Here is a 41,178-nt window from a genome sequence, read left to right as displayed (position 1 = left end):
CGCTGAAAGCATCTAAGCGGGAAGCCTGCTTCGAGATGAGCACTCCCACCTCCTTGAGAGGGTAAGGCTCCCAGTAGACGACTGGGTTGATAGGCCGGATATGGAAGCCCTGTGAGGGGTGGAGTTGACCGGTACTAATAGGCCGAGGGCTTGTCCTCAGTTGCTCGCGTCCACTGTGTTGTTCTGAAACAACGACCCCAACCGATTGTGGTTGGTGCGGTTGACAGTTTCATAGTGTTTCGGTGGTCATAGCGTGAGGGAAACGCCCGGTTACATTCCGAACCCGGAAGCTAAGCCTCACAGCGCCGATGGTACTGCAGGGGGGACCCTGTGGGAGAGTAGGACGCCGCCGAACAATTCTTCAGAAGAGCCCTCATCCGGGAAACCGGATGGGGGCTTTTCGCATTTCCGGACCATCCGAATGATCGGGTGTTGCTCCTGCCACCGCCAGGTGGTCCTAGGTCCACCCCGGAATTGGGGTGCCATGGCCAGTGTCCGGAGCGGGTCGTTCGTGAACACTGATGAAGGACGATCGGTACCGGCATCGGGAGCTTGCGTGACCACAGAGACTCGTACGAGCGGCACGTCCGTGCGTGCGCAGACCCAGGCGGCCTTCCAGGCCGGCGGCCAGGGGCTGGCCAGGCTGGCTCAGGTGGTGCTGGCTGCCGTGCCGGGTTTCGTGTTGCCGGTCGGTGCGGCCGTCTTCGCGGGGGTGGTGACGGCCAGGCTGCTGCGGTACTACTACCCGGCGGCCCTGCTGGCCCTCGTGGCTGCGGTGGCCGTGGGATCCGTGGTGGCCGCCGCCTGCGTCCGTCGTACGGCGGACCGTACGCGTCGGCTCCTGCAGCAGTGGTACGGCATCCGTCTGCCGGCGGTCTACGACCCGCTGCCGAGTCTGGAGTTGGACGACCGCGGGCACTGGTGGACGGGCTACTCGTACCACCGCTCGCAGACGGTCGCGAAGTACGCGCAACTGGTCCACTGGGGTCTGCGGGACCGCACCACCCGTGCCGAGATCCTCTGGCTGCTCGTGAACCCCCTTCTCGTCGCGGCCCTGGGCGGTGCGGTGGGCCTGCTGCTGGTGCTGGGCGCGGCGTTCGCCCTGTCCGGCCCGGTGCCGGTGGACGGGTTCGGGCCGATGAGTCCGCGGATGACGTCCATCGCGCTGAGCCTGGTGTTCGGGGTGGGCATGGTCCTCGTCGGGATACTCCTGGCCCCGCACTTGGTGCGCGGGTACGCGGAGGCCGCCCGCAGGGTGCTGGACCAGGACGGCAAGGCGACGCATGCCCAGCTGACCAAGCGGGTGGCCGAGTTGACCGAGACCCGGGCGGACGCGGTGGGCAACCAGGCGGCCGAACTGCGGCGGATCGAGCGCGATCTGCACGACGGCGCTCAGGCCCGGCTGGTCGCGATCGGGATGACGCTGGGCACCATCGAGCACCTGATGGACACCGACCAGGCGGCCGCGCGGGAGCTCCTCTCGGAGGCGCGGCAGTCCTCGGCCCGGGCCCTCCAGGAGCTGCGGGACCTGGTCCGTGGCATTCACCCGCCGGTGCTCGCCGAGCGCGGACTGGGTGACGCCGTCCGGGCGTTGGCGCTGGACGGCGCACTGCCGACCGAGGTGTTCGTGAGCCTGCCGGACCGGCTGCCGGCCCCGGTGGAGGCGGCAGCCTACTTCAGCATCAGCGAGCTGCTGGCCAACGCGGCCAAGCACTCGGGGGCGGACCAGGTGTGGGTGGACATCCTGTACCGGGCCGGCGTCCTGAGGGTCACGGTGACGGACGACGGCGTGGGTGTGGCGGATCCGTCGCGGGGGACGGGCCTGCGCGGGATCGAGCGCCGATTGGGTACCTTCGACGGTGTCCTCGCCATCGACAGCACGTCGGGCGGTCCCACCACCATCACCTTGGAGTTGCCGTGCGAGTTGTCCTCGCCGAGGACCTCTACCTCCTTCGCGAAGGCCTGATCCGTCTGCTGGAGGCGCACGGTTTCACCATCGCCGCAGCAGTGGAGACCGGCCCCGAGTTGCTGGAGGCGCTGCTGACCCACCGGCCGGACGTCGCCGTGGTCGACGTCCGGCTGCCCCCGACGCTCACCGACGAGGGGCTGCAGGCGGCGCTCAGGGCGCGCCGGGAGATCCGGGGCCTGCCGGTGCTGGTGCTGTCCCAGCACGTCCAGCAGCTGTACGCGCGGGAGTTGCTGGCCGACGGCACCGGCGGGATCGGCTATCTGCTGAAGGACCGGGTGTTCAACGCCGGGCAGTTCATCGATGCGGTCCGTCGGGTGGCGGCGGGCGGGACGGCGATGGACCCGGACGTGATCGCCAAGCTGATGCAGACCACCTCGCGCCGGCCCGGCCCGCTGCTCGGGCTCTCCCCGCGCGAGCGTGAGGTGCTGGAGCTGATGGCCGAGGGGTGTTCCAACTCGGCGATCGCCGCCCGCCTCTCGGTGAGCGACGGGGCGGTGGCCAAGCACATCGCCAACATCTTCAGCAAGCTCGAACTCGCCCCCGACGAGGACGCCAACCGCCGGGTGCTGGCCGTGCTGGCCTACCTCAACGGCACGGCGGAGCGGAGCCACTGACGGAGCGGAGCCACTGACGGCCCGACCGGCCCCGGAATACGGGGTGCCCCGCACTGTGACACTCCAGGCTGCGGAAACGCTGAAACACCTGTACGAGTAAACTCCGGTGGGCCGAGTCCGGAGGTTGCTCAACCGTCCGGCGGCCCGACTGACGGGGACCGGCAGCCGAGGCGCGCACGGCAGCAGCCGACATCCAGGGGTTGATAGACGTAATGGCACGCCCAACGCTCACCAAGGCCCACCGCGGCCTGCTCGGCCTGGTCGCGGCCGGTGCCTGCATCATCTCGGGCATCGGGTTCGCGGGTTCGTACAACGCGGTGCGCGAGCTGGCCCTGGAGAAAGGTTTCGGGGCCTTCTCCTACGCCTTCCCGATCGGCGTCGACGCGGGCATCGTCGTACTCCTCGCCCTCGACCTGGTGCTGACCTGGCTGCGGATCCCCTTCCCGATGCTGCGTCAGACCGCCTGGCTGCTGACCGTCGCCACCATCGCCTTCAACGCGGCCGCCTCCTGGGGCGACCCGCTCGGGATGGGGATGCACGCCGTCATCCCGGTGCTCTTCGTCGTGGTGGTCGAGGCCTCCCGGCACGCGGTCGGCCGGATCGCCGCGATCACCGCGGACCGCCACATGGAGTCGGTCCGGGTGATGCGCTGGCTGCTCTCCCCGGTGCCGACCTTCCGGCTCTGGCGGCGGATGAAGCTCTGGGAGCTCCGCTCCTACGACGAGGTCGTCCGGCTGGAGCAGAACCGCCTGGTCTACCGGGCGCAGCTGCGCTTCCGGTACGGCCGCGGCTGGCGCCGCTCGGCGCCGATCCAGGCGCTGCTGCCGCTCAAGCTCGCCAAGTACGGTGTGCCGCTGGACCCGGCGCTGCTCGACCGGCTGGACGAGGAGGCCCGCGAGCGCGAGGCCCAGGAGGCCTTGGCGGAGCAGAAGGCCAAGGAGCTGGAACTCCAGGAACTGAAACTCCAGGAGGGGCACGCCACCGTGGCCATCGCCCCGGCCCCGCCCGCCGAGGTCCAGCCGCAGCAGCAGGTCCAGCAGCCCCGGCTCCGGCCCCGGGCCCAGGCCCCCGCGCAGCCCGAGCCCCAGGCCCAGCCCCAGGAGCAGGCCGAAACCCAGCCCCCCGCGACCACCGCACCGATGTCGGCCGAGGTCGCCGCGCCGATGCTGGCCAAGCTGGCCGCCGTCCGACTGCGGGCGGCGCAGGAGCCGGAGGAGGCGACGGACGCCGTTCCGCAGCCGCGCGAGGAGGAGCTGAACGTCTGGACCGAGCGTCCGGTCCGCACCACCGGTCACCCGGCCGACGCCGCCCCGGGCGGCCGGGTCCCGGGCCAGGCCTCGCCGTGGTTCAAGCCCCCGCGTACGGTCGCCGAGGAGCCCGCCCCGGCGCCCCGGCCGCAGGCCCAGCACCCGCAGCAGGCCCAGCAGTCCCAGGCCCAGTCCCAGCCGATCGTCGAGCCGCAGCACCCCCAGGCCGAGCGCTCGACCCGGCCCGAGGAGCCCGCTCCGGTAGAGGAGCCCGCCCAAGCGGAGGGATCCGAACCCCGCCCGGTCCAGACGCGCCTCGACCTCGACCTGGTCTACGACGCCCTGCTCTCCTACATGGACTCCCACGACGGCCGCCAGCCCGATCCCCAGCGCCTCGCCGCGTGGCTGACCACGGAGTACGGCATGACCGGGAACGGCTCGAACGGCTCCGTCCACCCCAAGGACGTCGCCGACCTCTACCCGCTGCTGCACGAGCGCTACGCCGACGCCGGGAGGGACTGAGACCCGGAGCGGCCGAGACCGGGACGGGACTGGCGCCTGGAGGGGCCGCGCCCGCTCCAACACCCCTGCGCCCACCGCCCGGTCGGCCATTGACGCCCGACCCCACCGGAGCTACCTTCGCCTCAACAAATTGTTGAAGCACTGGTTCGGCGTGGAGGAGTGCGGATGTCGCAGGTCGAGATCGACGGAACCGGGCCGACGGGCGAGGCATCCTTCTCCGCCGCCGCCCGCGCTGCCGTGGAGGCGCTGCTCGCCCCGGTGGACGCCGATCTGGCGCACCGTTACCCGGGCGACTCCGGCACCAGGCAGCCGGTGCACACCGTCTACGTCCCGGCCGACGCCTTCCGCGCCGACACCGTACGGGAGTGGGGCCGCCAGGCCCTGGAGGCCTTCGACACCCACGCCGGCACCCCCGCCGAACTGGCCCGCGCCCTCGGCGTCGCGGACGACGCGCTGCTCGCCGACGTGCACGCCCGGGTCCGCGCCAAGCTGCGGCGCGAGCCCGTCGAGGACCTGCGGATCGACTTCGAGGACGGCTACGGCCCCCGCCCGGACACCGAGGAGGACGCGGACGCCGTGCGCGCCGCCGAACTGGTCGCCGCCGCGGTGGCCGAGGGCGGCGCGCCGCCGTACGTCGGCATTCGGATCAAGTGCATGGAGGCGCCCGTCCGCGCCCGCGGCATCCGCACCCTGGAGCTGTTCCTGGCCACCCTGCTGGCGAACGGCGGCCTGCCGGCGGGCCTGGTCCTCACCCTGCCCAAGGTGACCTATGCCGAGCAGGTCACCGCGCTGGTCCGGCTGCTGGAGGACTTCGAACGCCGTGCCGGGCTGCCGGCCGGCCGGATCGGCTTCGAGATCCAGATCGAGACCACCCAGGCCATCCTCGGCCCGGACGGCCGGGCCACCGTCGCCCGGATGATCGAGGCCGCCGAGGGCCGTGCCACCGGTCTCCACTACGGCACCTTCGACTACAGCGCCTCCTGCGGCGTCAGCGCGGCCCACCAGAGCATGGACCACCCGGCCGCCGACCACGCGAAGGCGGTCATGCAGGTGGCCGCGGCCGGAACCGGGGTCCGGCTCTCCGACGGCTCGACCAACGTGATCCCGACCGGCTCCACCGAGCAGGTGCACGCCGCTTGGAAGCTCCACCACGACCTGGTCCGCCGTTCGCTGGCCCGCGCCTACTACCAGGGCTGGGACATGCACCCGGCGCACCTGCCGACCCGTTACGCGGCGGTGTACTCCTTCTACCGCGAGGGCCTGGCGGCCGCGGCCGCCCGACTGGCCGCGTACGTCGCCAAGGCCGGCGGGGACGTCATGGACGAGCCGGCCACCGCCCGGGCGCTCAGCGGCTACCTGCTGCGCGGCCTGGACTGCGGCGCCGTCGACCCGGCCGAGGTCACCGCGCTGACCGGCCTGGACCGCGCCCGGCTGGACGCCCTGGCCGGCCGCTGACCCGCCGGCCGCTGACTCTCCAGCCGCCGACCACCGGCCCGCCGACCGTCCGTCCGCGGGCCAACTAGGCTGGCGGTGCCGCCCCGGACCTCCGGGGTGCGCACCGCCAGCCGTCGCCGTTCCCGGGAGAACCACCGCGCCATGTCCGCCACGCCGGAGCCGACCACCAGGCCGTACCTCACCATCCGGCGGGCCGGCAGCCACGAGACCGAGATCAAGAAGTCCCGCTTCATCTGCCACCTCGCCCGGGTCGCCGACGAGGACGAGGCGCAGGCCTTCATCGCCGGCATCCGCAAGCAGTACTGGGACGCCCGGCACAACTGCACCGCCTTCGTGGTCGGCGAGGAGCAGCGCCGAGAGCGCTCCAGCGACGACGGCGAGCCCGGCGGCACCGCCGGGGTGCCGATGCTGGAGGTGCTGCGTCGACGCGGCCTGACCGACACGGTCGCCGTGGTGACCAGGTACTTCGGCGGGATCAAGCTCGGTGCGGGCGGCCTGGTGCGGGCGTACGGGAACGCGGTGTCGGAGGCGATCGACGAGGTCGGGCTGCTGGAGCGGCGGCCGGTCGCGCTGCTCGCGGTGACGGCGGACCACGTGCGCGCCGGGCGGGTGGAGAACGACCTGCGGGCGGCCGGGTACGTGGTGAGCGACCTCGCCTACGAGGCGGCCGGGGTGCGGATCGAGGTGGGCGTGCCGGAGCCGGAGGTGGCCGGCTTCCACACCTGGCTGGCCGAGGCGACCGGCGGTACCGCGGTGGCCGTCCCGGCCGGCCGGACCTTCGTCGAGGTGCCGGTCTGACGGACCGGCCGGTCGCGCCGGGCAGGGGCGTCGAACCGGACGGCCTCGTCGGGCGGGGGCGGCGGAGCCGACGGCCGGTGGGGCCGTTTTCCGGCCAGACATTCGGCCAGTTCGCGGCCGGTCCGTGTCGGTGCGAGGAGGGGCCCGCCTAGCCTGATCCGGCCGCCGACCAGGAAGCCGCGCCGAGATGTCCCTCGTCCGGACCATCACCCTGCCTCCGGGTGCCAGCACCGGCTGGCACTACCACCCGGGCCGGGTCGAGGTGGTGGTGCTCTCCGGCACGCTGACCCGGACGCTGTGCGACGGCCGGGTCGAGGTCAGCCGGGCCGGCGACTCGCTGGTCGAGGAGGCCGGGCCGGTCCACGTCCACGTGGGCCGCAACCTCGGGACCGAGCCCGTGGTGCTGATCGCGAACTACGCCGCCCCGGAGGGCCATCCGCTGGCCGTGCCGGTCGCGGAGCCCGTGTGGAGCCGCAGCCGCGCCGGCACCGCCGAGGCCTGAGCGGGTCCGTGCGGCCCCCGCGCCGGTTCGTACGCCCCGGTGCGCCGGCCCGAACACCCCTGCCGGGTCCGCTCCTTGTAGCCGAGGGCCCGCGCCACGCGGAAGACGGCTTGAGCAGATTCACTCGAACGTAGTGTCGTGGCCCCGAGTTGGAACTTCCGCTCCGGGCCGTGGCGTTTCCTGGGCAAGGATCCGGCCGAACCGGACGAAAACCGTCGATGGAGGACACGAGACCTCACCCCGCACCACGGAGGTACGCGCATGACCTCAGACCGTTCGTTCTCGCCCGCCGGTGCCGACCTGATCGGCCCCCACGGCCCCGCGACGCCCTACCGGATGACCGTCGCCACCGCCCTTCCGCACGCCGAGGCCGTCGCCCTGGCCGACGAGCAACTCGCCTCCTGGCTCAAGCACGAGGGCTGCGAGGAGCCCCCACCGGCCGTCCGGGGCCCCACCGGGTCGGCCCCCGACGCAAGGCCCCCCGACGCCGAGCGCCTCCGTCTCGGCGAGCGCGTCCTGCTGGACCGCGACCGCGGCCCGCTGCGCATCGCCCATGGCGTCGGCCGCTACGACCGCCGACGGCTTCGCCGCCCGGCCCCGCACGGCACCCACCAGCTCACCCTCACCGTGGCCACCGGGGCCGAGGGCCCCACCTGGTTCCGGCTGGAGGCCGAGTCGCACAGCACCGGCAGCGGCGTGCGCACCCCCTGCCGGGTGCCCGTGCCCGAACTCGCCCGCACGCTCCTCCCGCTGCTCGACGCCACCGACGGCCCGGCCGCCGTCCACCCCGCTCCCCGGGTGATCACGGCCGGCGAGGTCGACGCGCTGATCGACGAACTGTGCGACCCGGAGCGCCGGCTGCCCACCGTGGTCGCCAGCGTGCCGGTGAACCTCCCGCTCGACCGCTGGGTCGAGGACGTCGTCCGCCCGCTCTGCCAGCAACTGCCCGGCCTCGCCTCCGCCTACGTGCTGGACCCGGGCGCCCGCACCGGGTTCAACGTCGCGCTGGAGTACCACACCGTCTACGGCGGCGCGGTGCGCACCTACCTGCCCGAGGTCGACCCGGCCTCCCGGCAGGACGCCACCCGACATCCGGTGCTCGCCCGGGGCCGAATAGAACAGGACCTCCGCCGCGCGGCAGGGCTGCTCGCCCGCGAACCGCGCCGACTCGCGGCCGACCAGCCGCTGCCGCCGCCGCTGGCGGCCGTCCCGGTGCTGCGGGTCCCGTCACCGCTGCGCCCGGTCGCGGAGCGGACCGAGGGCCCGGCCGTCGGCGAGACCGCCGAACCGACCGCGCCCGCCCGCGAGGAGCGGCAGGACCGCGTCGAGCAGCGGGCCGGGGCCGACGAACCGGAGCGGGTCCGGCACGTCCCGCACCCGGAGCGTCACGACCGAGGCCAGGCCCGGGAGGGCCACGAGGGTCGCCTCCGCGCCGCCACCCGTGCGCTGACCGGCCGCCACTGCGCCCTTCCGGGCGCCCCGGTCGGCGCGACCCCCGTCGCCGGCCCGGCCGCCACCGGGCGGTCCGTCCCGGCCCAGCTCCCAGCCCAGCCCCCCGGCCGCCCCGGCAAGCCCGAGACCTTCACCGAACTCCTGGCCAGGATCGACGAGTTCCCCCTGCTCACCTTCACCGGCGACGAGAAGGCCGCGCTCGCCCTGGACGGGCTCCAGTGCGCCGGAGCCGGCTGGGCCCGGCTCGCCTGGGACGGCCTGACGGCCCTGCAGGAGTACGCCGAGGCGGCCGTACGCGGCACGGCCCGAGGGGACTTCAAGCAGTGGTGCGAGCGCACCCCGGAGGGCTGCCACCGCTTCCCGCCCCGCAAGGCGGTGCGCGGGGAGTCCCGGACGGTGTTCAGCCACACCAAGTGGAAACGTGAACGGATGCTGCCGGTGCCGGAATGCGTGGACGCCTCCCGGCGGGCGTTCATGGGCGCGCACCTGCGGATCGGCGGCGGCCGCACCGCGCCCCGGCTGCACTACCTGGACGACTGTTCGGGGAGCGGCCGGATCTACGTCGGCTACATCGGTCTGCACCTGACCAACACCCGTACCAACTGACCGGCTTGGCTGACCGCCGCGCCCGTTCGGTGGACAATGTCCGGCAGGGGTGGGGCCGCAGGGTGGCCGGCCGCCCGGGGCAGGTGCCGGACGAGCATGGGGGAACGACGACCGATGCAGTACTCAGCAGACGGCCAGTCCGACGGCGCCGCCACCGTCCAGTTCCCCCAACCGGGCTTCCTCGCCTCGGTCTTCCGCGACCTCGGCGCGGACCAGGGCCCGGATCCGGACGGTGGCGCCACGGCCCGGACCGAGTCCGACCGCCAGGGCGAGGGGCCGGCCGGCGGCCCGGGCGCTGACGGCCCGGCAGCCCCGGCCCCCGGGGCAACGGCGGGTGGTCCGGGCGGCCCGGCGGCCCCGGGCACGCCCGGCCGACCCGACTCCGCCGACTCCGGGGACGCCGTCGCGGAGCACGCCCGGGCCGCCGCCCTGACCCACCACCGCACGGTCACCGTCCAGGCCGAGCACGACCGGCTGGCCGACCTGCTGCGGCGGGCCGCGCTGCCCGTCTCGGCCATGGACTTCGAGAGCCAGCTGCGCCACTACGCGCCCCGCCCCTACCCGGCCGACGGCCCGGACGCGGCCGAGGAATCCGAGCCCCGCTGGGAGGACTTCGCCCCCGACGAGCCGGCCGCCGCCGACCCGGAGAGCGGCCCCTCCCGGCGCCTGCTCGACTCCGGCTACCAGCGCGAACTGGCCCAGGCCCGGCTCGCCCACCAGCGGGCCCTGCGCGAGTGGCGCACCCGCCGGGCCGAGGCCGGCAGCCCGGCCGCCGACGAGTCCCGGCGCGCCCACGAGGCGGTCGAGGAGGCTCGGGCCCGTGCGGTGCGCGAGTACAACGAGAGCCTGGAGGAGTGCCGTCGGGCCTACCGGCTGGCCGAGCCGGCCGCCGTGGAGTCGCTGCTGGAGCGGGCGCTGGCCGCCGCCGAGACCGCCACCCAGGACCTGCCCGCCCCCTGCCGGGCGGTCTTCCGCCCGCTCACCCGTACCGCCGTCCTGGACCTCGACCTGCCCCCGCTCGACCTGGTCCCCTCGCTCACCGGCTACCGGCTCGCCCCCGACGGCGACATCGTCCCGGTGCCCCGCCCGCCTGCGGACCGGGCCACCGACTACCTGCGGCTGGTCGCTCGGCTCGCGCTGCGCGCCCTGCAGGCCGCCGACGCCGTGGACACCGACGAGATACTCGCCGGGGTCGTCCTCAACGGCTGGCTGCGCGAGCCCGGCACCGCCGAGCCGCTCTGCCTGCTCAGCGTGGACGCCGACCGCGACGCCCTGGCCCGCACCCGGCTGCTGCCGCCGGAGACCCCGTACGAGGAGCGCGACGACGAGGGCGTCTACGCCGACGCCGAACAGGACGAGGCGCTGGTCCGGCTGCGCCAGCTCGGCGCCGCCGTCACCCCGGACCCGTACGCCCGGGCGTCCGTCGAACCGGCCGCCCAGGCCGGCGCCGCCGTCCCGGCCGCGCCCGACCTGTCCGCCAACGAGTTCGCCCAGCTGGTCCGCGACCTGCTCACCCGGGGCGGGCTCGCCGAGTGGAGCGTACGGCTGCGCGGCCCGGCTGGACTGGTCGCCACCGGCGAGGGTGCCCCCGGCAGCGCGCTGCCCGGGCGCTGGGTGGTGTGGGCCTCCCGGGGCACCGAGCCGGTCACCGTGGAACAGATCGAGACGCTGGCCGAGGCCGTCAGCGAGGAGTCCGCCGAACGCGGCCTGCGGCTGACCACCGGCCGCTTCAGCGACGAGGCCCTGGACCTCACTGCCGAGGAGAGCCACCGGCACATCCACCTGGTCGACGGCGACGGAGTGCGCGAACTCGCCCGCACCCACCTGGGCCTGCCGCTCGCCGCCGGGCTCTGACCGCCCCGCCCGGGAGCTCACCCCGACGGCCCACCCGGCGGGCGCCCCCTCGGACCCGAACCGAGGCTGGGGGTGCCAGGCCTCCCGGCCGGACCCGCCCCCGGACCCCCAGGCCAGGCCCCCTGCCGGACCCGCGGCCCGGCCCCGCCAGGAACCGGTACCCCGGGCGATCACCGCCGAGCGGCCGTCCGGTACGGTCGGCGGTCGGCCCGGTCACGGGCGGATCCCAGGGGGAGAGGAATGGGCACAGCGCTCGGCAGGGCACACGACGGCACCGGCCATCCGGCGGGCCCGGCGACGGAGGCGGCCCGATGACCGCCGTCCTGGTCGCCGCCGGGGCGTTCCTGATGACGTTGATCGGCGGCTTCGTCGCCCAGCGCACCGGCGACCGCCGCCACCTGGTACTCGGTTTCGCCGCCGGCCTGATGCTCGGCGTGGTCGCCTTCGACCTGCTGCCCGAGGCCATCAACCAGGCGCCGGGCGAGGTGCACGGAGTGCCGCAGGCGCTGCTGATGTTCGCGGCCGGCTTCCTCACCATCCACGTGGTCGAGCGCGCGGTCGCCATCCACCGCGGCCACGAGGGCGAGTACGCCGCGCACACCCACGGGCACCACCACGGCCACACCCACCAGCGCGGGCACCAGGGCATCGGGCTGACCGCCGCCCTGGCGCTGGTCGGCCACAGCGTGATGGACGGCTTCGCGATCGGTGCCGCCTTCCAGGCCGGCACGACGGTCGGCACGGTGGTGGCCATCGCGGTGGTCGCGCACGACTTCGCCGACGGCTTCAACACGTACACGATCACCCGGCTGTACGGGAACAACCGGCGCCGGGCGCTGGCCCTGCTCGCGGCGGACGCGCTGGCCCCGGTCTCCGGTGCCGCGATCACCCTGGCCTTCACCATCCCGGAGCACCTGCTCGGCCTCTACCTCGGCTTCTTCTCCGGCTTCCTGCTCTACCTGGCGACCTCCGACATCCTCCCCGAGGCGCACAGCCCCCACCCCTCGCGCAGCACCCTGCTGTGCACCGTCGCCGGGGTCGGCTTCATGTGGCTGGTCATCGGCCTGGCGAACTAGGCCAGGGCGTCCCAGCGCTCCCGCATCGACGCCAGCGCCTCGGTGATCGCCGGCCGCCGGGAGGCCTGGGTGCGCCACAGTGCGAACACCCGCCGGCTCGGCTGCGAGGCCACCGGGCGGGCCACCACCCCGGGCGGCAGCGGGCCCCGGCCCAGCCGGGGCACCAGGCCCATCCCCAGGCCGGCCGCGACCAGCGCGATCTGGGTCTCGAACTCGCCGGCCTGGTAGCGCACGTCCGGCTCCTCGCCGGCCTCGCGCATGGTGCGCAGCAGCCAGTCGTGGCAGATGTTGCCCGGCGGCACGCTGATCCAGCGCTGTCCGACCAGCCGCTCCACCGGCACCGCCGTCAGCGCCGCCAGCGCGTCCCCGGCGGGCAGCAGCAGGTCCACCGGGTCCGTGCCGAGGTCCAGCCGGGTGAGCCCGTCCTGCACCGGCAGCGGCACCGTCGGCCAGTCCTGCACCAGCGCCAGGTCCACCTCGCCCCGGGCCACCAGCTCCGCCGCCGGGTACGGGTCGCTCTCCAGCATGCGGACGTCCAGCTCCGGGCAGCGCCGTTGCAGGTCGGCCAGCACCCCGGGCATCAGCCCGCGCGCACCGCTCGGGAAGGCGGCCACCAGCAGCCGCCCCACCGCCTGGCCGCGCTGTTCCTCCAGCCGCACCTCGGCCTGCTCCACCAGCCCCAGCACGGTCCGCGCGGTGGTGGCCAGCTCGCGCGCCGCGTCGGTCAGCACCACGCCCCGGCCCTGACGCTCCAGCAGCACCGTCCGGGTCTCGCGCTCCAGCTTGGCGATCTGCTGCGAGACCGCCGAGGGCGTGAACCCGAGCGCGGCCGCCGCCCCGCCGACCGAGCCGTGCACCGCCACCGCGTGCAGCGCCCGAAGGCGTCCCAGATCCATCATGTAGCGATCCTAAAGTGTCCTCTTCAGTATTCATCGCTGGTGCTACACGTTCCTCCGCCGCCATGCTCGACCCATGACCGCACCACCCGCCGCCCCGAGCGGCATGCGTCCCCGTCACATCGCCCTGGCCGTCCTGGTGGCCGCCGTCTGGGGGCTCAACTTCGTCCTCATCCACGTCGGCCTGGACAGCTTCCCGCCGCTGCTCTTCTGTGCCCTGCGGTTCGCCGTGGTCGCGGTGCCGGCGGTGTTCCTCGTCGGCCCGCCCAAGGTGGCCTGGCGCTGGGTGCTGGCGGTCGGCCTGGTCCTCGGGGTGGTCAAGTTCGGGCTGCTCTTCCTCGGCATGCACGCCGGGATGCCGGCCGGCCTCTCCTCGCTGGTGCTCCAGGGGCAGGCCGGCTTCACCGCCCTGTTCGCCGCCGTCCTGCTGCGCGAACGCCCCGGCGGGCAGCGGCTGCTGGGCCTGGCGATCGCCTTCGCGGGCATCGGCCTGAGCGCGTTCGACCAGGGCCTCGGCGGCCCGCTCGGCGCCTTCGCCCTGGTGGTGCTGGCCGCCGTCGCCTGGGGCCTGGCCAACGTGCTGACCCGCCGGGCCGCCCCGCCGGACGCGCTGCGCTGGATGGTCTGGGTCAGCGCCGTCCCGCCGCTGCCGCTGCTGGGACTGTCCCTGCTGGTCGAGGGGCCGGACGCGGACCTGCGGGCGCTGCGCGGCATCACCCTCGCCGGGCTCGGCGTGATCGGCTACGTCGGGCTGGTCTCCACCCTGTTCGGCTTCGTCGCCTGGAGTTACCTGCTGCGCCGCTACGACGCCACCGCCGTCGCGCCCTACTCGCTGCTGGTGCCGGTGTTCGGGATGTCCTCGGCCTGGCTGCTGCTCGGTGAGCGGGTCAGCCCGGCGGCCGCCGCGGCCGCGCTGCTGGTGATCGCCGGGATCGGGATCACCGCGCTGCGCCCGGGGGCGGCTACCGCCGTGGCGGACCGGCTGCGAGGAAACGGGCCTCGGCGGCGCGCAGCACTCGCAGCAGCACCTCCTCGTCCCCGGGGCTGACCTCGCCGAAGTACTCCTGCGCCACCTCGTCCCGGACCTGCCCGATCCGCTCCAGGGCCGCGCGGCCGGCCTCCGTCAGCAGGATCCGTACGGCCCGCCGGTCGGCCGGGTCGGGGCTGCGCTCGACCAGGCCGGCCTCCTCCAGGGCGTCGACCACGGTGGTGGCCGAGCGCGGGGCGATGTGCAGCTTGTCGGCGAGGTCGCTCAGCCGCATCGCGTGGTCCGGCGTCTCGCAGCCGGGCGCGTGGGCGAGCGTGCGCAGCGCCCGGGCCTGGCCGGGGGTGATGCCGTAGGGCTCCAGCCGCCAGCCGGTCTGGCGGCGGATCCGCTTGATCGCCCTGGTCATCGCGTCCGCCAGTTCGGCGGCGGTGCCGGCGGTGCCAGCAGTGCCAGTGGTGTCGGGGGAGTCGGCGGTGCCGGGGGAGGGGTCCGCCGGATCGTCGGTCGGCGTGGTGGTCATCGGCGGTCTCCTCGGCTGGCGTCCGCCCAAGGGTAGCGGCCGGTCCGGGGCGTGCGGCCGGTGGTGGACGGGGATCGGGGAAATATGTTGAGCCTAGCTCAGTAACTGGGTTAGCGTAGCTCCGAGTGAGGGGACCCTAAGTTCCCTCCCCGAACCTGGAGGGCCCATGCCCCGCTCCGAGGCGCGCGTCGCCACCGACCGCCCCGCCCGCTACGCCAAGCAGCTCGCCGCCCACATGGGCCGCAAGATCGAGGCCACCTTCTCCGAGGAGACCGGCCGCGGCACCCTGGTCTTCGGCGCCGGCACCGCCACCCTGGAGGCCGAGCCGGACGCGCTGCTGCTCACCGTCGAGGGCGAGCGCGAGAACCTGCCCGGCCTGGAGGACGTGGTCGGCCGCCACCTCGTCCGCTTCGGCGCCCGCGACGAACTCGTCGTCGAGTGGCACCGCGACAACGGCGAGGCCGGACTGGTCCACCGCAACGAGGAGTCCGAGGCGTAGGACGTACGCGCCCGCCCGCGCCCCGGCCCGTGGATCAGCCCGGACCGGCCGATCCGCCGGACGGGTCCCCGGGCCTCCGGGCGTGCGACCGCGGCAGCCACCGGTCCAGCGCCCACAGCACCAGGGCGGCCAGGCACCAGCTGGCCACCACGTCCAGCAGCCAGTGGAAGCTGCTCCACACCAGCCCCGCGCCCACCCCGAGCGCCAGCAGCACCGCCCCCGCGACCAGCCCCCGGGCCACTCGCGGCGCCGCCGCCCGGGCCAGCAGCAGTGCGGCCACGCCGTACGAGAACGTCGCGGTCGCGGTGTGCCCCGACGGGTACCAGCCCCACTGCCCCGGCGCCAGCGACTCCCCGAGCGGCCCCGGCCGGGCGAACGCCGCCTTCGCCGGGACCACCAGCAACGGGATCAGCCCCGAGGTCAGCACCGCCACCGGCAGCGGCAGCCACCAGCGTTCCGTCCGCGCCCGGCGCCACCACCAGGCGGCCAGCACACCGGCCGTCAGCAGCACCGGGACGGCCGGGACGGCGCTGCCCAGGTCCGACAGCAGATGGCCGAGACGGTCGAGCAGGGCGTCGGGGTGGTCCCGGTGCGCCGCCCGGACGGCCGAGCGGACCGAGCCGTCCAGCCCGAGCAGCGGCCCGTCCACCGCCACCTGCCAGGACACCGCCAGCAGCACGACCGCCGCCACCACCGGCACCGCCACCGACCGGGCCACCCGGGCCGGGACGGCGAACAGCCGCCCCGGAGCAGGGGGGAGAGCTCCGGGGCGGCTCTGATGATCGCCGTTCCGCACGTCCCGGGGGGTGTGGGTCGGACGGTCGGTCGATCGGCCTTCGGTGTGCGCCGCCCCTCCCGGGGAGGCCTGGTCGCCGTCGCGGCGCCCGCGCGGACCCGACCCCGAAGGGGGCTCCGCAGGAGGCTCCGCCCATGGCTGAGGCTCGCTGTCCATCTGCGATGACACTACGTCAACCGCCCTTCCGCGCCGAGCGCCTTCAGCGATTCCGCACATCATCTTCACCCTGCCCGGGGCAACCTCCCGGGGTTCCGCCGATCACGCCCGACCGGCGCACCGGTGCCTCGTACGGTCCCGCGCAGGGGGCGCTCGTACGACCCTCGCACAACCGAACGGCCCGTGGGGACCAGAGGTCCCCACGGGCCGTTCAGCGCTGTCCGGACATCCCTCCGGCGGGGTTCACGACCTGACGGGCGGCACCACTCAGACGGTGGCGAACGCGCCCTCCAGGATGTCCAGGCCCTCGTTCAGCAGGTGCTCCGGGATGACCAGCGGCGGCAGGAAGCGCAGCACGTTGCCGTAGGTGCCGGCGGTCAGCACGACCAGGCCCTCGGCGTGGCAGGCCTTGGCGATGGCCGCGGTGGCCTCCGCGTTCGGCTCCTTGCCGCCCGCCTTCACCAGCTCGACGGCGATCATCGCGCCGCGGCCGCGGACCTCGCCGATGATCTCGTACTTCTCCTGCATGGCCCGCAGGCGGCCCAGCATGATCTCGCCGATCCGCTGCGCCTTGCCCTTGAGGTCCTGCTCCTTCATGGTCTCGATGGCGCCCAGCGCGGCGGCGCAGGCCACCGGGTTGCCGCCGTAGGTGCCACCCAGGCCACCGGTCTGCGCGGCGTCCATGATCTCGGCGCGGCCGGTCACCGCGGACAGCGGCAGACCGCCGGCGATGCCCTTGGCGGTGGTGATCAGGTCCGGGACGATGCCCTCGTCCTCGCAGGCGAACCACTGGCCGGTGCGGCAGAAACCGGTCTGGATCTCGTCCGCGACGAACACGATGCCGTTCGCCTTCGCGAACTCCACGATCGCCGGCAGGAAGCCCTTGGCCGGCTCGATGAAGCCGCCCTCGCCCTGGATCGGCTCGATGATGATCGCGGCGACGTTCTCGGCGCCGATCTGCTTGTTGATCGTGTCGATCGCCTGGGCGGCGGCCTCGGCGGCGGCGTTCTCCGCACCGGTCAGCCAGCGGTACGGGTAGGCGACCGGCACCCGGTAGACCTCGGGGGCGAACGGACCGAAGCCCTGCTTGTACGGCATGTTCTTCGCCGTCAGCGCCAGGGTGAGGTTGGTGCGGCCGTGGTAGCCGTGGTCGAACACGACGACGGCCTGGCGCTTGGTGTAGGCGCGGGCGATCTTCACCGCGTTCTCGACGGCCTCGGAGCCGGAGTTGAACAGCGCGGTGCGCTTCTCGTGGTCGCCCGGGGTCAGCTCGTTCAGCTGCTCGGCGACGGCCACGTAACCCTCGTACGGGGTCACCATGAAGCAGGTGTGGGTGAAGTTGGCCAGCTGCTCGGTCGTCCGGGCCACCACGGCCTCGGCGCTGTTGCCGACGTTGGTCACGGCGATGCCGGAACCGAAGTCGATCAGCGAGTTGCCGTCCACGTCCTCCAGCACGCCGCCGTTGGCGCGGGTGACGTACACCGGCAGGGTGGTGCCGACGCCGGCCGCCACCGCACCCAGCTTGCGGGCCTGCAGCTCCTGCGACTTCGGACCGGGGATCGCGGTGACCAGTCGGCGCTCCTGCGGGAGCGGCGTTACGGCGCTCATGGGGTTTCTCCAGACTTCTCGGCTCGGTGCTTCGCAGGCTACGGCCGCCCTCACCGACCGGGCATGCGCCACTCGGTAGCACTCCGCCGTCCGACTTGTCCGGCACGGCCAGCGCAGGTGGCGCGACTACCCGCCGGGCCCGCTCCACTACCCTGAGCGCGGGCGTGTCGCCAACACGGCGGCATGGGTATGGCGGCACCGACGGCGGTCGGGCCGGGGCGGGCGAGGGAGCGGGGCCGTACATGGCACAGGACGGGTCACACCACCACGTCGAACACACCACCACCAGCCCCCCCAACCCCCTGCCGCACCAACGACCCGGTGCCCCCGCCTTCAACCTCACCACATGGGCCACCGCCCCGCGCCCCGACGCCGAACCGGGCGTCTACCGCCTCGGCTACCGCCGGGTCGACCCGGAGCGCGCGGAGGCGGCCCAGGTCCCGACCTGGCCGCTGCTGCTCCGCGCGGGGCTGAACGCGGTGGTGGGGTGGTTTGCGTATCTCTACGGCACGCAGCTCCTCATGTACGTGCTCGTATGGTTCGGCGGGCAGACGGGGATCGGTCCACTCGCATCGCCGTCCGAGTCTGAAGCCATGTTCACGCTCCTGGTGGCCAATGTTGTTGTGCTCGGCGTAGTCATCAAGATCTTCGGCCGCATGGGCCGCTGGCCCGAGGTGTGGCGCCGGTACGTGGCGCCGCTGTTGTCGCGGACGGTGACGCGGGAGGAGCCGGTAGAGGAGGACGGGGCCGTGCCGGAGGTGGTGCGCAGGTCGGACCCGTGGGACGCGCAGCGCCAGGGTGGGGCGGCCGAGGCGGCGGCGCGGCTGGACGCGGAGGCGGTCGGCGATGTCGACTACGTGCGGATCCAGCGCGCCTGGGAGTCCGCCCAGGCGGATCCGGTGTTCGTGCCCGCCTTCACCGAGCAGGTGACGGCCCGTGGTGCGGCGGCCTTCGTCCACCCCTCCGAGGCGCGCGAGCTGCCCGGCCGTGCCCGGCGGCACGATCTGCTGCTCGGTCAGGTCTGCCTCGGCGTGGCGCAGGACGTGCCGAAGAACCCGCTGAGCCACCGGGCGGCCGGCTTCGCGCTGGACCCGGCGGTGCTGGGCACCTCGCTGCTGGCGGTGGGCCCGGCCGGGACCGGGAAGACCGCGCGGCTGGCCCGGCCGGTGGCCGAGGCGTTGTGCCTGCAGGCGTTGGCGGGCACAGCGTGCGCGGTGGTGCTCGGGGCGGCGGACGCCGATCTCGGTCCGGACGCCTGGTACGACGTGGTGATCGCGCCCGGCGAGCGGTCCTCGCTGTACGGGCTGGACCTCTACGGCGCGGCGCAGGACCCGGACGAGGCGGCCGTCCGGCTGGCCGACGCGCTGCTGCCGGACGAGCTGACCGCCCGCGCGGAGAACGCCCGGACAGCGCTGCAGCAGGTGGTCGGCCCGTTCCATGCCGCGTACGGCCGTTACCCGGGGGTGCGTGAGCTGCGGACGTTGTTGGGTGGCGATCCGGACGCCTTGGCGGCGCTGGTGAAGGCGCTCGGGACGGTGGGCCGGCTGGCCTCGTACGAGCGGGAGCTGGAGCACCGGGAGCGCCAGCGCGGCCGGGCGGACGATCCCGGGGCGCTGCTGGCGGACCGGCTGGCGTTGTTGGACCGGCCGGCTTTCGAGGGGGCTTTCGCGACGGACGGCACCGGCCGCCCCCCGTTCGCGATGCGGGTGCTGGACCATCCGCTGCGGGTGAGGGTGAAGCTGCCGGAGCGCAGTCACCCGGAGGCCGCTCGGATTCTCTCCCGGCTGGTGGTGGGGCAGTTCGTGCAGGCCGCCGAGGCCCGTACGGACCGTTCGCTGTTCGCCGGGCTGGTGGTGGACGACGCCTCCGCGGCGCTGGACGCCGGTACCGTCCGGGGGTTGCAGCGGATGCGCGGTGCGAACGCGGGTGCGGTGCTGCTGCTGCGAACCCTGGTGGACGTGCCGGAGGCGCTGAGGGCGCCGTTGTTCGGCGCGGTCGGCTGCCGGATGGCCTTCCCCGGGATCGCCCCCTGGGACGGGCGACTGTTCTCCGAGGCCTGGGGGACGCACCTGGTGCAGGAGACGGCGGTGACCCACACCCCCGACACCTCCGGTGGGGTGATACGGCGGGCCGGGCGGATGGGGCGGAAGGCGTTGTCGGGGACGACGGCGCAGACGGAGTCGGTGACGACGCGGGATGTGGAGCGGCTGCGGTGGTCGCCGTCGGATCTGGCGCACGCGTTGCCGGCGGGGCATGCGGTGGTGTCGTTGACGGCGGTGTCGGGGGAGCAGGTGCCGCCGCTGCTGGTGGACCTGCGGGGATGAGCCTCAGGGGTGGGTGCCGGGCTAGGTGAGGGGGCGGGCCGGGGGAAGTCGCCTTCGAGGTGGATTCGGCAGTGCCGGTTGTCCGGGGCGTCCATAATGAAGGGGAGAGACCCTCACTAGTCCCACTGCCCTCTCCTCGCCCGGCCGCAACGGCGCGGTCAGGTCGAATCCCCCGAAGGTGCCATGCCCCCCACACTCGCCTCCGTCGTCCGCAACAGTTCGCTCCACCTGACGGTGCTCGCCGGTGGGGATCACTTGGAGCGGCCGGTCCGCTGGGTGCACACCAGTGAGCTGGACGACCCGACGCCGTTCCTGGAGGGTGGCGAGCTGCTGCTCACCACCGGTATCAAGCTGGGCCGTACGGCGGCGCAGTTGCAGGCGTACGTGCACCGGCTGGCCGACGCGGGGGTGGTCGGGCTGGGGCTGGGGGTGGGGCTGTCGCACACGGAGGTGCCGCAGCCGCTGGTGGACGCGGCGGCGCAGCGGGGGCTGCCGTTGCTGCGGGTGCCGGAGCCGACGCCGTTCATCGCGATCAGCAAGGTGGTGTCGGCGGCGCTGGCCGCCGAGCAGTACGAGGCGGTGACGACGAGTTTCGAGGCGCAGGAGGAGCTGACCCGGGCGGCGCTGGGCAAGGACGGCACGACGGCCGTGGTGCGCCGGCTGGCGGCGCGGCTGGGGGGCTGGGCGGCGCTGTACGACGGGTCGGGTGCGCTGTCGGTGGTGGCGCCGGACTGGGCGGCCCGCCGGGCGGGGCGGCTGGCGGCGGAGGTGGACCGGCTGCGTCGGCGGCCGGCGCCGTCGAGCGCCGCGTTGCAGGGGCGCGCGCCGGGGATAGACACGGCGGACGAGGACTACGTGGTGGTCCAGTCGCTGGGGGCGGACCGGCGGGCCCGGGGTTTCCTGGCGGTGGGGACCGAGGACCGGATCACGCCGACCGAGCGGTACGTGCTGAACGCGGCGGTGGCGCTGCTGACCCTCACCCTGGAGCGCTCGCGGGAGCTGCGGCAGGCCGAGGAGCGGATGGGCGCGGCGCTGCTGCGGATGGTGCTGGCGGGTGAGGTGGCGACGGCCCGCCAGGTGGCGGTGGGGCTGTTCGGCGGTCTGCCGGAGGGGACGATACGGGTCCTGGTGGCAGGGGCCGGGGCGAACGCGGACGCCGCGGAGGCGCTCGTGGAGCTGGGGGAGCGGGCCGAGCAGGCGGGTTCCCGGGTGGGCGAGAAGCTGTTGGTGGCGCGGGAGGACGGCGCGCACGGGCCGCGGCTGATGGTGCTGGCGCTGGACAACGGCGCGGTGCACCGGGCGTGCCTGGGCGCGGTGGAGGAGCACGAGGGCCTGTCGCTGGGCGTCTCGGCGCCGGCCGCGCTGGAGGAGGCGGGTACGGCGCACGCGCAGGCGGAGCGGGCGCTGGCGGTGGCGTTGCGGGGTGGCCGGCGGTCGGTGGACCACGAGGAGGTCGGCGCGGGTTCGCTGCTGCCGCTGCTGGGGGAGGACGCGGTGACGGCGTTCGCGGAGGGGCTGCTGCGGCCGCTGCGCGAGCACGACCGGACGGCCCGGGGCGATCTGGTGGCCTCGCTGCGGGCGTGGCTGTCGCGGCACGGCCAGTGGGACGCGGCGGCGGCCGATCTGGGGGTGCACCGGCACACGCTGCGGTACCGGATGCGTCGCGTCGAGGAGCTGCTGGGGCGTTCGCTGGACGACACCGACGTGCGGATGGAGCTGTGGCTGGCGCTCCGCTCCGGCGAGGAGTAGGCGAACGGGGAGCAGGCGGACGCGGAACAGGCGGACGCGGAACAGGCGGAGCGGAACAGCCGGAGTGCGCCCCCGCCTGGACGCAGTGGAGTGGCCCCGGAGCCGAACGCTCCTAGTCGGCCAATCCGGTCGGCGCGTCGTCGCACCTACCCTCGGGTTCGGGTCCCACGCCCGTGGGCCGTACGACGACGAGGAGAGGGCCGGTACCACGGTGACCACCACGTACGATTTCTGGCTCGCCGGCCGCCGGGCGAGCGGTGACGCCGACTTCGAGGTGCACAACAGCTGGGACGGCCGTCTGGTCGGCAAGGTCAGCATTCCGACCGAGGCCCAGGTCGAGGAGGCGCTGGACGCCGCCGTGGCCGCGCTGCCGGTGTTCGCCGCCACCCCGGCGCACCAGCGGGCCGCCGCGCTGGACCACGTGGCCAAGCGGCTGACCGAGCGCACCGAGGAGCTCGCCCAGCTGGTCACGGCCGAGAACGGCAAGCCGATCAAGTGGGCCCGCGGTGAGATCGGCCGTGCGGTGTCGGTCTTCCGCTGGGCCGCCGAGGAGGCGCGCCGCACCAACGGCGAGACGATGCGGCTGGACACCGACCCGGGCGGCGTGGGCCGTTTCGCGGTGGTGCGCCGCTTCCCGCGCGGTGTGGTGCTGGGGATCGCCCCGTTCAACTTCCCGCTGAACCTGGTCGCCCACAAGATCGCCCCGGCGATCGCGGTCGGCGCCCCGATCATCCTCAAGCCGGCTCCGTCGACCCCGCTGTCGGCGATGGTGCTGGGCGAGATCCTGGCCGAGACGGACCTGCCGGCCGGCTCCTGGTCGATCCTGACCGTGCCGAACGACCGGATGCCGGCCCTGGTGCAGGACAAGCGCGTGCCGGTGATCTCCTTCACCGGCTCGGACAAGGTCGGCTACCAGATCATGGACTCGGTGCCGCGCAAGCACTGCACCCTGGAGCTCGGCGGCAACGCCGCGGCCGTGGTGCTCGCCGACTGGTCCTCGGAGGCCGACCTGGACTGGGCGGCCACCCGGATCGCGATGTTCGCCAACTACCAGGGCGGCCAGTCCTGCATCTCGGTGCAGCGGGTGATCGCCGACGCGTCGGTGTACGACGCGCTGGTGGAGAAGGTCGTGGCCAAGGTCAAGGCGCAGGTCACCGGTGACCCGAACGACGACGCGACGGACGTCGGCCCGCTGATCGACGAGAACGCCGCCAAGCGGGTGGAGTCCTGGATCGAGGACGCCGTCGCCAAGGGCGCCAAGGTGCTCACCGGAGGTACCCGCGAGGGTGCGACCGTCGCCCCGACCGTGCTGGCGGAGCTGCCCGAGGACGCCATCCTGGCCAAGGCCGAGGTGTTCGGCCCGGTGCTGTCGCTGCACAAGGTGGACGGCGTGGACGAGGCCTTCGCGGCCGTCAACGACTCGGCGTTCGGCCTGCAGGCGGGCGTCTTCACGCACGACCTCCAGACCGCCTTCCGCGCCCACCGGGAGCTGGAGGTCGGCGGTGTGATCATCGGCGACGCGCCGTCCTACCGTGCCGACCAGATGCCGTACGGCGGCGTCAAGGACTCCGGTGTCGGCCGTGAGGGCGTCCGGTACGCGATGGACGACTACACCGTCGAGAAGGTCATGGTCCTGACCGGCCTCGACCTCTGATCGGCCGGTCGACGCAGTAGCGGTGGAGGGCCCGGTTCGCCGAACCGGGCCCTTCGCCCGTTCAGCAGTCGTGCCGGACGGCGGCGGCGACCGCCTCCGGGACGGTGGCGTTCCCGGCGACCAGTTCCAGGGTCCGCCGGGCGGTGCCGGGTTCGAGCAGCAGAGCGGCCAGGACGGCGGCCACGTCGGCCCGGTCGACCGCGCCGCGGCCGACCGAGGGGGCGAGGCGGACGAGGCCGGTGCCGGGGCCGTCGGTGAGCCGCCCGGGGCGCAGCACCGTCCAGTCCAGGGCGGCGCGGGAGCGGACGGCGTCGTCGGCGGCGCCCTTGGCCCGGAGGTAGGTCTCGAAGACGGCGTCGGCGGGGTGGTGGGCGGCCGCGTCGGCGCCCATCGAGGAGACCAGCAGGTAGCGCCGGACTCCGGCGAGTTCGGCGGCGTCGGCGAGCAGGACGGCGGCGTCGCGGTCGACGGTGTTCTTGCGGGCGGCGCCGCTGCCTGGCCCGGCGCCGGCGGCGAAGACCACCGCGTCGGCGTCGGCGAGCAGGGCGGCGAGCTGTGGGGCGGTGGCGGCCTCCAGGTCGAGCAGCAGCGGCTCGGCTCCGGCGTCGACGAGGTCCTGGGCCTGTTCGGGGCGGCGGATGATCCCGGCGGGGCGGTCGCCGCGTTCGGCGAGCAGCCGCTCCAGTTTCAGCGCGATCTGTCCGTGGCCTCCGGCGATGACGGTACGCATGGGTCCGACGGTAGTCCGGGCGACCCGTGGCCGTCCTGGGGAGCGCCGCGGACAGGACACAATGGGCGCATGACTTCGCTCGCGCACCCGCAGCTGCGTTTCACGCCCACCGTGGCGGACCCCTCCGGCCCCCGGGAGCTGGTGATCCTCGGGTCCACCGGTTCGATCGGCACCCAGGCCATCGACGTCGTGCTCCGCAACCCGGACCGGTTCCGGGTGGTCGCCCTGTCGGCGGCCGGCGGCCGGGTGGAGCTGCTCGCCGAGCAGGCGCTGCGGCTGGGCGTGCACACGGTGGCGGTGGCCGATCCGGCGGCCGAGCCGGCGCTGCGCGAGGCGCTGGCCGCGAAGGCGGCGGGCCGGGCGCTGCCGGCGGTGCTGGCGGGGCCGGACGCGGCGACCGAGCTGGCCGCGATGGAGTGCCACTCGGTGCTGAACGGCATCACCGGCTCGATCGGGCTGCGGCCGACGCTGGCCGCGCTGGAGGCGGGCCGGGTGCTGGTGCTGGCGAACAAGGAGTCGCTGATCGTCGGCGGGCCGCTGGTGAAGGCGGTGGCGAAGCCGGGCCAGATCGTGCCGGTGGACTCGGAGCACGCGGCGCTGTTCCAGGCGCTGGCCGGTGGCACCCGGGCGGAGGTCCGCAAGCTGGTGGTGACGGCGAGCGGCGGCCCGTTCCGCACCCGGACCCGGGAGCAGTTGGCCGGGGTGACCCCGCAGGACGCGCTGGCGCACCCGACCTGGGCGATGGGCCCGGTGGTCACGATCAACTCGGCGACCCTGGTGAACAAGGGCCTGGAGGTGATCGAGGCGCACCTGCTGTACGACGTGCCCTTCGACCGGATCGAGGTCGTGGTCCATCCGCAGTCGGTGGTGCACTCGATGGTGGAGTTCACCGACGGTTCGACGCTGGCGCAGGCGAGCCCGCCGGACATGCGGATGCCGATCGCGCTGGGTATGGGCTGGCCGGACCGGGTGCCGGACGCCGCCCCCGCCTGCGACTGGACCAAGGCGGCGACCTGGGAGTTCTTCCCGCTGGACAACGAGGCCTTCCCGGCGGTGGAGCTGGCCCGTGAGGTGGGCACCCTGGGCGGTACGGCGCCGGCGGTCTTCAACGCGGCCAACGAGGAGTGTGTGGAGGCGTTCCTGAAGGGCCGCCTCGCCTTCACCGGAATCGTGGACACTGTTGCCAAGGTCGTGGCGGAGCACGGTTCGCCCGCGGCGGGAACTTCCCTGATGGTGGAGGACGTCCTGCACGCGGAGGACTGGGCACGCGCCCGGGCCCGCGAGCTGGCGGCGGGCTGACGGACCGGTCCGTGGCAGCGGCGGTATCCGGTCGCGGCGCGGAGCGCGGTATGACGAGACGATGAGCGGAGCGGCATGACGGAGGGCCAGCGGTGGCAACGGTTTTGACGGTGGTCGGCATCCTGGTCTTCGTGGTCGGGCTGCTCTTCTCGATCGCCTGGCACGAGCTCGGCCACCTCTCCACGGCCAAGCTGTTCGGCATCCGGGTGCCGCAGTACATGGTCGGCTTCGGCCCGACCCTCTGGTCGCGCCGCAAGGGCGAGACCGAGTACGGCATCAAGGCGATCCCGTTCGGCGGGTACATCCGGATGATCGGGATGTTCCCGCCGGGCGAGGACGGCCGGATCACCAAGCGCAGCAGCTCGCCCTGGCGGAGCATGATCGAGGACGCCCGTGAGGCCTCCTACGAGGAGCTCCAGGAGGGTGACGAGCACCGGCTGTTCTACACCCGCAAGCCCTGGAAGCGGGTCATCGTCATGTTCGCCGGGCCGTTCATGAACCTGATCCTGGCGTTCGGGCTGTTCCTGACGGTGATGATGGGCTTCGGCGTCAAGATGGCGGTGCCGACCATCGACTCGGTCGCCCAGTGCGTGGTCAAGGCCGGCCAGCCCACCGACACCTGCCCCGCCGACGCGCCCAAGACCCCGGCCAACGCGGTGGGCCTGCGCCAGGGCGACAAGGTGCTCTCCTTCGACGGAGACCGGATCCGCGACTACGAGCAGCTCCAGGCGGACATCCGGAAGTCGGCCGGCAGGCAGGTGGAGATCGTCGTGGACCGCGGCGGTCAGCAGCTCACCTTCAAGCCCACCATCGCCGTCAACGACGTGCAGAAGTACGACGGCAACGGCGTGCCCGTGAAGGGCCAGACCGTCCAGGCGGGGTTCCTCGGCTTCACCCCCCGGAGCGAGACCGTCCAGCTCGGCTTCGGGCAGTCCGTCGACCGGATGTACGACATGGCCGAGAACGGGGTGAAGTCGCTGGCCGCCCTGCCCGGCAAGATCCCCGGCCTGTGGAACGCCGTCGTGGGCGACGCCCCGCGCGACCCGGACTCGCCGGTCGGCATGGTCGGCGCCGCCCGGGTCAGCGGCGAGGTGTTCTCCCTGCACGAGTCGGCCGCCCAGCGGGTCGCGATCTTCGTGAACCTGCTGGCCGGCATCAACCTGTCGCTCTTCCTGTTCAACATGCTGCCGCTGCTGCCGCTGGACGGCGGTCACGTCGCCGGCGCGGTCTGGGAGTCGGTCCGCCGCCGCTTCGCACGACTGTTCAGGCGACCCGACCCGGGCCCCTTCGACGTCGCCAAGCTGATGCCCGTGGCCTACGTCGTGGCCAGCATCTTCATCGGCTTCACCCTGCTGGTGATGGTGGCCGACCTGGTGAACCCGGTGAAGATCGGCTAGGGCGTTCGGGTACGGCGGGTGTGCTGGGCGCTCGGGCCGTGCCGTACCGTGGAGGCCGGGTGCGCGATAGTCCGCGCGCCCGGCCTCGGTCGTCCCAGCGGCCGGGCGGCCGACCACACCTCAACCCCGGGGAACCCTGCGCACATGACCGCGATCTCGCTCGGTATTCCGTCCCTGCCGCTCAAGCCGCTCGCCAAGCGCCGTTACTCCCGGCAGATCATGGTCGGCAACGTGCCGGTCGGTGGCGACGCCCCCGTCTCGGTGCAGTCGATGACCACCACGGTCACCTCGGACATCAACGCGACGCTGCAGCAGATCGCCCAGCTGACCGCGTCCGGCTGCCAGATCGTCCGGGTCGCCGTCCCGTCCCAGGACGACGCCGACGCGCTGCCGATCATCGCGAAGAAGTCGCAGATCCCGGTCATCGCCGACATCCACTTCCAGCCGAAGTACGTCTTCGCCGCGATCGACGCGGGTTGCGCGGCCGTGCGCGTCAACCCGGGCAACATCAAGGCCTTCGACGACAAGGTCGGCGAGATCGCCAAGGCCGCCAAGGACGCCGGGGTGCCGATCCGGATCGGCGTCAACGCCGGCTCGCTCGACAAGCGCCTGCTGGAGAAGTACGGCCGGGCCACCCCGGAGGCGCTGGTGGAGTCCGCGCTGTGGGAGTGCTCGCTGTTCGAGGAGCACGACTTCCGCGACATCAAGATCTCGGTCAAGCACAACGACCCGGTCGTGATGATCCAGGCCTACCGTCAGCTCGCGGCCGCCTGCGACTACCCGCTGCATCTGGGCGTGACGGAGGCCGGTCCGGCGTTCCAGGGCACGATCAAGTCCGCGGTCGCGTTCGGTGCGCTGCTGGCCGAGGGCATCGGCGACACCATCCGGGTCTCGCTGTCCGCCCCGCCGGCGGAGGAGATCAAGGTCGGCAACCAGATCCTGGAGTCGCTGGGGCTGCGTCAGCGTGGGCTGGAGATCGTCTCCTGCCCGTCCTGCGGCCGGGCCCAGGTCGACGTCTACAAGCTCGCGGAGGAGGTCACCGCCGGGCTGGAGGGCATGGAGGTGCCGCTGCGGGTGGCGGTCATGGGCTGTGTGGTGAACGGGCCGGGCGAGGCCCGTGAGGCCGATCTCGGGGTGGCCTCCGGCAACGGCAAGGGGCAGATCTTCGTGAAGGGGCAGGTGATCAAGACCGTGCCCGAGTCGAAGATCGTCGAGACCCTGATCGAGGAGGCGCTCAAGCTCGCCGAGCAGATGCAGGAGGAGGGCGTCGAGGCCGGTTCGCCGACCGTCGTCGCCGCGGAGTGACCGCCGCCGCGGACGGGCCCCGAGGGGCCGGACGCGGCTGCTGAACAGTCTTCCGGAAGCGGGGCCGTCCATGCGCGGACGGCCCCGCGGTCGTACCCGGGTGGGGCCACGGAGTAGGGTGCGGCCAGAGTCGTCTCAGTGAGGTGCGGTCTCGATGCTCGATCGAGGTGTGATGCTCCCCAGCTCCTTCCAGGCCGTCCGGGCGCTGGCCACCACCAGGGTGCTGGAGCCGCCCGATCTCGCGGACACCCTTGAGATCCTCCACCGGGACCCGGTCGCCAACGCCTTCGTCGCGACCAGGGTCGAGGCGGTCGGGCTGGACCCGTGGCGGCTCGGCGGGGAGATGTGGGGGTGGTACGACGAGGACGGCGTACTGGACGCCCTCTGCTACGCCGGAGCGAACCTCGTCCTGGTCAACGCCGGGCAGACGGCCGTCGCGGCCTTCGCGGAGCGGGCCCGGCGACAGGGGCGGCGCTGCTCCTCGATCGTGGGACCGGCCGAGTCGACCGCCGCCTTCTGGGCGCTGCTGGAGCGGAGTTGGGGGCCGGCGCGGGAAGTCCGGGGGCACCAGCCGCTGTTGGCGACCTCCTCGCCGTCGGCCGAGATCGGGCCGGATCCGCTGGTGCGGAGGGTGCGGCGCAACGAGATCGAGGCGCTGATGCCGGCCTGCGTCGCGATGTTCACCGAGGAGGTGGGGGTGTCGCCGCTGGCCGGGGACGGAGGGCTCCTCTACCAGGCCCGGGTGGCCGAACTCGTCTCCACCGGACGGTCGTTCGCGCGGTTCGCGGAGGACGGGCAGGTGGTGTTCAAGGCCGAGATCGGGGCCGTGACGGAGGGCGCCTGCCAGATCCAGGGGGTCTGGGTCGCGCCGGAGTACCGGGGACGGGGGCTGTCCGAGACGGGGATGGCGGCCGTCCTGGGCATAGCGCTGCGGGAGGTGGCACCGGTGGTGTCGCTGTACGTCAACGACTTCAACCTGCGGGCGCGGGCGGCGTATCGGCGGGTGGGGTTCCGGGAGGTCGGGGCGTTCATGAGCGTCCTCTTCTGAGCACCGCCTTGAACACCGGCTTGAGCCTCGACTAGAGGGCCGCGTCGAGCGGGTCGGGCGGTGGTGCCGTGGTGGCGTCGGTCGCCGGGCGCCGGGTTCCGATCTTCGGCCGCGCCGCGGGGCCGCTGGTAGTAACGTCCGGAGCATGGATCAGCTGACCGGGGTGACGATCGAGGCCATCGACCTCGCGGCCTGGGCGCCGCAGGCACTGGACGTCCAGGCGGTGGCGTTCGGCCTCACGCCCGAGGAGGTCGGGGTACGGCTGCACATCGTGGGGCGGCACGCCCAGCAGCCCGGGGTGATCGCGTTCGGGGCGATGAGCGGGGGGCGGCTGGTCGGCTTCGGGTACGGGATGCCGAACCAGCGGGAGCACTGGTGGAGCACGGTCATCGAGCCGTACCTGACCGCCGGGGGCTACGGGGGCTGGCTGGACGAGGTCTTCGCCGTCACCGAACTGCACGTGCTGCCGGAGTTCCAGGGGCAGGGCGTGGGGACGCGGCTGATCCGGCTGCTGTGCGAGCGCTCCGGGATGGACCGCAGCATCCTGTCCGCGATCGACGCGGAGACGCCGGCCCGGCGGCTCTACCGGGCGCTGGGGTACCAGGACTTGGCGCGGGCGGTGCGGTTCCCGGCGACGGAGCGGCTGTACGCGGTGATGGGGGCTCACCTGCCGTTGCGGGAGCTCGGGCGGGGATAGGGCGTTCACGCCGGGCGGGCGCCGGCTCAGAGGTGGCCCGCGAGTTCCAGGTGGAGTTCGGCGTCCTCGTGGCGGCCCGCGGCCAGGGCGCGGAGGGCGAGGTCGACGGCGCGGAAGAGGGTCCAGCCGCGGAGGCGGTCCTCGTCGACGTCCAGGGCCCCGGCGAGCTGGTGGAGCCGGCGGCGGAGGGCCGAGGGGGCGCCGGGGGAGCCGATCAGGGTGTCCGCGCGGTCCAAGGCCAGGCGGGCCAGGTCGTAGGCGCGCTCGCCGGCCAGGGGGCGGGGGGCGATCGCCAGCCAGGGGGCGCGGTCGGCGGCCAGGACGTTGCCGTGGTGGAAGTCGCCGTGCAGGAGCACGGTCTCGGTGGCCGAGGCGACCAGGGAACCGGCGGTGTCCAGGGCCTCGGTGATCAGGGGTTGCGCGGCGGTGGCCGTGGGGTGGGGGCGCTGCGCGGCGATGCGGGCCGCGGTGCCCTCGACCCGGGCGGCGAGGGTCGGGAACGGGCTGGGATCGGGGAGTTCCACCCAGAGGCGGTGGAGCAGGCTGGTGGCCTCCAGCATGGCCTTGGGCTCGGCGAGGGAACGCAGGGGGATCTCACCGTGGAGTCGCTCCAGGAGGAGGACGCCCTCGGCGGGGTCGGCGTCGAGGAGGAGGACGGCGCCGCGGCCGGCCCAGTGGCTGAGGGCCGTGTGCTCGTGGGCGGTCTCGGGGGTGGGCAGCCCGGTCTTGAGGACGGCGGGGGAGAGGTCGTCGCGGTGGACGTACGAGATCAGGCTGAGGCTGCCGCCGGGGTCCAGGACACGTTCGAGGGTGAGGTCCCAGCGGGCCAGGTGGGCGGCCGCCCTGTCGGGGAGGGAGGCCAGCCATCGGCGGCCCTCCTCGCCGTGGGCGGCGGTGACGGTGTTCGTCAGCCAGGTGGGGACGGTGATGTGTGCTGCTGCTCCCGACATGCCGGCCTTCCGGTTGATGCTCCCCCGTGGGTGGTGGCTCGTCCATTGTCGGGGATCCGGGGGAAATGGCAGGTCAGGGGCGGGCGCGGGCGGGGCGCTCCGCGCGGGTGCGCGGTCAGTTCGAGCGGGTGACCGTGGGGGTGGGGAGGGGGGCCGGGATGCCGGGGAAGGGGGTGTCGGGGGCTCCCCAGCGGTGGGCGCGGTGGGCGCAGTCGTGGAGGGCGGTGGCGGCGGTGGCGCGCTGGGGGGCGGGGAGGTCGGCGACCAGGTCGGCGTAGATCGTGGTGAGGCGGGTTTCCAGGTGGGCGGCGAGCCTGGTGGCGGTGGTGGGATCGGTGACCGGGAAGGGGAGCTGGTAGCCGCCGGCGGCGGGGGTGGGGGTGGCGCCGAGGGTGGTGAGGAGGCGTTGCCAGGCGTCGCGCTGGGACTGGTGGGCGGCGTAGGCGGTGCGGGCGTCGGCGCGCTGCTGGTCCTCGGGGAGGTGGGCTCCGACGACGCCGTAGCCGTAGACGGCGGCGTGTTCGGCGCCGAGGGCGGCCTGGAGGGAGGACAGGGCGCTCGGGGTGGGAGCGGGGGTGGGGGACGCCGTGGGGGAGGGGGCGGGCTGGTCCGTCGTGGGGTCGCCGAGGGCCACGGCGTGCAGGGTGTTGGAGGCGGCGACGGAGGCGAGCAGACGGGCGAGGGGCGGCCGGGCGGCGCCGAGGTCGGCGAGGCGGGACTGCGCGGTCTGGCGTTCCAGGGTGGCCAGGGCGGCCGCGGTGCCCTGGGCGGCCTGGGTGGTGGCGGCCGTGGTGGGGGCTGCGGTGGGAGCCGGGGGGACGGAGGCCGCCGGCATGCCGTAGGCCAGGGCGGCGCGGTGCTGGGCGGCTTCCTCGCGGAGGGGGCGGAGGAGGGCGGTCTGTGCGCCGGGGGTGGCGAGGAGGGCGTCGTAGGCGGAGAGCAGGGTGTCCGTGGCGGCGATGGCGCGCAGGCGGACCGGGTTGTCCGGGTCCGGTCCGGGGCCCTTGTTGCCGGGCATCACGTCACTGGTGGGGTCGAACCCGCCGTCGGTGGAGCTGGTGCAGGCGGTGAGGGTGAACAGCCCGAGGGCCAGGAAGGTCCGTCGGCTGGGCGGCTGCATCGGGGTCACTCCGGGGCGTGTACGGGAGGACGGCCTCCCCGCCTGCCCTCGTTGGCCTGAATCTTCGCAGAATCCCCACGATCACGGGTGGTGATCGGCGGTGGGCCCACGGGTGTGAGCTTGCTCGCAGTGGGTGGCGTCCGCCCGGGCGCGGGAGGTACGGAATCGGTGGTTGGCGGCTTCACCGGCTAGGCTTTGGGCCGAGCTGCCGTGACCCGGTGCGCGCCCGAGTGGCGCGGAGGGCACGGGGCGACCTTCTGACAACAGCAGACGCGGCCGAGGAGTCCACCCGGATGAGCACCACCCACACCGACCGGCTGCGCGCGTTGCTGGAGCCCCTGGCCGCGCAGGCCGGACTGGACCTGGAGGACGTCAAGGTCACCAGGGCGGGCAGCCGCCGACAGGTGCAGATCGACGTCGACACCGACGGCGGCGTGGACATGGATGCCATCGCCGAGTTCAGCCGGGTGGTCGGTGAGGCCCTGGACGAGTCGGACCTGATGGGGGACGAGCCCTACCTGCTGGAGGTCGGTTCGCCGGGTGCGGAGCGTCCGCTGGTGCTTCCCCGGCACTGGCAGCGTGCTCAGGGTCGGCTGGCCAAGATCCACCTGGTCGACGGCGGGGAGATCGTCGCCCGGGTGCTGGAGGCGGACGAGGACGGCGCGCTGGTCGAGGTGCAGCCGGTGAAGGGGCGGGGGCGCCCGAAGGAGCGCCGGCTGGAGTACGGCGAGGTCGCCCGGGCGCGGGTCCAGGTCGAGTTCAACCGCAAGGACGACGAGCTCCTGGACGAGGAGGGGGACGACGGCGACGAGTGAGTCCGCCGCCGTACGAACCATGATGAACGTGACGAAAGACGAGGAGGCGTAGCCGTGGACATCGACATGAGTGCCCTGCGCACGCTGGTCAACGAGAAGAACATCCCCTTCGACCTGCTGGTCGAGTCCATCGAGTCCGCCCTCCTCACCGCGTACCACCGCACCGAGGGCTCGCGCCGTCGTGCCCGGGTGCACCTGGACCGCAAGTCGGGCCACGTCACCGTGTGGGCGATGGAGGACCCGGCGGAGCTGGACGAGGGCGTCGAGCCGAAGGAGTTCGACGACACCCCGAGCGGCTTCGGCCGGATCGCGTCCAGCATCGGCATCCAGGTGATGATGCAGCGCCTGCGCGACGCCGCCGACGACCAGACCTTCGGCGAGTACGCGGGCAAGGAGGGCGACATCGTCACCGGTGTCGTCCAGCAGGGCAACGACCCGAAGAGCGTGCTGGTCGACATCGGCAAGCTGGAGGCCATCCTGCCGCCGCAGGAGCAGGTCCCGGGCGAGGACTACCGGCACGGCACCCGGCTGAAGTGCTACGTGGTGGCGGTGCGCCGCGGTGTCCGCGGACCGTCGGTGACGCTGTCGCGCACCCACCCGAGCCTGGTGAAGAAGCTGTTCGCGCTGGAGGTCCCGGAGATCGCGGACGGCAGCGTGGAGATCGCCGCGATCGCCCGTGAGGCCGGCCACCGCACCAAGATCGCGGTCTGGTCGCGCCGGGCCGGGCTGAACGCCAAGGGCGCCTGCATCGGCCCGATGGGCTCCCGGGTGCGCGCCGTGATGGGCGAGCTGCACGGCGAGAAGATCGACATCGTCGACTGGTCCGAGGACCCCCGGGAGATGGTCGCCGCGGCGCTGTCCCCCGCGCGGGTGACCAGCGTGGAGATCGTGGACGCCGCCCAGCGCTCCGCCCGGGTGATCGTGCCGGACTACCAGCTGTCGCTGGCGATCGGCAAGGAGGGGCAGAACGCCCGCCTGGCCGCCCGCCTCACCGGGTGGCGGATCGACATCCGGCCGGACACCGAGGGCCAGCCCGAGCCCCAGTAGGAAAATGTAGGGGCCGCGGCCCAGTAGTCGGTGTTGTCGTGGCCGTCCCCGCCGGTCCTCCGGGACTCGCGGGGCGGCACCATGTCGCTTCGGAGGGGTAGACTTGCCTTCGTCTGGCCGGACGCATGTCCGAGCACGCCCGGAACGCACCTGCGTGGGCTGCCGCAAGCGCGCGGTCAAGCACCAGCTGTTGCGTGTCACGGCGGTCGAGGGCGTCTGCGTCCCTGATCCCCGTGGCGCACTCCCGGGCCGGGGCGCTCACCTGCATCCCGACCCGGCCTGCCTCGACCTCGCGGTCCGCCGTCGGGCGTTCCCCCGGGCCTTCCGGCTCCAGGGATCGCTCGACACGGAGCGGCTCCGCGGGTTCATCGAGGAGCGGGCAGGCGGGGCCTCCTAGAGGTGGGCCACCTCCCGCGACGGCCGCCGCTTGACGCGGCGGAGAACCACCGCAACAAGTACGGCGTTCGTTGGTCGCGCGCCGTGCCACCAGTCAGGTACCTCGCGATGTGGAAGTAGGTCGAGATTGCGATGAGCACTCGATGAGTACGCGATGAGTACGCGATGGGTACGCCCATGAAGTAGCGACAGTCCGGCGGACGAGACCCCCGGACTCATAGACAGGAGTGAAGTGGCTAAGGTCCGGGTTTACGAACTCGCCAAGGAGCTTGGCTTGGAGAGCAAGGCCGTCATGGCCAAGCTCACCGAGCTGGGTGAGTTCGTCCGTTCGGCGTCCTCGACGATCGAGGCGCCGGTTGTACGCAAGCTGACTGACGCGCTTGGTGTGGCCCCCACCGGTGGTGGTTCCGCTGCCAAGCCGGGCCCGCGGAAGCCCGCGGCGCCCCAGCCCGCGGCCGGTGCCGCGGGTGCGCCCAAGCCGGGTGCCCCGACCCCGGGTCCGCGCCCCAGCGCGACCCCTGGTCCCCGTCCGACCCCTGCGGCTGCGGCTGTCCGTCCACCCAGGCCCCGCGCCCGAGTGGTCAGGCCGCCGGCGGCGCCCGTCCGGGCCCGCGTCCGGCCGGTCCGCGTCCGGGCAACAACCCCTTCACCTCGGGCAGTGCCACCGGCATGGCCCGCCCCGGCGACCGCCGTCAGGGCGCGCAGGGTGCCCGTCCGGGTGCTCCGGGCGCGCAGGGCGGCGACCGTCCGCGTCCCGGTGGGGACCGTCCGCGTCCGGCCGGTGCGCCGGGTGGGGACCGTCCGCGTCCGGGTGGGGACCGTCCGCGTCCGGCCGGTGCGCCGGGTGGGGACCGTCCGCGTCCGGGTGGGGACCGTCCGCGTCCGGCCGGTGCGCCGGGTGCCGGCGCGCCGCGTCCGGGTGGTGCTCCGCGTCCCGATGGCATGCCGCGTCCGGCCGGTCCGCGTCCCGGCGGCCCGACCCCGTCCGGCATGCCGCGCCCGAACCCGGGCATGATGCCGCAGCGTCCGGCCGGCCCGCGTCCGGGTCCGGGTGGCCGTGGTCCGGGTGGCCCCGGCGGTCGTCCGGGTGGTCCGGGTGCCGGTGGCGCCCGTCCCGGCTTCCAGGGCCGTCCGGCCGGTCCGGGCTCGCGTCCGGCCGGTGGCGGCTTCGGCGGCCCGCGTCCGGGTGGCGGTGCTCCGGGTGGCGGCGGCGGCTTCGGCGGCCCGCGTCCCGGTGGCTTCGGCGGTCGTCCCGGCGGCCCGGGTGCCCGTGGTGGCACGCAGGGTGCCTTCGGTCGTGGCCCGGGCGGTCGCCCGGCTCGCGGTCGCAAGTCGAAGCGGGCGAAGCGCCAGGAGTACGAGGCCATGCAGGCCCCGTCCGTCGGCGGTGTGATGCTGCCTCGCGGCAACGGCCAGACCGTTCGCCTGTCGAGCGGCGCCTCGCTGATGGACTTCGCGGAGAAGATCAACGCCAACCCGGCCGCGCTCGTCTCCGTCATGTTCAACCTCGGTGAGATGGTCACCGCGACGCAGTCGGTCTCCGACGCGACCCTTGAGCTGCTGGCCGGCGAGATGGGCTTCCAGCTCGAAATCGTCAGCCGCGACGACGAGGACCGCGAGCTGCTGGAGTCGTTCGACATCGACTTCGGTGCCAACGAGGGCGGCGACGAGCAGCTGGTCCCGCGCCCGCCGGTCGTCACCGTCATGGGTCACGTCGACCACGGTAAGACCCGCCTGCTGGACGCCATCCGCAAGTCCAACGTGGTGGCGGGCGAGGCCGGTGGCATCACCCAGCACATCGGTGCCTACCAGGTCGTCACCGAGGTGAACGGCGAGCAGCGCCCGATCACCTTCCTGGACACCCCGGGTCACGAGGCGTTCTCCGCCATGCGTGCCCGTGGTGCCAAGTCCACCGACATCGCGATCCTGGTGGTCGCGGCCAACGACGGTGTCATGCCGCAGACGGTCGAGGCGCTGAACCACGCCAAGGCCGCGGGTGTGCCGATCGTGGTCGCCGTCAACAAGATCGACGTCGAGGGCGCCGACCCGACCAAGGTCCGCGGTCAGCTGACCGAGTTCGGCCTGGTGGCCGAGGAGTACGGCGGCGACACCATGTTCGTCGACATCTCCGCGCGCCAGGGCCTGCACATCGACCAGCTGCTGGAGGCCGTGGTCCTGACCGCGGACGCCTCGCTGGACCTGCGGGCCAACCCCGAGCAGGACGCGCAGGGTATCGCCATCGAGGCGCACCTCGACAAGGGCCGCGGCGCCATGGCGACCGTGCTGGTGCAGCGCGGTACGCTCCGCGTCGGCGACTCGATCGTCGTGGGCGACGCCTACGGCCGCGTCCGCGCGATGCTGGACGAGAACGGCAACAGCCTCAGCGAGGCCGGCCCGTCCCGCCCGGTGCTGCTGCTCGGTCTGACCTCGGTGCCCCGCGCCGGCGACAGCTTCATCGTCGTCGACGAGGACCGCACCGCCCGTCAGATCGCCGAGAAGCGCTCGGCCCGCGACCGCAACGCCGCCTTCGCGCAGCGTCGGGTCCGGGTGTCCCTGGAGGACCTGGACAAGGCCATCGCCGCCGGCTCCATCGAGCAGCTCAACCTCATCATCAAGGGTGACGTCTCCGGTTCGGTCGAGGCCCTTGAGGACGCCCTGGTCAAGCTGGACGTGGGCGAGGAGGTCGAGCTCCGGGTCCTGCACCGCGGTGTGGGTGCCATCACCGAGTCCGACGTGGACCTGGCGATGGGCTCGGACGCCATCATCATCGGCTTCAACGTGCGCGCCGAAGGCCGTGCGCGTGCGGCGGCCGACAAGGAAGGCGTGGACGTCCGGTACTACTCGGTCATCTACCAGGCGATCGAGGAGATCGAGAACGCCCTCAAGGGCATGCTCAAGCCGGAGTTCGAGGAGGTGCGCCTCGGCGCCGCGGAGATCCGCGAGGTCTTCCGCTCCTCCAAGTTCGGCAACATCGCCGGTGTCCTGGTCCGCGACGGCATCATCCGCCGCAACGCCAAGGCCCGCCTCATCCGCGACGGCAAGGTCGTGGCGGAGAGCCTCACCATCGAGGGTCTGCGCCGCTTCAAGGACGACGCGACCGAGGTCCGCGAGGGCTTCGAGGCCGGTGTCACCCTGGGGTCGTTCAACGACATCAAGGTCGACGACATCATCGAGACCTACGAGATGCGCGAGAAGCCTCGCGTGTAGTCGCTGGTCACCGGGGCCGGTCGACGGGTATTTCCGTCGACCGGCCCCGGTCTCGCTGTGTAGGGTCCGGGGTAGTCAGATGTCGCAGCGTCGGCCCCGTCGTGGGCTGTTCGCTCCCGAGGCCTTCCAGGTCGGCGAGACCTGTCACACATGTTCGTGGGAACACTCACCTTCGACCTGCTGCTGGGCGACGTTCACTCGCTCAAGGAGAAGCGTTCGATCGTGCGGCCCATCGTGGCCGAACTGCAGCGCAAGTACAGCGTGTGCGCTGCCGAGACCGGGAACCAGGATCTGCACCGCCGGGCCGAGATCGGCCTCGCGGTGGTGTCCGGCGATGCCGGGTACGTCACCGAGATCCTGGACAGCTGTGAGCGGTTGGTCGCCGGCCGCCCCGAGGTGCAGCTCCTCTCCGCGAGGAGGCGCTACCACAACGACGACGACGAATGAGGGCTGTGGAGCCGGCCGGCGGAAGTCGCCGTTCTCACACAGATCAGGACCGAGAGCGCCCGCAAGGCCGGGCGCGGGCCGGTACTTTGGGGCTTGGGCCCCGACGGGTGCGCAGCTCGCCCGGGTACCGGGCCCACTGCACGAGGAGGCAACGTGACCGACACCGCAAGGGCGCGCAAGCTCGCCGACCGCATCCAGGTGGTCGTCGCCCAGACCCTGGAGCGGCGGATCAAGGACCCCCGGCTGGGGTTCGTGACCATCACCGACACCCGGGTCACCGGCGACCTGCGCGAGGCCACCGTCTTCTACACCGTCTTCGGTGACGAGACCGAGCGTGAGGCCACCGCGGCCGCGCTGGAGAGCGCCAAGGGCGTGATCCGCTCCGAGGTCGGCAAGATCGGGGTGCGCTTCACCCCGACGCTGACCTTCGTCGCGGACGCGCTGCCGGACAACGCCCGGAACATCGACGACCTGCTCGACCGGGCCCGGACCTCCGACGCCGCCGTGCGCACGCAGGCCGCGGGGGCGAGCTACGCCGGCGACGCGGACCCGTACCGGGCTCCGGCGTCCGAGCGTGACGACGAGGACGAGTAGTCATGGCGGGTGAGCCGGCCCAGGCCGCCTCGCGAGCCGGTTCCACCACGGGGGCGTCCTCCACCAGCACGGTGGAGGGTGCCCTCGCGGCGCTCCCGGGGCCGCGCGTCGAGGAGAGCGGATCCGAGCTGCTGTGGCAGCAGGTGGTGGCGGAGATCGGGCGGGCCCGCGCGATCGACCTGATCTGCCACATCTGCCCGGACGGCGACGCGCTGGGCTCCTCGCTGGCGGCGGCGCTGGCGCTGCGCGGGCTCGGCAAGCAGGTGCGGGTCTCCTTCGGCGACGACCCGCAGGTCGTGCCCGAGTCGCTGGCCTTCCTGCCCGGCCAGGAGCTGATCGTGCCGGCCGCCGAGGTGCCGGACGTGCCCGAGCTGGTGCTCTGCTTCGACGTCGCCGCGCAGAGCCGGCTGGGCCTGCTGCACGACAAGGCCTTCGCCGCGCCCGTCCTGGTGGTGTTCGACCACCACGCCTCCAATCCGGGCTTCGGCACCCACCAGCTGATCGACCCGACCGCGCCGGCCACCGCCGTCCTGGTGGACGAGCTGCTGCGCCGGCTCGGCGTGGAGCTCGACCAGGACCTGGCCACCTGCCTCTACACCGGGGTCGCCACCGACACCGGCTCCTTCAAGTACCGGGCCACCACGCCCGCGACCCACGAGCTGGCCGCGCGGCTGCTGGCCACCGGTATCCGGCACGACCTGATCTCCCGGCAGCTGTGGGACACCTCCTCCTTCGGCTACCTCAAGGTGCTCGCGGCCGCGCTGGACCGGGCCGTCTACGAGCCGGACGCGGCCGGCGGGCTGGGCCTGGTGTGGACCTGGGTGCCGTACCAGGACCTGGCGCTGTTCAGCGTCACGATCGAGGAGATCGAGGGGCTGATCGACATCCTGCGCCGGCCGGCCGAGGCCGAGGTGGCGCTGGTGCTCAAGCAGGACCCGGACGGCACGCTGCGCGGCTCCTCGCGCTCCAAGGGCGCGGTGGACGTCGCCGCCGCCTGTGCCGAACTGGGCGGCGGGGGTCACGTCTTCGCCGCCGGGTTCAGCGCCCGGGAGGACGTGACCGCGGTGGTCGGGAGGTTCCGGTCCGCGCTGCGGCCGGTACGTTGAGCACCTCGCGAATGACGTTTTGAGAGAAAGAACCCGATGAAGCGCAAAGGCACCGGCCCGGACGGCCTGGTGATCGTCGACAAGCCCGAGGGCATCACCTCGCACGGAGTCGTCGCCAAGATGCGGTGGCTGGCCGGGACGAGGAAGGTCGGGCACGCCGGCACCCTGGACCCGATGGCCACCGGCGTACTGGTGATCGGCGTGGAGCGGGCCACCCGCCTGCTCGGCCACCTGATGCTGACCGCCAAGACCTACGAGGCGACCATCCGGCTCGGCCAGACGACCATCACCGACGACCGCGAGGGCGAGATCACCTCCGCCACCCCGGCCGGCGCCGTCACCCGGGAGGCGATCGACGCCGGGATCGCGGAGCTCACCGGCGAGATCATGCAGGTGCCCTCCAAGGTCAGCGCGATCAAGATCGACGGCAAGCGGTCGTACGCGCGGGTGCGCGAGGGCGAGGACTTCGAGCTGGCGGCCCGGCCGACCACGATCCACTCCTTCACCGTGCACGAGCAGCGCGCGGCCGTCGCCGAGGACGGCACGCCGGTGATCGACCTGGACGTGACCGTCGAGTGCTCCTCCGGCACCTACATCCGGGCGCTGGCCCGCGACCTGGGCGCCGGACTGGGCGTCGGCGGGCACCTGACCGCGCTGCGGCGCACCAAGGTCGGGCCGTACGGGGTGGAGTCGGCGCGCACCCTGGAGCAGCTGGAGGCCGCCGTCACCGGGGAGTCCGCCACCGGGCTGGAGGTGCTGCCGATCGCGGAGGCCGCGGCGGCCGCCTTCCCGCGCTGGGACCTGGACGAGGACTCGGCGAAGAAGCTCTCGCACGGCGCCCGGCTGAAGGCGCCCGGGCTGGGTGTGGACGGGCCGATCGCGGTGTTCGGGCCGGACGGGCGCTTCCTCGCGCTGGTCGAGGAGAAGGCCGGGCAGGCGAAGCCGGTGGCGGTGTTCGTCGGCTGAGCGCCCTCGGGCCCGTCAGGGCCGTCGTGCGCAGCCCCCGCCGGGAGTCATCCCGGCGGGGGCTTCACCTTTGGGGCCCCTTCACTCGGCCAGGGCGTCACCCCACCGAGGGGGCGCGCGAGGTGAAGGGGCGTGGTGAGCGGCGCGGGAACGGTCAGGGGGCCGCTCCGGCGGGCAGGCTCCCGGCGGTGAGCGAGCGACGGTCGAGGGGGCCACTCATGCCGGGGTTTCTGGAGGGCGATCCGGGGCGGCACCTGCTGCGGATCCGCGACCTCAACGGGCGGTTGCACGGCTTAGGGTTCGTCGCCGACCCACAGGGCGGCGTGCTCACCGCGTACGAGGCCGTGGCGGGCGTGGACCGGGTGGTCCTGCACACCCCCGGCGGGCAGACCCGGGTGCTCGGCCCGGAGGCCGTGCTGCCGCTGCCCGAGCACGGGCTGGCCCTGCTGCGCACCGACGCGGTCGGCGGGCTGCCGGTGCCGCCGCTGCCGGTGGCCGTGGCGGGGGCCGGGCCCGAGGTGCTGCTGCCCGCGCTCACCGCTGAGGACGGACGGACGGTCGCGCTGCGCTGCGGGCTGCTGGGCGTCACCGCGGCGGCGCACGGCACGGACCTGCCGGGCGGGGTGCTGCTGCTGGACGTGCCGGTGGTCGGCGGGGTCGTGGTGCCGGCCGGCTCGCCGGTGCTGGACGCCCGCAGCGGCGCCGTGGTCGCGGTGGCCGCGCCCGCCCTGCGCGGCCCCCGGCACGGCGGGGCGCTGCCGGCGCTGCC

Annotated in this window: 33 protein-coding genes, 1 rRNA gene, 2 pseudogenes and 1 other annotated feature (1 of these 37 only partly in view); of the genes and pseudogenes, 29 read left to right on the top strand and 7 right to left on the bottom strand. The window is 73.6% G+C overall.

Going from position 1 to position 41,178, the window contains the following annotated elements; translation table 11 throughout:
* Window positions 1-146 (top strand) — a sequence feature (23S ribosomal RNA rRNA prediction is too short) (it extends 104 nt beyond the left edge of the window).
* A 92-nt stretch (window positions 147-238) separates the two neighbouring features.
* The 10 genes from rrf (at window position 239) to RZ50_RS02620 (ending at window position 12,095) form a co-directional block, all read left to right on the top strand.
* Window positions 239-355 (top strand): 5S ribosomal RNA (rrf, locus tag RZ50_RS02665).
* A 201-nt stretch (window positions 356-556) separates the two neighbouring features.
* Complete coding sequence (locus tag RZ50_RS02660; RefSeq protein ID WP_308271247.1) at window positions 557-1,966, top strand: histidine kinase; 1,410 nt, start codon at window positions 557-559, stop codon at window positions 1,964-1,966.
* Window positions 1,918-2,583, top strand: a complete 666-nt coding sequence (locus tag RZ50_RS02655; protein WP_196949256.1) for a response regulator transcription factor — start codon at window positions 1,918-1,920, stop codon at window positions 2,581-2,583. The genes RZ50_RS02660 and RZ50_RS02655 overlap by 49 nt, the downstream gene beginning before the upstream one ends.
* A gap of 212 nt (window positions 2,584-2,795) precedes the next feature.
* Entirely contained in the window at window positions 2,796-4,352 is a 1,557-nt protein-coding gene (locus RZ50_RS02650) for a DUF2637 domain-containing protein (protein ID WP_196949255.1), read from the top strand.
* Between the two features lie 165 nt (window positions 4,353-4,517).
* Entirely contained in the window at window positions 4,518-5,807 is a 1,290-nt protein-coding gene (locus tag RZ50_RS02645) for an aldolase/citrate lyase family protein (protein ID WP_196949254.1), read from the top strand.
* Window positions 5,808-5,948: 141 nt separating this feature from the next.
* Window positions 5,949-6,605: a YigZ family protein gene (locus RZ50_RS02640; protein WP_196949253.1), complete on the top strand. Its 657-nt coding sequence runs from the start codon at window positions 5,949-5,951 to the stop codon at window positions 6,603-6,605.
* 187 nt (window positions 6,606-6,792) lie between these two features.
* On the top strand, window positions 6,793-7,107 hold the full coding sequence (locus RZ50_RS02635; RefSeq protein ID WP_196949252.1) for a cupin domain-containing protein: 315 nt from the start codon (window positions 6,793-6,795) through the stop codon (window positions 7,105-7,107).
* 261 nt (window positions 7,108-7,368) lie between these two features.
* Complete coding sequence (locus tag RZ50_RS02630; RefSeq protein ID WP_196949251.1) at window positions 7,369-9,165, top strand: hypothetical protein; 1,797 nt, start codon at window positions 7,369-7,371, stop codon at window positions 9,163-9,165.
* Between the two features lie 114 nt (window positions 9,166-9,279).
* Window positions 9,280-11,019 (top strand): restriction endonuclease, encoded by a 1,740-nt coding sequence (locus tag RZ50_RS02625; RefSeq protein WP_217680206.1) that lies wholly within the window; start codon window positions 9,280-9,282, stop codon window positions 11,017-11,019.
* Window positions 11,020-11,330: 311 nt separating this feature from the next.
* Entirely contained in the window at window positions 11,331-12,095 is a 765-nt protein-coding gene (locus RZ50_RS02620; RefSeq protein WP_196948805.1) for a ZIP family metal transporter, read from the top strand.
* Here the strand turns inward: RZ50_RS02620 and RZ50_RS02615 are convergent.
* Entirely contained in the window at window positions 12,092-12,994 is a 903-nt protein-coding gene (locus RZ50_RS02615; RefSeq protein WP_196948804.1) for a LysR family transcriptional regulator, read from the bottom strand. The genes RZ50_RS02620 and RZ50_RS02615 overlap by 4 nt on opposite strands.
* Before the next feature lie 103 nt (window positions 12,995-13,097).
* Between RZ50_RS02615 and RZ50_RS02610 the strand changes: the two genes are divergently transcribed.
* Entirely contained in the window at window positions 13,098-14,039 is a 942-nt protein-coding gene (locus tag RZ50_RS02610) for an EamA family transporter (RefSeq protein ID WP_196948807.1), read from the top strand.
* On the opposite strand, the gene RZ50_RS02605 is transcribed toward RZ50_RS02610, so the two are convergent.
* The gene (locus RZ50_RS02605; protein ID WP_196948803.1) at window positions 13,954-14,499 is read right to left on the bottom strand and encodes a MarR family winged helix-turn-helix transcriptional regulator; all 546 of its coding nucleotides are present in this window, start codon (window positions 14,497-14,499) and stop codon (window positions 13,954-13,956) included. The genes RZ50_RS02610 and RZ50_RS02605 overlap by 86 nt on opposite strands.
* Window positions 14,500-14,665: 166 nt before the next feature.
* Here RZ50_RS02605 and RZ50_RS02600 point away from each other — a divergent pair, with 166 nt between their 5' ends.
* The gene (locus RZ50_RS02600) at window positions 14,666-14,998 is read left to right on the top strand and encodes a DUF2218 domain-containing protein (RefSeq protein ID WP_196948802.1); all 333 of its coding nucleotides are present in this window, start codon (window positions 14,666-14,668) and stop codon (window positions 14,996-14,998) included.
* Between the two features lie 34 nt (window positions 14,999-15,032).
* Here the strand turns inward: RZ50_RS02600 and RZ50_RS29810 are convergent, their stop codons facing one another.
* Both RZ50_RS29810 and gabT read right to left on the bottom strand, forming a co-directional pair.
* Complete coding sequence (locus tag RZ50_RS29810; protein WP_196948801.1) at window positions 15,033-15,794, bottom strand: phosphatase PAP2 family protein; 762 nt, start codon at window positions 15,792-15,794, stop codon at window positions 15,033-15,035.
* Window positions 15,795-16,217: 423 nt separating this feature from the next.
* Window positions 16,218-17,558 (bottom strand): 4-aminobutyrate--2-oxoglutarate transaminase, encoded by a 1,341-nt coding sequence (gabT, locus tag RZ50_RS02590; RefSeq protein WP_196948800.1) that lies wholly within the window; start codon window positions 17,556-17,558, stop codon window positions 16,218-16,220.
* A gap of 242 nt (window positions 17,559-17,800) precedes the next feature.
* Here gabT and RZ50_RS02585 point away from each other — a divergent pair, with 242 nt between their 5' ends.
* From RZ50_RS02585 to RZ50_RS02575, 3 genes are all read left to right on the top strand, one after another.
* Complete coding sequence (locus RZ50_RS02585; protein ID WP_254801957.1) at window positions 17,801-19,882, top strand: ATP-binding protein; 2,082 nt, start codon at window positions 17,801-17,803, stop codon at window positions 19,880-19,882.
* A 183-nt stretch (window positions 19,883-20,065) separates the two neighbouring features.
* Window positions 20,066-21,631, top strand: coding sequence for a PucR family transcriptional regulator (locus tag RZ50_RS02580; RefSeq protein ID WP_196948798.1), 1,566 nt, complete (start codon window positions 20,066-20,068; stop codon window positions 21,629-21,631).
* Window positions 21,632-21,842: 211 nt separating this feature from the next.
* On the top strand, window positions 21,843-23,285 hold the full coding sequence (locus tag RZ50_RS02575; protein WP_196948797.1) for an aldehyde dehydrogenase family protein: 1,443 nt from the start codon (window positions 21,843-21,845) through the stop codon (window positions 23,283-23,285).
* Between the two features lie 61 nt (window positions 23,286-23,346).
* Here RZ50_RS02575 and RZ50_RS02570 read toward each other — a convergent pair whose 3' ends face one another.
* Window positions 23,347-24,015 (bottom strand): NAD(P)H-binding protein, encoded by a 669-nt coding sequence (locus RZ50_RS02570; protein WP_196948796.1) that lies wholly within the window; start codon window positions 24,013-24,015, stop codon window positions 23,347-23,349.
* Between the two features lie 69 nt (window positions 24,016-24,084).
* Between RZ50_RS02570 and dxr the strand changes: the two genes are divergently transcribed.
* From dxr to RZ50_RS02545, 5 genes are all read left to right on the top strand, one after another.
* Window positions 24,085-25,314 carry a 1-deoxy-D-xylulose-5-phosphate reductoisomerase gene (gene dxr / locus RZ50_RS02565; RefSeq protein ID WP_196948795.1) on the top strand — a complete coding sequence of 410 codons (1,230 nt, stop codon included), beginning with the start codon at window positions 24,085-24,087 and terminating at the stop codon, window positions 25,312-25,314.
* Between the two features lie 92 nt (window positions 25,315-25,406).
* Window positions 25,407-26,711 carry an RIP metalloprotease gene (locus tag RZ50_RS02560; protein WP_196948794.1) on the top strand — a complete coding sequence of 435 codons (1,305 nt, stop codon included), beginning with the start codon at window positions 25,407-25,409 and terminating at the stop codon, window positions 26,709-26,711.
* Between the two features lie 144 nt (window positions 26,712-26,855).
* Window positions 26,856-28,016 (top strand): flavodoxin-dependent (E)-4-hydroxy-3-methylbut-2-enyl-diphosphate synthase, encoded by a 1,161-nt coding sequence (ispG, locus tag RZ50_RS02555; protein ID WP_217680204.1) that lies wholly within the window; start codon window positions 26,856-26,858, stop codon window positions 28,014-28,016.
* A 172-nt stretch (window positions 28,017-28,188) separates the two neighbouring features.
* Window positions 28,189-29,064 (top strand): GNAT family N-acetyltransferase, encoded by an 876-nt coding sequence (locus tag RZ50_RS02550; RefSeq protein WP_196949738.1) that lies wholly within the window; start codon window positions 28,189-28,191, stop codon window positions 29,062-29,064.
* A 145-nt stretch (window positions 29,065-29,209) separates the two neighbouring features.
* Entirely contained in the window at window positions 29,210-29,761 is a 552-nt protein-coding gene (locus RZ50_RS02545; RefSeq protein ID WP_196949736.1) for a GNAT family N-acetyltransferase, read from the top strand.
* 26 nt (window positions 29,762-29,787) lie between these two features.
* Here RZ50_RS02545 and RZ50_RS02540 read toward each other — a convergent pair whose 3' ends face one another.
* Together RZ50_RS02540 and RZ50_RS29645 are read right to left on the bottom strand one after the other, a co-directional pair.
* Window positions 29,788-30,711, bottom strand: a complete 924-nt coding sequence (locus RZ50_RS02540) for an aminoglycoside phosphotransferase family protein (RefSeq protein WP_196949735.1) — start codon at window positions 30,709-30,711, stop codon at window positions 29,788-29,790.
* 115 nt (window positions 30,712-30,826) lie between these two features.
* Window positions 30,827-31,831 (bottom strand): ferritin-like domain-containing protein, encoded by a 1,005-nt coding sequence (locus RZ50_RS29645; RefSeq protein WP_256463681.1) that lies wholly within the window; start codon window positions 31,829-31,831, stop codon window positions 30,827-30,829.
* Between the two features lie 293 nt (window positions 31,832-32,124).
* On the opposite strand from RZ50_RS29645, the gene rimP reads away from it, so the two are divergent.
* The 9 genes and pseudogenes from rimP to RZ50_RS02490 form a co-directional block, all read left to right on the top strand.
* Complete coding sequence (rimP, locus tag RZ50_RS02530) at window positions 32,125-32,646, top strand: ribosome maturation factor RimP (protein ID WP_196949734.1); 522 nt, start codon at window positions 32,125-32,127, stop codon at window positions 32,644-32,646.
* 54 nt (window positions 32,647-32,700) lie between these two features.
* Complete coding sequence (gene nusA / locus RZ50_RS02525) at window positions 32,701-33,693, top strand: transcription termination factor NusA (RefSeq protein WP_196949733.1); 993 nt, start codon at window positions 32,701-32,703, stop codon at window positions 33,691-33,693.
* 103 nt (window positions 33,694-33,796) lie between these two features.
* Complete coding sequence (locus tag RZ50_RS02520) at window positions 33,797-34,090, top strand: YlxR family protein (protein WP_196949732.1); 294 nt, start codon at window positions 33,797-33,799, stop codon at window positions 34,088-34,090.
* A gap of 231 nt (window positions 34,091-34,321) precedes the next feature.
* Window positions 34,322-37,296, top strand: a pseudogene (infB, locus tag RZ50_RS02515) (translation initiation factor IF-2).
* A 150-nt stretch (window positions 37,297-37,446) separates the two neighbouring features.
* The gene (locus tag RZ50_RS02510; protein WP_196949803.1) at window positions 37,447-37,743 is read left to right on the top strand and encodes a DUF503 domain-containing protein; all 297 of its coding nucleotides are present in this window, start codon (window positions 37,447-37,449) and stop codon (window positions 37,741-37,743) included.
* A gap of 153 nt (window positions 37,744-37,896) precedes the next feature.
* Window positions 37,897-38,337, top strand: a complete 441-nt coding sequence (rbfA, locus tag RZ50_RS02505) for a 30S ribosome-binding factor RbfA (protein ID WP_196949802.1) — start codon at window positions 37,897-37,899, stop codon at window positions 38,335-38,337.
* A 2-nt stretch (window positions 38,338-38,339) separates the two neighbouring features.
* Entirely contained in the window at window positions 38,340-39,443 is a 1,104-nt protein-coding gene (locus tag RZ50_RS02500; protein ID WP_196949801.1) for a bifunctional oligoribonuclease/PAP phosphatase NrnA, read from the top strand.
* Between the two features lie 36 nt (window positions 39,444-39,479).
* A complete protein-coding gene (gene truB, locus RZ50_RS02495; RefSeq protein ID WP_196949800.1) occupies window positions 39,480-40,409 on the top strand; it encodes a tRNA pseudouridine(55) synthase TruB in 930 nt (309 codons plus the stop codon).
* Between the two features lie 218 nt (window positions 40,410-40,627).
* Window positions 40,628-41,178, top strand: a pseudogene (locus RZ50_RS02490) (hypothetical protein); the annotation flags it as partial.

Source organism: Kitasatospora sp. SUK 42, from assembly GCF_015776785.2.
Classification (GTDB): domain Bacteria; phylum Actinomycetota; class Actinomycetes; order Streptomycetales; family Streptomycetaceae; genus Kitasatospora.
The sequence above is the reverse complement of the archived record's forward strand: the minus strand, read 5'-3'. Positions and strand labels throughout refer to the sequence as shown.

Coding starts and splice junctions, on each gene's coding strand:
- RZ50_RS02600 (WP_196948802.1), top strand. CDS start 14,666: ATGCCCCGCTCCGAGGCGCGCGTCGCCACCGACCGCCCCGCCCGCTAC.
- gabT (WP_196948800.1), bottom strand. CDS start 17,558: ATGAGCGCCGTAACGCCGCTCCCGCAGGAGCGCCGACTGGTCACCGCG.
- RZ50_RS02615 (WP_196948804.1), bottom strand. CDS start 12,994: ATGATGGATCTGGGACGCCTTCGGGCGCTGCACGCGGTGGCGGTGCAC.
- truB (WP_196949800.1), top strand. CDS start 39,480: ATGAAGCGCAAAGGCACCGGCCCGGACGGCCTGGTGATCGTCGACAAG.
- RZ50_RS02605 (WP_196948803.1), bottom strand. CDS start 14,499: ATGACCACCACGCCGACCGACGATCCGGCGGACCCCTCCCCCGGCACC.
- ispG (WP_217680204.1), top strand. CDS start 26,856: ATGACCGCGATCTCGCTCGGTATTCCGTCCCTGCCGCTCAAGCCGCTC.
- RZ50_RS02640 (WP_196949253.1), top strand. CDS start 5,949: ATGTCCGCCACGCCGGAGCCGACCACCAGGCCGTACCTCACCATCCGG.
- RZ50_RS02540 (WP_196949735.1), bottom strand. CDS start 30,711: ATGTCGGGAGCAGCAGCACACATCACCGTCCCCACCTGGCTGACGAAC.
- RZ50_RS02625 (WP_217680206.1), top strand. CDS start 9,280: ATGCAGTACTCAGCAGACGGCCAGTCCGACGGCGCCGCCACCGTCCAG.
- RZ50_RS29645 (WP_256463681.1), bottom strand. CDS start 31,831: ATGCAGCCGCCCAGCCGACGGACCTTCCTGGCCCTCGGGCTGTTCACC.
- RZ50_RS02645 (WP_196949254.1), top strand. CDS start 4,518: ATGTCGCAGGTCGAGATCGACGGAACCGGGCCGACGGGCGAGGCATCC.
- RZ50_RS02650 (WP_196949255.1), top strand. CDS start 2,796: ATGGCACGCCCAACGCTCACCAAGGCCCACCGCGGCCTGCTCGGCCTG.
- RZ50_RS02545 (WP_196949736.1), top strand. CDS start 29,210: ATGGATCAGCTGACCGGGGTGACGATCGAGGCCATCGACCTCGCGGCC.
- RZ50_RS02510 (WP_196949803.1), top strand. CDS start 37,447: ATGTTCGTGGGAACACTCACCTTCGACCTGCTGCTGGGCGACGTTCAC.
- RZ50_RS02580 (WP_196948798.1), top strand. CDS start 20,066: ATGCCCCCCACACTCGCCTCCGTCGTCCGCAACAGTTCGCTCCACCTG.
- RZ50_RS02620 (WP_196948805.1), top strand. CDS start 11,331: ATGACCGCCGTCCTGGTCGCCGCCGGGGCGTTCCTGATGACGTTGATC.
- dxr (WP_196948795.1), top strand. CDS start 24,085: ATGACTTCGCTCGCGCACCCGCAGCTGCGTTTCACGCCCACCGTGGCG.
- rimP (WP_196949734.1), top strand. CDS start 32,125: ATGAGCACCACCCACACCGACCGGCTGCGCGCGTTGCTGGAGCCCCTG.
- RZ50_RS02585 (WP_254801957.1), top strand. CDS start 17,801: ATGGCACAGGACGGGTCACACCACCACGTCGAACACACCACCACCAGC.
- RZ50_RS02550 (WP_196949738.1), top strand. CDS start 28,189: ATGCTCCCCAGCTCCTTCCAGGCCGTCCGGGCGCTGGCCACCACCAGG.
- RZ50_RS02635 (WP_196949252.1), top strand. CDS start 6,793: ATGTCCCTCGTCCGGACCATCACCCTGCCTCCGGGTGCCAGCACCGGC.
- RZ50_RS02630 (WP_196949251.1), top strand. CDS start 7,369: ATGACCTCAGACCGTTCGTTCTCGCCCGCCGGTGCCGACCTGATCGGC.
- RZ50_RS02610 (WP_196948807.1), top strand. CDS start 13,098: ATGCGTCCCCGTCACATCGCCCTGGCCGTCCTGGTGGCCGCCGTCTGG.
- RZ50_RS02570 (WP_196948796.1), bottom strand. CDS start 24,015: ATGCGTACCGTCATCGCCGGAGGCCACGGACAGATCGCGCTGAAACTG.
- RZ50_RS02500 (WP_196949801.1), top strand. CDS start 38,340: ATGGCGGGTGAGCCGGCCCAGGCCGCCTCGCGAGCCGGTTCCACCACG.